We start from the raw sequence: 57,671 nt of genomic DNA on the forward strand, positions 1-57,671 counted from the left end.
GCCGCATCCACGACCGGGTCCGGAAGGTACGCAATAGTGAAGAAGTCGGGGTGAAATATATGCAGGCATGGGAAGAGAAATATTATGAGAAAGAAGAGGCAAGACACGAAGGGGTGAAAGAAGGGCGTAAAGAAGCGCTTACAGATTTACTAAAGAAGAAGCTTGAAAAAGGGAAGTCTGTCGAGGAAATCGCCGAGGCTTTGGAAGAGTCCGAAGAGACGATTCGTGGGCTTATGAAAGAACTGGGGGTTCAAGTAATATAGACGCCGCTGGAGACGTATGTTAATGCTCAACATCGACCAATTTGTTCTTTGCTGCACATATTAAACTTGTCATATTTTATCATTCATCTCGCGCAGTCAGCGGCCATCCGCTGGCCAGCAACGCCTCACGACCGCCCTCGCCCTTGTTAGTGAAGTAGATAGCGGGCGGGGAGCCGGGTGGAAGATGCGCAGGTGCAAGCGTAAGAGGCGGAGAATCCGTCCCGGAATCCTTGGTTTGCGGAAGAGGAGCTGCTATCAGCGACTCTGCCGCAAAGTTAGGATTCCGTGGACTAGTCGAAGCCTCGGTCGCATCGGAGCAGATGCCACCCGGCTCCCTGACCGCAGCCACTTTACTACCCCCCCCAATTACTGGATATCCCGGATCTTCTTCCTGAGTCCAAGTACCTGAGGTGGTGTCACGGATAATTCGTCTATGCCTATCTGGATAAAGAACTCTGTCAGCGTCAGGTCTGCCGCCAGATCTCCGCAGATACTGATTCTTTTCCCCTCCAGGTGTACATTGTTCGTCACGATACGGATCATCTTGAGCAGTGCGGGATGATGCGGGTCATAATATCTGCTGATTCTGCCGTTCTGCCGGTCCGCCGCCATCGTATACTGTGACAGGTCGTTCGTCCCTATGCTGAAGAAGTCCACCTCTCTGGCGAGTTCCCCGCTAATCATTACAGCGGCCGGAGTCTCTATCATTACGCCAACCTGTATATCTTCATCAAAAGCTGTCTTTTCATCTTTGAGCTCGCGCTTGGCCGCTTCCAGCATCACCTTCGCGCTCTGCACCTCATCGAGCGATGTGATCATCGGGAACATGATCGAAACATTGCCAAATACCGAGGCGCGCAGTATAGCCCGCAGCTGGGTCTTGAACATCTCGTCCTTATCGAGGGAGATGCGGATTCCGCGGTATCCCATCGCCGGGTTGCTCTCCTCTCCGAAATCAAGACATTCTGCCTGCTTGTCGCCGCCCAGGTCAGCCGTCCTTATGACCACACGCTTCGCTCCCATGGCCTCGGCTGCCAGCTTATATGTCTGGAACTGCTGCTCTTCGGTGGGCAGCTTATGCCTGTTCTCCATATAGAGGAACTCGCTCCGGAACAGGCCGATACCGCCGGCGTCGCTGCGCAGTACATTTTCTATGTCTTCCCGTTTGCCGATATTGGCACAGATGTCAATCCTCTGCCCGCTCTGGGTGACGTTATCCTTTCCCTTGAGACGCTCCAGATTCTTCACCTGTGACACATTGCTTTCTTTCTTCTGCTTCATCCTCGTTAGCGTCGTGTAATCCGGCTCTATGTATATCTTTCCCTCAAAACCGTCGATGATGATGGTCTTGCCGTCATAATCCTTCTTCAGCGCCTCTCCAAGTCCGATGACAGAAGGAATCCCCATCGTTCTTGCCAGCACTGCGGTGTGTGAGTTGATTGCGCCGTATCTCGTGACAAACCCGAGAATCTTCGTCTTATCAAGCTGCACCGCTTCGCTCGGATATATTTCATTAGACGCCAGCACGATTGGTTCATCCGTAAGCAGCTTGTCTTTCCAGCTTCTGGACAGAATACGCACGAGCCTGCTTGACACGTCTCGGATATCCGTGTCATGCCCCTGGACATAATTCTTCCCCTCCTGCACGCACGTCTCAATAAACCGCTCCGAAGCAGACTGTACCGCATACTCCGCGTTCAGCTTCTGTTCCAGTATCACACCGGTAATCGCGTCAATATAATCCTGATCCTCCAGGATCATCTGCTGCATCTCAAAAATGGCGGCATTCGCCTCCCCGACATCTTTAATGGAATCGGTATACAAGTCTTTCAGTTCCAGAAGGGCCTTCTCCCGCCCTTTCTGGAACCTCATGATCTCCTTTTCCACATCTTTGACATCAAACTTCTTGATCTCTTTTGTATCTCTCCTGTAAAACGACAGCCGTCCGATTGCGACGCCTTCCGAAACTTTCTTCCCTGTCAATGTAATCATAGTACCTCTATCCTCTACTGCCTCTTCATGTTCAATAACATAACTTTACACGTTATAGCAGCTTCCGTCAAGAACTAATATTTTACTCAAACAGCGGAGTTGACAGATATCTCTCTCCCGTGTCCGGAAGCAGTGCTACGATTGTTTTTCCTTTATTTTCCACTCTCATAGCCAGCGTTATTGCCGCATGAAGCGCAGCTCCTGAGGAGATGCCGGTGAGAACACCCTGCTTTGCAGCCAGAAGCCTGGACGCATTGTAAGCCTCTTCATTTTCTACTGTCATTATCTCATCATAGATGTCCGTGTCCAGTATGTCCGGAACAAATCCCGCACCGATACCCTGCAGGCCATGCGGTCCCGGCTTTCCTCCCGAGAGGACAGGGGAGGCGGCCGGCTCGACGGCAACCACTTTTATATCCGGGTTCTTTTCCTTCAGGTACGCGCCCGTACCTGTGACCGTTCCACCGGTACCTACGCCTGCCACGAATATGTCGACCGTTCCGTCTGTGTCTTGCCATATCTCAGGCCCTGTCGTTTCCCTATGCGCTCTCGGGTTCGCCTCATTCACAAACTGGCCGAGCACGATAGCATCTTCCGACTTGGCCGCCAGCTCTTCTGCTTTCGCGATAGCTCCCGGCATTCCTTTGGCACCTTCCGTGAGGACAATCTCGGCCCCATATCCTTTCAACAGCTTCCTGCGCTCTATGCTCATCGTCTCCGGCATGGTAAATACGGTCCGGTATCCCCTCGACGCGGCAACGGAAGCCAGCCCGATCCCTGTATTGCCGCTTGTCGGTTCGATAATCGTCGAACCAGGGGCGATAAGCCCTCTCTCTTCCGCGTCGAGCAGCATGGATAAGGCTGCTCTGTCTTTTACGCTGCCCGCAGGGTTGAAAAGCTCCAGCTTTACAAGCACTTTTGCCTGCAGCCCCTTTTCCTCCTCAATTCTGGCCACTTCCAGAAGCGGCGTCCTTCCTATCATTTCTTCTACGTTCTTGTATATCTGTCCCATTATGAAACTCCTCCTTTTCCGCTGCCGGATTGCCCGGCTTTACTGATATATGGCTATATTGCCGCCAATGCCTGATCCAGATCTTGGATAATATCGTCGATGTGTTCTGTCCCGACAGACAGGCGTACGCTGTTCGGGCGTATGCCCGAATTGCCTAGCTCTTCCTCCGTCATCTGGGAATGTGTCGTGCTGGCCGGATGGATGACAAGTGATTTAACGTCTGCCACATTAGCCAGCAGAGAAAATATTTCCAGCTTATCAATGAAGCGCCTCGCTTCCTCTTCGCCGCCTTTCACTTCAAAGGTAAAGATAGAACAGCCCCCTTCTGGAAAGTATCTGCCGTACAGATTATGGTATGGGCTGTCTGCCAGCATCGGATGGTTCACCCGTTCTACTTTCGGGTGCCTGCTCAGGTAATCGACTACCTGCAGCGTATTCTGTACATGGCGTTCCACCCGCAGAGACAGCGTCTCAAGCCCCTGCAGAAACAGAAATGCGTGCAGCGGCGCCATCGTGGCTCCTGTGTCCCTCAATATGACTGCCCGGATTCTCGTCACAAATGCCGCCGCCCCGGCCGCCTCGGTAAATTTGACGCCGTGATAGCTGGCATCCGGTTCGGTAAGCTGCGGGTATCTGCCTGATGCCTTCCAGTCAAATCTGCCACCGTCTATAATTACGCCGCCAATCGCCGTTCCATGCCCCCCGATAAATTTTGTGGCCGAATGTACGACGATATCTGCACCATGTTCAAATGGCCGCAGCAGATACGGTGTCGCGAACGTACTGTCCATCACGAGCACGATCCCATGCCTGTGGGCCGTCTCCGCCACTTTTTCTATATCTGCAAGATTGGCGTTTGGATTGCCGATGGATTCGAGGAACAGTGCCTTTGTGTTGTCCTGTATTGCCTCTTCCCACGCCCCTTCTTCATCGGGATCGATAAACGTCGTCGTTATCCCCTGTGCGGGCAGCGTATGTTCCAGAAGGTTATAGCTTCCGCCATATATGTATTTGCTTGCCACGATATGGCCACCGGCGTGGGCAAGATTCTGGAACGTATACGTTATCGCCGCTGCCCCCGAAGCTACGCCGAGCGCTGCCACGCCGCCTTCCAGCGCTGCCATGCGCTTCTCAAATATGTCCTGCGTGGAATTGGTGAGCCGGCCGTATATGTTCCCTGCATCCGCAAGGGAGAACCGGTCTGCCGCATGCTGGCAGTCACGGAATACATAAGAAGTCGTCTGGTATATAGGTACCGCCCTGGCGTCGCTTGCCGGGTCTGGCTGCTCCTGTCCTACATGTAGCTGCAATGTCTCAAATTTCCAATCTCTGCTCATAACTGTTGTCCTCGCTTTCCTTATACCGCCTTTTTATTGTTCCGTCTGTGATGTCCTGTGCATGCTGCCGTTACAGGTAATACATAGGAACGAATTGTTCCTGCTTTTCCCGATATTCATCCACGAGCCTGGCAAGGGTACGCTCCTGAAACAATTCATTCACCATCCTGTCGATTTCATCCCAGACGAGTTCCCGGATAGCCGCTTCCACTTCATCTTCACCTTCATCCGGTGTCCTGTTGACAATCGAGAATTCTCCTTCCAGAGCCTCCAGAATCTCTTTCACCGTTATCTCTGATGCATCTTTTGCAAGCCTGTATCCTCCTCCGGCGCCCTTGACGCTTGCCACGATACCTGCTTTGCGCAAAGTGCCGAACACCTGCTCAAGATAGTTCAGCGACAGGTTCTGCCGACTGGCCGTCTGCATGAGGGACACTGTTTCCCCATTTGTATTTGCCGCCATATCCACAAGTGCTCTCAGCCCATATCTGCCCTTGGTTGATATCTTCATCTCTGGCGCCTCCATTCTAATTCCTACTAAATCGATATGATTTATATGTTTTATGTTATACACCTTTTTTCCTACCATGTCAATATACTTTCTGAAAAAATATTCCAAATCTCCGCACATGAAGAACGCCCGGCACAAGAATGTACGTTGATACATCCCTGCGCCGGGCGCCTGCCCTTAGTCCTATCTTTTCTCTGCGGCCACTTTGGCTATCTCACCCACAGTCACCGCGTCTGCAACGCTTACAATCACATCCCGGAGCCTCCCCCACGTATCCTGTGTCGGACAGAGGCTGCAGTCGATACCGCAGCTGCTTTCTTTTGTAAGGCATTCTACAGGCACAAGTTCCCCTTCCACTGCTTCCAGCACCTCTCGCACGGTAAGCTGCCCTGGGTCTTTTGCCAGGCAATATCCGCCCTGCGCGCCGCGTACACTGGACACGATTCCTGCGGTTTTCAAAGATTTGACGATGCGTTCCAGATATTTTTCTGAGAGTTTCCTCCGCTCTGCTATATTCTTAAGACTTTCCAGACGCTTGAGGTCCGAATGCATCGCAAGGTCAGCAGCTATCTCTAACGCATAGATTCCTTTTGTCGATATCTTCATATGCAGTTCCTCCCAACAGGTTATTTCTCATCAGCCCTGCCTTACGCTATGATTCCCTCCACTATCTCACGTTTCAGGTCCATTATATCATCCTTAAGCACTTCTTTTGCCTCTTCCAGATTCCGCCTTTCCAGAGCTTCTATCAGCAGGATGTGCCGTTGGGCCGTCGTCTCGTTCCTGTGGACGCTGGAAGAGAAGTAATATTGTACCGCACTTCTGGAAGAGAATTTCAGCGCCCGCTCTACCGCTTCGCAGATCTTATCATTGCCGCAGAAGCTGCACAGAAGCAGGTGGAAGCTGATATTGCTTTTCCAGTATCTTGCTATCTTCTTTTCACTGTGAATCTTCGTCGCTTCCAGAACATCCTTCTTCAACAGTTCTATCTGACTGTCCTTCAGTTGGACAAAGGTCTTCTCAAGCGCTGCTGTCTCCAGGACGACACGCATCTCCACAATATCGGAAATCTCCTTAATCGAAATCGGACATATCTGGTATCCCATCCTCGGACGGCTTTCAAGAATCTTCTCATTGCACAGTTCCACGAGCGCCTCCCGCACCGGAGACTTGCTGACTCCATGCTTCTCAATCAGCTCACGCTCCGTTATGATGTCATTCTGCCTGTAATTTCCATCAATAATCTCGTTCAAGATATTCTCATAGATCTGATCCTTTAGCTTTATATTACCTGACATTTCTGTCCTCCTGATTTCGCATGATTTCCACCTTACATTGTATTTTGCCTATGTATTATTCTACCAGAATTTTCTTCTGTTGGATACCCCTTCATGTGATGCACGCCCTGCGTATACTACTTGTGGAAATGCAGCCTGCATGTGGCGCATCCTTCTGCAATCGCACCATTCAGATCGAACTTAAGCCCCATCGCTTTTGCGATATTACGGTCACCGTCCATGGCGATATCGCACAGCCTGGCACATTGGTCGTCGTCCATGCCAAGGTCTTTCCATGCAGCAAGCAGCGGACAGTAATGGAACTGGATTTTCAAATCTTCCGTCGAGCATTCATCTACTTCCATATCAAAGGTACTCATGCCGAGGTCATCGAGGAATACCTTACGGAAGCTGCTCAAGTCTGAAGCGTCCTCACATCTGGACCGGAATTTTTCTCCGTCTTTCTCTCCTCTCCTTGCAATAGCTTTTCTCATAACATCCTCGATGTCCACGCCTGCCTTGACTGCCTCGTCGTAGATAAGGCCCATCCATGCCGCCCTGTGGCCGATTGCATTGCGGTTGATCTGTGTCTCTCTTTCATTTCCCATTCTTTCTTCTGCCATGATTCATATCCTCCTTGATTGTTTTATTTCTTATCAGCCCACGCAATTCATCATGATGCTGATAATCTCCTTATCCGTCTCTCTCATTCCGTCCCTGCCGAGTTTCCCTACATTACGGATCGTACCGTCCACGTCATTTGTGACGATACCATCCCCGCCTCTGAACTGTCTGCCGTCCTCGTACATCTGATAACCGAGTATCCCTGCGTCTACAGAGGCTGCAATCTTTCCCGCACATGACGGCTTTGCACCGTCGCATATGATGCCCGAAACGATAGCCAGCGAATTAACGATCGTATGCGCGATTTCCTCATAACGTCCGCCCATAAGATAAGCGATGCCTGTCCCGCTGGCACATCCGGCGTTTACCGCCCCGCAGAATGCAGACAGTTTGCCTATCTGCAATCTCTGGTATATCGTCATAAGGTTGGACACGGCCAATGCTTTTACGAGTGTCTCCTGGTCGCTATCCAGATATTTCGCATAAGTGATGACGGGAACGGAAGCAGCGATTCCCTGGTTTCCACTTCCCGATACGATTATGACCGGGGATTCGCACCCGCCCATCCGGGCATCGGCTCCTGCTGCAGCCATCGCCTTCGCCCTGTTCCTTATGCCGTCCCCGTCATGTGCCAGTATGACGCTGCCTACGCCGGCTCCATATCCGCCTTCTATCCCTTCTTCGGCAATCGCATAGTTATACCTGATCTGCGGTTCTATCACGGGATAGATATCCTCTATACGAAGGGCATCCGCAAATGCGACTATGTCTTTGACGTTCAGCAGGTTTTCTTCTTCCACGCCATCGGCTTCTGCTTTTTCCAGCTGCTCAAATATGATATTCCCGTCTTTTTCAATCCGTACTATATTCGTGTGGTATCGGGCAATCCTCAGCAGGACATAACTTTCCTTGTGGATCAGCCTGATACCGATCTCGAACAGGGAGTCTCCTTCCGCCGGCATCACCTTGACCCCATGTGTACGCAGATACTCCCGGATGCTCTCACGCTTATATGCGGAGACCTCCGCTATGACTTCCAGACGCTTGCCTGCATCCCCTGCTATCACCCCCGCCACAGCAGCAGCCTCGATGCCCTTCAGTCCTCCGGTGTTCGGGATGACCACGCTCTTGACATTCTTGATGATATTGCCGCTGACAGAGACTTCTATGCGCTCGGGTATGGCCCCCAGTATCTCTCTTGCCTTTGCGGCCCCGTACGCTATAGCTATCGGCTCGGTGCACCCCATGGCGGGCACCAGCTCTTCTTCCAGTATCTGAAGATATCTCTGGTATTTGTAATCTTCTCTTTTCATTTCATACACCCTTTTGCAGTCTCATTAACAGGTCTGCCACATAATCAATTTCTTCTTCCGTATTCCAATAGTGCAGAGAAAGCCTTGCGACTCCTTCTATCTGGAACAGCTTCTGGATTCCGGGACAGAAGAAGTGATGTCCCATCATCCCTACGTTGTGGCTGTTCAGATACAGCGCGATTTCCCGGATACTCTTGCCTTCCATACATACGCCTACCACGCCTGCTCTTTTCTCTGCTTCTTCCGGCCCTATGATCTGCAGTCCGGGAATTGTCTGAAGCTGGCGGATCAGCCGCCCGGCCAGCAGGTTAATCCTGTCTTTTACACATACCGCACCGCCGATATCTTCGAGATACTTTACCGCTTCTGACAGGCCGAAGATGGCCGGATAGTCTTTTTCACCGTAATTCCACTTCTGCATATCCCTGTGATAGGAGAAGGTTCCCTGACGGTAGTCCCAGACGCCGCTGTTCCAGGCCGGTATACTTCCCCTCAGCTCTGGCTGGCTGCTCTCCCTGACATATAAGATTCCCGATCCGGAAGGTCCCCGCAGATATTTGCGCCCGGCTGCTGCCAGATAATCACAACTTAACTTTGTCACGTCTATCTCTACGGCCCCTATCGTACCGGAGGCATCTACAAGATAACGGACACCTTTTTCCTTCGCTATCTGGCCGGCTGCCTCCACGTCCTGCAGCACCCCCAGGCTGTTTGCCGAATGGGTCACTGCTATAAGCGCGGTATTGAGGTCAATCAGGCTTTCCAGCGCCTGGCAGTCTATTCGTCCCGGAAGCTTTGCCGGCGCGTATCGGATTTCTACTCCGTACAGGTCGCGGATCTGGAACCACGGAGCCGCATTGCTGATGAAGCTCATCTCATCCAATATGATATTTTGTCCCCGTTCCCACGGAATCCCAAGAGCAATCAGGCCGATTCCCATACTGCCGTTCGGCATAAGCGCAATCTCTGACGGCTTAGCATGAATGAGGCCTGCCGTTCGTTTTAGAGCCAAATCATATGCTTTCTGCGTCAGTTCTTCTGCCCTTGCGCTTGTGGCGCCGTAACGCATGATGATATCATAATACCGGCCCGCGGCCTGGATGACCGGCAGCGGAGGAACGGACGTGGATGCGTGGTTCATATAGATATTGCCGCAGGGCGTGTCCGCCCTTATCCGTTCTATATCCATCCGGCAGCCGTTTTTCTTAATCGTATCCATCTACTCTTTCCCCCGCTTTGCTGCCTGATGGCACGCCACACTGTGCCCATTCGCGATTTCCCGCAACAAAGGCGTCTCTTTCCTGCATCGATCGTCTGCATATCTGCATCTGGTATGGAATGCACAGCCTGCCGGCACATTGACGGGGCTTGGCACATCGCCTTCCAGTATGATCCTGTTCTGTTCCTTCTCCGGATCCGGCAGCAAGATGGCGGAGAACAATGCCTGCGTGTAGGGGTGCAGCGGATGATGGTACAGCTCCTCACATTCCGCGATTTCCACCATTCTCCCGAGATACATGACCATCACGCGGCTGCACATATGCCTTACGACGGACAGTCCATGGGAGATGAACAGATAGGTAAGGTTGAACTCCTCCTGAATGTCGTCCAGCAGATTGATGATTTGGGACTGAGTAGATACGTCCAGTGCCGATACCGCTTCATCGCAGACGATAAGCTTCGGGTTCAGTATAAGCGCGCGGGCAATGCCGACCCGCTGCCGCTGGCCGCCTGAGCACTCAAACGGATACCTGCCGTAGTAATCGGATGACAGCCCTACCACTTCCAGCATATGCAATACCTTTTCCTGCACCTCTTTCTTGTCCGCAATCTTCTGGACGAGCAGAGGCTCACCGATCATCTTACCAATCGTGTTTCTCGGATTCAGGGAAGTGTACGGATCCTGGTACACTATCTGGGCATGTCTTCTGAAATCACGTAACTGCTGTCCTTTCAATTTCAGCACATCCTGTCCCCCGAACAGCACTTCCCCTTTTGTCGGCTCGAACAGGTGGAGCACCAGTTTTCCAAGTGTTGTCTTGCCGCAGCCGGATTCTCCTACGATTCCCACCGTCTCTTTCGTATACACTTCAAAACTGATATCTTCGACCGCCCTGACCACCCTTTTATCCCTCGAAAAAGCCCCTGACTTAGCGGAATAATGCTTGGATACATGGTTTACTTTCAGCAAAGGCCGGACATCCTGTACATTCTTTTGATTTGTCATATGCATCACCTGTCTTCCATGGCATACTGCCAGCACAATACTTTCTGTCCCTCTCCGGTCTCCACGAGCGGGGGCTTTTGTTCCCTGCAGATATCCGCGGCACAGTCGCACCGGCTTGCGAACTTGCAGCCTCTGATCTTCTCCGACGGTTTTGGAACCGTGCCCTCTATCATGAACAGACGCTCCTTCTTCTGGTCCGGCCTTGGAATCGCCTTTAAAAGCCCTCTCGTATACGGATGCAGCGGGCAGGCAAAAAACTTCTTTACAGGTGCTTCCTCCACTATGCTGCCTGCATACATGACCATAACCCTGTCCGACACCTCCGCTATCACGCCCATATCGTGGGTGATGAACATGACGGCCATCCCGAGCTCTCTGCGGAGCCTCTTGATGATATCCAGTATCTGTGCCTGGATGGTCACATCCAGCGCTGTCGTCGGTTCATCGGCAATAAGCAGCTTCGGGCAGCAGGCGATGGCCATCGCTATCATGACCCTCTGGCGCATTCCCCCGGACATCTGATGCGGATATTCCCTAGCCCTTTTTTCAGGCATCGGAATCCCGACCATGTCAAGCAGTTCCACTGCCTTCTTCCACGCCTCTTTCTTGCTGACCGTCTCATGATGCCGTATCGTCTCCACTATCTGATACCCGCAGGTAAGCAGAGGGTTCAGCGAAGATAGCGGCTCCTGGAATATCATGGAGATCTCTTTCCCCGTAACAGCAGAAAACTCTTTCCTGCTCATTTCCAGCGTATTTCTGCCTTCAAAGGTAATCGTACCTTCCGCGACTCTCCCAAGATTATCCGGAATGAGCCGCATGACAGACATGGACGTCACGCTCTTTCCGCATCCGGATTCTCCGATGACACCGAGAATCTCACCTCTGTCCACATGGAAGGACACATGGTCGATTGCCTTGACCGTTCCGGCTTCACCATAGAATTCCGTGACGAGATTATCCACGTGTAACAATGTTTTGCTCACAATATGTCCCTCCCTTCTAATCTACGATGAGAATCTCATGCCCAAGCCCTGTCAGGCATCTTGCTCCCTTAGGGCCGATATACAAGTCGTCTTCCAGCCGGACTCCAAAGCGCCCCGGCAGATAGATGCCTGGCTCATCGGAACATACATTCCCCTCCTGTATCACGCTCCGGTTTCCCGCAACGATATACGGGGGCTCGTGGATATCAAGTCCAATGCCATGTCCGAGCCGATGGGTAAAGAACTTGCCGTAGCCGGCTTCCCGAATTACCTCCCTTGCCGCTTCATCGAGGCACCCGCATGTAATACCCGGCTTTGCCTTCTTAAACGCAGCCTCATTGGCTGTCCGGACGATACCAAATACTTCCTCAAACTCTTCCGGCGCTTTCCCTACAGCTACCGTTCTTGTAATATCGGAGTAGTAGCCTTCATAACTTCCTCCAAAGTCGATGATGACCGCATCCTGGCGTCTGATCTTGATATCCTCTGCCTGGTGGTGGGGCATGGCGCCATACTGCCCGGATGCCACAAGAGGCAGCCCCTGGCATATAAGCCCTTCTTCCTCCAGATGGCCTTTCAGCCGCAGCGCCACTTCCCGTTCGGTATACCCTGACAGCCCCTGCCTGAGCGTCCTTGACAGCGCGGTTTCTGATCTTATCTGTGCTGCCATCAACGCTTCTAATTCCTCTGCATCTTTTCTCGCTCTGAGCACCTCCATCACTTCTTTGCCGAGGCACCACGATGCATGCTCCATCTTACGTGCCAGACGGTAAGCCATCACATGCGGCATCGTATCTCCCGCCGCGATGCAAAGCTTCTTATCGCCGATGCACGCAGCAGCCTTCTCATATGGATCATCCGTTTCCCGCCACAAGATACATGGAATCTGCTCCTTTATATCCTTCTGGAGATTATCTGCCTCAAACCGGGGCAGGATAAAATATGCTTCCTCCCGCAACACGATAAGGAATATGGGGCGCTCCATTGCAATCCCGCGAAATCCGGTCATATAATACAAGTCTGTGGAAGGGGCCAGAATCAGGCAGTCAATCTGCTTTTCCCCCATAGCCCTCTGTACGTCATCTATCCTCTTCTTAATGTCCATCCTGCATCCTCCTTAACCATCCTGCCTATAAGTTCCTTAATTCCGGATTCGTCGCTTCCTGCAGCGAATCTCCCAACAGGCTGAATCCGAGAACCGACAGGAAGATGAACACGCCGGGTATCATGGAGTACCAGGGCGCGTTGAATATAAACAGGCTTCCGGCCGATATCATCGCCCCCCACTCCGGCGTAGGCATCTGTGCGCCCAGCCCGATAAAAGAGAATCCCGACGCGGCAATCAGCGCATTGCCGATTCCCATCGTAATCTGAGGAATCACCATGGACATCGTCTGGGGGATGATTATGGTAAAGACGATCTTGGCCGGATGCATGCCGATTGCCTTCGCAGACTCTACGTATAGCTTTTCTTTAATCACAATTACCATTCCACGTACCATCCTGGCGTAATTCGGCCACCATGACACCGCCAGCGCGAAGATGGTGGGTCCGATTCCCGCTCCGATAGCCGCCGCGATGATCATTGCCAGAAATATCTGTGGAAATGACATGAATACATCACATATGCGCATCACCAGATTGTCGAACCAGCCGCCGATATAGCCGGCAATCCCTCCTATCACGATACCGGCGGCAGCCGCACACAGAACGACCGCCAGAGCGGTACCCATGGAATACCATGAGCCGTACGCCATCCTGCTGAACAGGTCTCTTCCCATCTCATCTGTTCCGAACCAGTGGGCACTGCCCGGCGCCACCAGTTTTGCATTCATATCTACGACAAGCGGCTTATATCTCGCTATAAATGGTCCCGTAACCATGAACAGCACAATCATAACTGATATGAGAGTACCCGCCGTGGACGGCACGTCTCTGAAAAAATATTTTTTCATCTTCTTCATCAGCTTAACCTCACTCTTGGATCAATCAGCACATAAGATATGTCAACTAACAGGTTAATCAATATGAATATGACTGCCATTGTAAGCGTAATCCCGGCTACGACCATCAAGTCCAGCGATGCGATTGCATCGAGGGCATAAGATCCAAGCCCCGGCCAGCTGAATATCTTCTCTATGAGCACCGTGCCGCCGATCATGCCCCCCGCCTGCATCCCCAGCAGTGTCAGGATAGGCGAGATTGCATTCTTCATGGCATGGCGCCTGATTACCGTATGTTCCGGAAGCCCTTTGGATCTGGCCGTCCTTATGTAGTCCTGGCGAAGTTCCTGCAGAAGCTGTGTCCGCATCATCCTCGTCGTAATGCCGCAATAGCCGAGCACAAGGCTCAATACCGGAAGGAGCAGATGCCTGGCAGCCTGTAAGAACAATGTAAAGTCTCCGGCAAAAGCGCTGTCCAGCAGATAAAAGCCCGTAACAGTGTCAGGAGGTATCGTCCCTACCGGCAGCCGGTAGCCGGCCGGCAGCCACTGAAGCCTGTAGTAGAATACGTACTGGAATATGAGCGCCAGCCAGTAAGGCGGAACTGCCATGCCTGCCACTGAAAAGAACCGGATGATGCCGTCCAGCACACCGCTGCGCTTCAGTGCCGCTACGCTCCCCAGAATGAGGGCAAGGACAAAGAAAACCACAAGTGAAACAGCTGTCAGCTCAAGCGTGGCGGAAAGCCTGGAAGATATCTCCTGCGCTACCGGCTGTTTCGTCTTGAAAGAAGTTCCCATATCAAGCTTCAGCAGCCCCTTCATATAGTTGAGATACTGGACATAAATCGGCTTATCAAGTCCCAGTTCCACCCGTTTTGCCTCCACCTGCTCATTCGTCGCGGACGGCCCTGCTGCCGCCCTGGCCGGGTCGGACGGCAGATAATAGGTTGCCAGGAATACGAGCATCGTAACGCCGATGATGACAAGCACAAGCGATGCACATCTTCTCAATAAAAATTTTCCCATAACGGTTTCCTCCGTTTTTATCTACTAATCCCCTACAGTCAGCTGGTAGAACCGGATGGAATAGAAGTAATCGAGCGGATGCAGCACATACCCTTTGTACGTATGGCTGATTGCCTCCACCGTGTTCGGAGATGCCGCATATACGGCCGCACAGTCGTCTACAAGCATCTGCTGCGCCTGCTTCAGTAGTTCCGTCTTCTCTTTTGCATCCACAGTAGCAGCAGCGTCATCCAGCAGTTTGTCGAACTCCGGCTTTTCATAAAAGCTCCAGTTATAAGAACCCCCGCTGTTGATGCTGTGGAAGTTCTGCTTCAGGAAGAATGCTGCATCTCCGGTAAATGCGCCCATATTAAGCGCAGACATTTCCGGCGCCGTATCCGGTGATGTATTTTCCTCTACGAGGGAAGTCCACGGCATAATCTCGATTTTGACCGTAATGCCGATCTCTGCGAGATTCGCCTGAAGAATCTGTGCCATCTGCACTTGGTCGTCACTGCCTTCGCAGAGGTGTACCCTGATCTCACACGGTCCGGCTCCCGACTCTTCCATGAGCTGTTTCGCCTTCTCCATATCCTGCTTCTGCTCCGGTATATCCGTGTTATGCTCTGCAAAATCAGCCGGCATGAAGCCGCTCGGTACGGTGGCCTGTCCATTGTATACAGTATTCTTGACACCTTCATAGTCAAAGGCCAGTGATACCGCCTGCCTTACCTTTGGATTGTCAAACGGCGCCTTCTTCATGTTGAACGTAAAGATATTCGTCTGAAGGGAGCCTCCCTTTAAGATATCGATATCCGGATTCTTCTCCAGCATATCGAGATTCTCTGTCAGAGGAATCTGGAGCTTATCCACTTCCCCGGAATTGAGCATCTGGATCTGTGTCGCGTTGTCCTTGACAATCAGCGTCTGGACCACGTCTATCTGATTGTCCTTCCATCCCTGCCAGTAGTCATCGAATCTGGATAGTGTAACATACTGGTCGTCCACATAATCCGTCACCTGATATGCCCCGGTTCCGCAGGAGTTCTTCTTCAGATACTTCTGTGCCCAGTCTCCGTCCTCCTCATGCTCTTTGCAAAACGTAGGAGAGATGATACCTATCTTGGCAACGTTATATAAGAATCCTGAATTTTCTGCCTTCAGCGTCATCTTCACCGTCATGTCATCCGTCGCCTCTATCGTATCGATCTCCTCAACGCAGGAAGATACAGAATTGACAAATGCCCTGGCCCGCTCAAACGAATATACGACAGCATCGGCATCCAGATCTGTGCCGTCATAGAATGTTACACCGTCGCGGATATGGAAGATATATGTCCTGGCATCTGGTATCTCCCACTCCTCGGCCAGCCATGGCTCCAGGTCTGTAGTTCCCCGGACTTCTTCCACAAGAGGTTCATAGCAGTTCCTCGTCGCATGCATATCTGCCGCATTCATAAGGTTGGTCGGGTCTATACTGTCCGGCATGAAGGCAAGGGCTGCAACAAACGTCTTGTCATCTTTCGTATCTGCCTTGCCCGCTTTGCCGGATGCCTTCTTGTCGCCGCCACAGGCACACAGTGAACAGGCCAGCGCCGCTGCCATACCCAATACCAGAACTCTTCTCATAACATTTCTCTTCATCCTTTTTCCTCCTTTGTCCGTAGTAACGGCTATTCCCCATAGCCATAATACTCTTTTGCATGTTCCGCGCTTATGTAACCGTTCTCTATGTCTTCCTTCACCGCTTCTTTATCTCTTTCAAGAGGGCTGCCATATCCACCTCCTCCTCCGGTCCGTATCTGTACGATATCGCCTTTCTTGAGGGAAAGCGTGTTCGTCTTCAGATACCTCCTCTCATCCGGTGTTCCCGGATTCACTACCGCAACGGGCGCTGTCCCGTTCCCGCCGCCAAACAGCCCCCAGGCTGTCGTCTTCGTCCGTTCGATCCACAGCATCAGATGACAGTCTCCCTCCGTCTCCACACGGTATGTGCGGATGACGCCTGCACCTCCGCGCCATTTCCCAGGCCCCTGCGAATCACTGCGTATCTCGTAGGAGAGCAGACGAAGCGGATACTTATCTTCTATAAACTCGACGCTCCAGTTTTTTAAGTCCCCGTTGACCACGTTGATCATACAGTTCTGGCCGTCTCCACCTGCAAATGCTCCCCATCCTCCGGAGGTAGCTTCGCAGATGCCGAACGGTTTGCCCCGGACTGAGTCGTACCCGCGGAAGATTATGAGACTGGAATCTCCATAATGGGCTGCCGCCGCCTCTTTCTCCATAACAGGCGACAGGGCTTTTCCTATCAGATCAATCAAAAGACCCAGTCCTGTGAAATACCATCCGCACGGTGCCGGTTCTTCCGCCGCCAGAAATGTCCCCTTTTCCACAATAACCTCCAGATTCTGGAACGTGCCTCCCGATACCTGGCTTTTCGGATTGATCATCTGCTTATATCCTACTCTGCAAGCAGCAATGGTCTGTGCCATCCCGCAGTTGATCGGGCCGTTTCCCATCCTGGAGCTTCCGCTTAAGTCAATCTTCATCTCGTCCCCTTGTATGGATATCTTCACCTTGAGCCTGCGCGGCTCGTCTGTCATTCCGTCATTATCAAGACAACCTTCCGCTTCATACACGCCATCGGGTATAGCTGCTACTGCCATCCTGTCCAGTTCTTCCGACTGCCGGAAGATTTCCTCTGCCGCCTCCTGCATCACGTCGGTGCCGTAACGGTCAAAAAGCTCGTTCATCCGGGTTCCGCCAGTATAGCACGCTGCAATGCAGGCATTCAGGTCTCCCTTCATCATCGTATGATACCGGCTGTTGATTGCGATAATTTCCATCACGTCTGTACATAGTTCCCCTTCCGAGCAGAGCCGGACTGGTGGAATCCGCAGGCCCTCCTGGTATACGTCCGTAGAATCCGCATTGCCGATCGGATCCTTGCCTCCCATATCCTGCATGGCTGCCCGTACTGCCGTGAAGCCGTGAAGCTCTCCCCCGTAGAAGATTGGCGCAAGTACCGTGACATCTGCCACATGGGTTCCCTGCAGGTAAGGTTCATTCATAACGAATACGTCTCCTTCACGATAGCCGCATATTCCAATCCGCTCTGTTACAATATTGATACATATCTCCAGATTACCCAGGAATATCGGAAGCCCGGACGACTGGCCGAGAAGCCTGGCATCCCGGTTGAATATTCCTACGCTGCAGTCCTTCATCTCATAGATGCCCGGACCGAAGGAACTTTTTATCAGACAGCTATTCATCTCCCGCGCGGCAGAATTCACTGCATTCCGGATGATTTCAACGACAATCGGACTTACTTTTGCTCCCATCTCATCTCCTCCTTACATTTTTGTTATAATCATGCTTCCGGCTTCATCTGCCACCAGCTTCCACTTAGGCGGAACGACGGTCGTGGACGTCAGCTCTACTATAATCGCCGGCCCTTCGATCATGCTTCCGGTTACAAGATCTTCCCTTGCATATACATTCATGTCATACGGTACACCGTCAAAATAACCAGGAATCCGATCAATGACATGTGTCCTGTCCACGCCTTCCCTTCCAGCCGTCTGTGACTTCCTGACCGGTACGACGACCGTAACCCGGTAATTCACCACTTCGATGATATCGTCCGGGGAATGATGTCCGTACAGCCGTTCATATATGCCGTTGAACTGCTCCTCTATGTAGTCTCTGCAATACCCCATGCCTTCAGGGATGTCCACAGATATGGTGTATTCCTGTCCGAAGTATCTCATATCCAGAGAGCAGATATATTGTTTGGGCTGCCGTGCGATTCCCTCTTTTTCCAGAACTTCCTGCAGATCTTCTTTCAGGAGTTCAAAGTTGCCGTCGTACTCTTCCTCCTCCAGAGAATCCAGCAGGCACAGGCTTGTGACTGCGGCATCGTGCCGGATATCTGCCTGCAGCATCCCCCAGGCAGAGAATACGCCAGGATTGGCGGGAACGATGACTTCCTCTATGTCCAGTTCCTCTGCAATAAGCGCTGCATGCATCGGTCCTGCCCCTCCGAAAGCCAGGATGGAGAAATTCCTTGGATCGATGCCCCGGCGGACCGTCAGTTCCCTTATGGCATCTGCCATCTTATGGTTCGCAATCGAGCACACCCCTTCTCCGGCCATAATCATATCGAGTCCAAATCTCTTTCCATAGCTGTCAAAGGCCTCTTTCGTCTTATCCTCATTAATCTTCATCCTCCCTCCGAGAAAGTGCCTGGGGGAGAGATGTCCCAGTATGAGATTGGCATCCGTTATCGTGGGAGCCGTTCCTCCTTTATCGTAACAGACTGGACCTGGCATTGCGCCTGCGCTCTGAGGGCCGACCCGCATACCACCCGCTTCTTCCCATGCGATGCTGCCGCCGCCTGCCCCGATGCTGAATACATTCACTGTAGGAGCAAGGATTGGAAATCCTTCCATCTCTGCCTCCACTGCCGTCTCAATCTTGCCATTTACCACAAGGCTGACATCAAAGCTCGTTCCTCCTATGTCAAAACCGATGATGTTCTCCCTCTCGATGGCACTGGCACCGATGGCTCCGCCTACCGGACCGGACATCAGCGTCTGCACTGCTTTGACAGCAGCCATCTCTGCGCGTATGACTCCTCCGCTTGACTGCATCATATACAGCGTGCCATTAAACCCTCTCTTCTTCAGCTCTCCAGACAAAGCATACACGTGATGCCTCGTGCTCGGAGCAACATAAGCGTTCATCACCGCCGTACTTACCCTTTCATACTCCCTGGATTCCCGGGCGATTTCATGAGATGCGGTGACAATAACTTCTCCATCCATATGTTCTTTCAAGATCCGGCATAATTTCTGCTCATTCTCTGTATTGATATAGCTGTTTATGAGACATACTGCAATCGATTCATACTGTCCCTTCAGCATGGGAATCAGCTCCTGAACTGCTTCATATGTGACTTCCTTCTCCACCTCTCCCTCATATGTAGTACGCTCATCAATCTCATAGATATCTTTGCGCGGTATGAGCGGCTCCGGTTTCCTGTAATGGCTGTTGTAGATTTCCGGACGGTTGGCCCTTGCAATCTCATATACATCCCGGAACCCTTTCGTAGTAACCAGTGCACAGTGCGCGCCTCTGCGCTCTATCACAGAATTCAATCCGGATGTCGTGCCATGTACGATACTGGCAACCTTTTCGTAATTCCCTGACGTAAGCTCATCGAACCCCTTAAGCATCCCTTCCTCCAGCGCCTGCGGGGTCGTCAGCACCTTCGTGGTCGTCAGGCTGCCTGTCTCATCGTCAATCAGTACGACATCCGTGAATGTCCCTCCGACATCGGCTGCTAATCTGTATGACATATCCCTTCCTCCTTATATTTCTGCAATAACTGTTATCGTGTAAACTTGCTACTATCATTGATAATCGCTGTAATAATATCTCTGATAATATCAGAAAGGCTAAAAAAAATTGACCGGTCAATAGCCATTTCTTTTTTGATTTGATTAAATATTATCACTCGCCATTTATTTTGTCAATACAATTCTGCATATCCGATATTTTAGTAATATTGTAAAAAATATTGTCGAATGCATTGACTTTTTTATAAAAATATGCTAATCTGACGAGGTATTATCTATAGATGTAACTTATAGTTAATACGGTATCTAATTATTTATTTTTATTTTTTATGGAGGTAACACAATGAACAGAGGTACAGTAAAATGGTTCAACAACCAAAAGGGTTATGGTTTCATCTCAGATGAGACTGGCAACGATGTATTCGTACACTACTCAGGACTGAACATGGACGGATTCAAGTCTCTGGAAGAAGGACAGGAAGTAGAGTTCGAAGTAACTGAAGGCTCTAAAGGTCCTCAGGCTGTCAACGTAACAAGAGTTTAGTCAATTGCATTAATCAGAATTTGGATGTACCTTTTTTATATATAAAACAAGACTTGAAAGATTGATTTAGATATTAAAAAGTAATACACGAAATGAGATTAAGAGAAGAGGGATGTCAATTTTGACATCCCTCTTTTTTGTCATTACATATTCGCCCTATACGCCTCATCCGCGCTATACACGTCAAATCCGCTGCCCTTCAGGATATCGATGACCCTCGCCGGATCGTCGCTTTTGAGCACCGCAGCCGCATCGCTTCCGTTGGCAAACGCGTACATATATTCTATATTGACTTCACCTTCTACGATCTGGTGCATCGCTTTGCTCAGGGAACCGGTAGCGTGGGGCACGCGCAGCGCCACTACATCTGTCAGCATAGCCGTAATATCCGCTTCCTTCAGAACCGCCCTTCCTTTGTGGGGATCGGACACGATCATCCGGAGCATTCCGTAGTCGGATGTGTCTGCCAGGCTGAGAGCTACTATATTCACTCCGCCTTCCGCAAGTATGGCAAGCACTTCGTCAAGTCGGCCCTCCCTGTTTTCCAAAAATACTGATAACTGCTGTACTGTATTACTCATACCCATCTCTTTTCCCTTCCTTCTTACAAGTCTCTCTTGTCGATGACACGCTTTGCCTTGCCTTCGCTTCGTTCTATCGTCTTAGGCTCAACGAGCTTCACCCTCGCGGATACGCCGAGCGCCTGTTTCAGAGCCGCCCCGACCTTATTCTTCAGTTCATCCAGCTTACGGATCTCGTCCGAGAAGTATCGTTCATCTACTTCCACCATAACAGTCAGGACATCGAGATTGTTCTCCCGCTCCACGATCATCAGATAATGTGGTGCCACGCCGCCACCCATGGAGAGCAGCGCTGTCTCTACCTGTGTCGGGAATACATTGACGCCGCGTATAACTTTCATATCATCCGTACGTCCGGTGAACTTCTGGATTCTCGGCAGTGTCCTTCCACATTCGCACGTGTTGTATTCAATGCTGGTCAGATCCTTCGTCCTGTAACGAATCAGCGGCATACCCTCTTTGGCAAGCGTGGTGAATACGAGCTCTCCCGTCTCGTTGTCCGCGCATGGGGTATCATCTCCCGGATTCAGAATCTCAGGATAGAAATAGTCTTCATACACGTGGAGCCCTTTGTGGTGGATACAGTCCATGGCAACCCCTGGTCCTGTAATCTCGCACAGCCCGTAGATATCGAAGCTGTTGATATGCAGGATGCCTTCGATCTTCTTGCGCATCTCATCTGTCCACGGCTCTGCGCCATTGATGCTCGCCTTAATCTGCAGACGGTCCACAATTCCGGCTTCCTGCGCCGCCTCTGCCAGATAGAGCGCATAGGACGGCGTGCAGGCGAATGCCGTCGCGCCGAAGTCCTCCATGCACATGAGCTGGCGCTTCGTGTTGCCGGATGACATAGGTATCGCCATCGCCCCGAGTGCCTTCGCCCCGAGATCCAGGCCCATGCCTCCGGTGAACAGGCCATATCCGTAACATACGTGGATGCGGTCAGCCTCTGTAAGTCCTGCCATCGTAAGCCCTCTGGCGACACATTCGCCCCATACGTCCACATCGTTCTGCGTATAAGAAGCCAGGGTAAGCTTCCCTGTCGTCCCGGATGTCCCCTGCACTCTCGCAATCTTCTCCTGAGGGACTGCCAGAAGCCCGAACGGATAGTTGTCCCTCAGGTCCTCCTTTGTCGTGAACGGGAGCTTGCCGATATCTTCGATACCTTTGATATCACCAGGCTCCACCCCGATCTCATCCATCTTCTTCCGGTAGAACTCCACATTCTCATATACGTTCTTTACCTGTTGTACGAGACGTACGCTTTGAAGCGCGCTCATCTCATCCCTGCTCATACACTCTATCTTCGGGTCTCTGATCTTTTCCTTCCAGTCTTTTAATGCTACTCCTGCCATGTCAATCTACTCCTATTCTTAATTTTATAAATCTGATTCCTCTACCATCTTCACACCTGCATCCTTAAGAATCTGAGCTGCTCCCTCATAGTCATCCGTACTGAATACCAGAACTGGCGCTTTTCCTTCGCGGATTACAAATGAATAGATGTAGTTTACATTTATTCTGCCTTCTGCAAGTATTGCCAACATCTGATTGAGATTGCCTTTCTTATCTTCCAGTTCCACGCCTATGACGTCATGAAGCCTGACGACAAATCCCTTTTCAGTCAAACTCCCCTTCGCCTCTGCTGGCTTATCGACTACGAGACGAAGGATACCAAACTCCGGCGTGTCGAAAGACGCGACAGCCCGGATATTGATGTGCGCCTCTGTGAGACGGGACGTAACATCCATAAGGCTTCCCGGCTTGTTCTCCACGAATACTGATAATTGCCTGATCATACCACACCTCCTTAATTTTAATCAGGTACGCCGGGGACTTCTATCTGGCTTCCAGATGATATCCCACATCAAAGGCCTGCTTGTTTATATCAACCGTTTTCGGCGGCACTGTCTTTTCTATCACGTCGTACCACTGCTCTTTGGTAAAGTCCATGTGCCTCGCCGCGACGCCGAGCACAATCATGTTAAATACTCTGGAGTTGCCGAGCTTCCTGGATTCTTCTGTAGCATTGACGCTGTATAGCCTGTACTCTTTTCCAAGTTCTTCCAATATATTGTCCGGATATTCTGCAGCGCCGATGACGACCGGCATAGGATCGATTCTCCAGTCATTTACAATCAGGGCCCCATCCTTTTTGAGATAGTGCGCGTACCGGTAAGCCTCAAGCCGCTCAAAGGCGATGACGATATCTGCCAGGCCTTCTTCTACAATCGGCTCTGCAACCTTATCACCATAGCGGACGAAGGTGACGACACTTCCGCCCCGCTGTGCCATTCCGTGCACTTCTGAAAGTTTGACATCATAGCCCATGCCTATCGCAAGTCCACCGAGTATCCTGCTTGTGAGCAGCGTTCCCTGGCCGCCCACACCAACTATCATAATATTTTTTGCCGTCATTATCTGTCACCTGCCTTTACTAATTCTATCGCATCGAACTTACATAAGTCCTCGCACAAGCCGCAGCCGGTACACATCGTATCGTCGATATGTATCGTTCCGTCCCCGTTTCTCGTCATGGCCGGACATCCCGGCTTCATGCACATCCCGCATTTCCTGCACTTGTCCTCATGGGCAACGTAGACCGGCTTTCTGGCCTTGCTCAGCAGCACGCACGGTGATTTCGTGATAATGACCGACACTTCATCCCTGGCAGTCTCTTCTTTGATGACTTTTTCGAGCGTCTCTATATCAAATGCATTGACTTCCACCACATTTTTGACACCCATGGCCCGGCACAGTCCCGGTATGTCCATCGCATATGTCGGGTCTCCCTGCAGCGTCTTTCCCGTTGCCGCGTGGTCCTGATGCCCGGTCATCCCTGTCGTGGAATTATCAAGTATCATGACCGTTCCTGTCGCATTGTTGTACATCATGTTCATGAGGGAATTGATACCTGTATGTAAGAAGGTCGAATCACCAATCACCGCAACCCAGTTCTTGATATACTCTTTTCCCTTCGCTTTTTCCATCCCGTGGAGGCTGGAGATGCTCGCCCCCATACATATCGTAGTGTCCACTACGCTTAGCGGGGCAACCGCTCCGAGCGTATAGCATCCGATATCACCGGCAGCATGCATCTTAAGCTTCTGAAGCACATAGAACACGCTCCGGTGTGGACATCCGGGACATAATATCGGCGGACGCATCGGCGCCGGCTTCGGAGCCGCAATCTCAAGCTTCTGCCCGAGAACCGCCGTGCGTATCATGTTGGCGCTGTACTCGCCCTGTACGGTAAATATCTCCTTGCCGATGGCCTCTATCCCCCATGACTTCACCTGCTCTTCAATCACCGGGTCAAGCTCTTCCACGATATAAAGCTTATCTACCTTGGACGCGAAGTCCTCTATCATCTTTCTCGGCAGAGGATTGACCATGCCGAGCTTCAGCACGGACGCCTCCGGCATCGCCTCTTTCACATACTGGTAAGGAATACCGCTCGTGATGACTCCGATACCGGTATCCCTGATTTCCACCGTGTTGATGGGCAGAGTCTCCGCAGCTTCTGCCAGCTCTGAGTTCCTCTTCTCGATCTCCACGTGCCGGAGCTTTGCATTCCCCGGCATCATGACTGTCTTTCTGACATCCTTGACATAAGGCCGGTCTTCGACAGCCTCGCGTTCTTTCAGTTCTACAAGCCCCTGGGAATGCGCCAATCTTGTCGTGATGCGGAATACGAAAGGACGGTCGTACTTCTCGCTCAGTTCAAACGCTGCCTTCATATACTCCTTCGCCTCAGCGCTGTCGGCAGGCTCCAGCACAGGAAGCTGGGCCGCGCGGGCAACCATACGGGTATCCTGCTCATTCTGGGAACTGTACAGCCCCGGGTCGTCAGCCACGACGATGACCATACCTCCGTTCACACCCATATACGATACCGTATAAGCCGGGTCGGCCGCCACATTGAATCCGACGTGCTTCATACAGGCCATGGAACGCACCCCTGAGACAGAGGCTCCAATCGCCACCTCTGTCGCTACTTTTTCATTCGGCGACCACTCACAGTACAAGGCATCTTTATACTGGACGAGATACTCGCTGATCTCCGTACTCGGCGTGCCCGGATAAGCCGCAGACACCTTCACCCCTGCTTCATATGCCCCTCTGGCAATGGCTTCATTGCCGAGCATTACTACTTTTTTTCCCTCTGACATATCTTATAGTCCATCCTTTCTCATATCGGTTACTCTCTTGGCCTTCCCCTCGAATCTCTGCAGAGAATACGGGGCGACAAGCTTAATCTGGGTCGCAAGGCCAAGCTGCGCCTTCAGTCCCTTCTTAATCCGCTGTTCCAGCTCGCTCAGCTTGCTGTAGCTGTCTAACAGCCGGTCATCTATCAGTTCTACCGTTATCGTCATCACATCCAGACGGTTCTTCCGCTCTAGGACAATCTCGTAATGGGGCCCTATCTCAGGAACCTGAAGCAGGACTTCCTCAATCTGTGTCGGGAATACGTTGACGCCCCGGATGACAAGCATATCGTCCGCACGCCCGGACAGGTTTTCCATCCGCACGGTCGTCCGGCCGCACGCACACGGTTCGTACATCAGCCTGGTCAGATCGCCGGTACGATATCTCACTAGCGGAAGCGCTTCTTTGCCGAGACAGGTCACGACCAATTCTCCGTGTTCCCCCGGTGGGAGCACCTCGCCCGTCTCAGGATCGATCACCTCCGGTATGAACCAGTCCTCGTTCACATGCATCCCGCACAGGCTCTCGCATTCACCCGCCACGCCGGGGCCGCACAGCTCGCTCATACCGTAGTTCTGGGTACACAGGAACTGCTCCCCCCACACTTTGTGCATCTCATCTCTCATCGGCTCTGTCATGCCCTCGCCGCCGAACAGTCCGATATGCACCATCAGGTCTCTGGAAGGGTCTATCCCCCTCGCCCTGATCTCTTCACCGAGGTGAAGCGCATAGGACGGAGTCGCTACGAGGAGCGTCGTGCCCATATCCTGCATGAACATGATCTGCTTCTTCGTATTGCCCGAAGACATCGGAATGACGGAGGCTCCTAGCATCTCCAGGCCGCCGTGGAGTCCGAGCGCACCTGTAAACGTCCCGTATCCGAATGCGATCTGCGCCACATCGTCCGGTGTGGCACCGCCCATACAGGCAATCCTTGCCACGTTGTTGAGCCATACGTCCAGATCCTTCTTCGTATAGCCTACTACCGTGGGCTTTCCGGTCGTACCGGAGCTGGCGTGGAAACGCACCAGTTCCTTTTTATCTACCGCAAATAGTCCCATGGGATAATTGTCTCTGAAATCTGCCTTATATGTAAATGGAAGCTTCTGCAAATCTGTCAGGCTGTTGATATCATCAGGTTTTACGCCTGCCTCATCCATCTTCTTACGGTACGGCACTGATCTTTCATAGATGTAGTACACCGTCTCCTTAAGCTTATCAAGCTGGATATCCTCTATCTCGGCTCTCGGCAGGGTCTCTTCTTTCGCCCAAATCATGTTATTTCCTCCTTCATACCATACATGCTTTTTTTAGTATAGCACATTGCTTTCACGGATTAAAGCATTAATTTGCGAAAAATCTTTCCCTTTCAGAAATTTCCTGATACAGCTCCCTTGTCTTTGAAGTTGTCTTTCCGTTGATTACGACCGTACCATATACCGTCTCCATGACGACATATTCATGGCAGTCTGTATACGAGTATAGATGGTATGCGCCAAACTCGCTGTTCTTAAAGCCGCCCGCCTGAATCCGGAAGCTGCCGATGCCCCCGGTGCGCCTTCCCACGTCCATGTCATCTTCATATGCCACGGATCTGATATCTTCGTATTCCACCCTTTTATTCCCTATAACAGAAGTGTGGATATTCATACCGTCCATTTCAAACCGTACGTTCACATCACCTGTATAAAGCGCAGCTGCCACGAGAAGACCGATTGCCACAAGCACCGCCACCGTGACCTTCGTCATGAACGTATCTTTCTTTCTTGCCGCAGACGTCGTTCCCGGCACCTTCTTCCTGCAAATTGTATTCGTCGCTATGACAAGGAAGATGACGACACCGAAGATTCCGACCGGCATAATCCATCTCAATCCGCGGGGCAGATCATATTCATACACATTGCATAGCAGAAGTATGACTGTTATGACGGACATGCCTGCCCCCATGACACGGCAGAGCTTCTTCTCATCGTACTTTGCCTTCTCCTCTATATCTGCCGTATTATAGCCCGCTATGAGAAAGCTGCCCCTTCCGGACAGCAGTACTATGGATAACAGCGCAAATATAGCCGTTAAAATCCACATATTCTCACCTCTCTATCATCAGTTGGTGCCATCGTGGTGCTTGCAGGCATATTCCTCAAGCTCAACTTTTATGACCGCCACGGCATTGATCCATTTCTCATCGAAGTTATCAAAGTCTTTTCCGGTCTGATGCTTCATGATTACCTTCAGCACCTTCAGCTTTTCCTTGGCGTCCTCCTCTATCACAGCCCTGCCTGTACCGATAAGGCTTGCGAAGCAGAAGCTGTGGCTGCATGGCTTCTCTGCCGACATAAGCCCGTGCCTGCAGTCAAGTTCTATGCCTACGTCCGGATTCTCTCTGAGCACTTCCATCTTTCTTCCGACCTTTGAGCTGTGCAGGTAAAAGGTAAGCTTTCTGTCCTCACATAGATAGCCGAAATTCATCGGCACTATGTACACGCTTCCCTTGTCACAGAGCCCAATCCGGCACACGCTGCACTCGTCAATTACCTTGCATATCTCCGTCATATCCTTGATTTCCCGTTTTGGTCTTCTCATCGTCATCATCCATCCTTCTTGATTTTTTTAGCTGAAGCGGCTGCCCGCACGTTATAATTTCAATTATAATAAGAAAGCTCCCATATTTCAATGTGAAATCATGGGAGTTACGTTATTCCGTATTATCATCAGCCCTCTTCCTGCCTGTCACCTCTTGTCCCGGTCTATGAATTCCAGGCTGATGGCCGCAATCAGGGCATATGCTGCCGCAAAGACCAGCAGATAGCCCCATCTGCGGTATACAAGCTCCGCTTTATATTCATATATCCTGCGGTATGTATAGTCATGCAGGAAACTTTCCACCGCAGTGTGGATATCATCTGTTAGCTTGTCCGGAAGTAAATCCATCAGCTCTTCCACTCCTTCTATACTCTCGAACATTTCTATCTCCGAGTCTAGCAGTTCCGACGGTATCTCGTTCATATCAGACTCTATGCACAGGACTCTCTGTCCCCACTTGCTCACAGTCAGGTCTGAGATTATCCTTGCGTTACCGGTAATCGGGAAGATAGAACCAGAAAAGATAAGCTGTATGATAAGCAGGAACGGCATGACCGTCATAGCAGCCGTCGTGCTCTTTACGAGAGACGACACGGCAAGCCCGAGCATGTCAGATGAAAAGAGAATCAATAGCATCGTGATATAAAAGTCTGCATAAAAGCTCCCCGTCACGAGACCTTTGTCTGGAAAATCCATAAAAAGCCCATAGATGGACGTCATGAGCAGCGCCTGCACGGCACAGATGACTCCCTGGCAGATTACATGGGCACCAATATAAGCAGACATATGAAGGCCCGTACGGTGTTCTCTCTTGATAATCTGCCTCTCCCGGCACACCGTCTGGATCGAATTAAAGATGCCAATCCAGATGCCGGCTGATACGATGGCGAAAAATCCGGAACGGGTCCCTTCCTTTTTTAAAAACATCGTATCCCCAAGTACAAGTGACAGAAGAAGGGTGACTATCACTGCGAATACAATCCCTTTCCAGTCCTTCTCATTCTTAAATATCCGGAAAAACTTACCTACATACACTTTCGTCTGCCCAAGGCGGCCTTCTCTTCTCTCTCTGTCCATTCCTTATCTTTCCTCAATCTGCCTGTATTTTCCAATATAGATGTCCGACAGCCCTTCTCCGCCTTCGTCCTCGCGGTTCATCTTTCTGACGATTCCCTCCATGGAATCCGTCTCAAAAAACTCTTCTGCCTCCCGGGGCGATCCGTAGAAGGCCAGATGACCGACATTGTCCTCTTTTCCTTTCGCCAGCACGATAACTTTATCGAAGAGGTCTATGATTCGGTCCGGCGAATGTGTAATCACAAGGATTATCTTATTATTATCCGCTATCTCCCTGAGACACACCATCAGATGCCTCGCCATAATCCCATCCAGTCCGGAGTCCGGCTCATCGAGAAAGAACAGGCTAGGATCCACGATATATTCCACTGCTATGCTCAGACGCTTACGCTGACCGCCCGACAGCTTCCCGACAAGCGAATCTCTCTCCCGCTCCAGCCCCATCAGCGCCAACACTTCTTCCACACGTCCTTTGCGCTCCGCGGATGTGACACGCTCTGGGAGCTTGATTTCAGCAGCATTCTCCAGCGTCTCTATTACAGAATCTTCCAGCCGGAGCCAGTCCTGCTGAGGTACAAATCCGATATCATACTTCATCCTGTTATAATTCTTGTATACATCCACACCGTCTTTTATGATAGTGCCCCGGGCTTTCTCATACCCCATGACCGCATTGACGAAAGTCGTCTTGCCTGCGCCTGACCCTCCAAGCACAAGCACCATCTCACCCGGTTCTACAGTGAGGTCGATATCCTTAAGCAGAAGCTGCCTGCGGAACATCTTCCACACGCTTCTCTCTTCAATATGTATCGTAAGCCTGTTGCCTGATGCTTCATGATGGTTATATTCCAGCCTGCCGCTTCTGTACAGGAACAGCGTCTTTCCAATCCGCACCACGTCCAGCTGATTGAGGCCCTGCCTTTCCTTTATGAGCTGTCCGTTGACATATATGCCATACTTCGTATTGTGTTCCGTTACCGTCCATCGGTGGCCGTCGTGTTTCAGAAGGGCGAACCTTTTTGGGAGTTCTCCGCCCTCTGCAGACTGTTCTTCCTGAATCTCCTCTCCTCCGGTCTCTTCCCTGCAGCTCAGAAAGAAGCTGGCATCTTTGTCTTCCAGTTCCAGTGCCTTCCATTCGCACTTATCCTCTACCCTGCCTCTGAAAATGATTACCACCGCCCGGTCGTCCCCCGTGCCAAACTGGGGATTGTCAATCTTCAGGACATCCCCGTCTGAAAGCTTCACATGATGATTGCCTTCCGTATATCTGGAGCCAATCTTCCCGCCATTGTAATATGTGCCATATTCGGACCCTAAGTCCCGGTACGTATATCCGCACTCCTCTTTGATAAGCTTTCCGTGCATTTTTGCGGCAAACGGGCAGTCGACCTGTACCTCAACGGGACTTCCTTTCTTCCTGCGCCCGATGAATACGGTCTCCGAGACAGGTATCTGCTCGACCTCCTCCTGTCCGCAGCAGATAATCAGCTTTGCAGCATATGCCATACCTCATTCCTCTCTTTCGTATGTTGCTACTTCCGATGACATGATGGTAGGGTCAAAAGATGAAATGCATGGCCTTCTGACCCTGGTATCAAGATATTATACTACAAAATCCCGAACTACCGGTAATTTCTACCATTTCGGGCAATTTATTACTGTTTGCCGTTATATTTCCATAAGATCCCCCTGGCAATATCGTGGAGGCGGTCGCGCAGCTCCACTGGTTCCAGCAGCTCCGCCTTATTACCAAAGCTTAGAATCCAGCTGAATATATTCTCCTCATCGGCAAAGTCAAACTGGAACAGCAGACTTTTGTCCTCCTGTTCCTCAAAGCTGTCCGCTCCATATTCTTCGATAAGCCTCCATCTCATTTCAGGAGCAAATACAGCTTTCACCGGTATGTGCCTGTCATATGCCGAATCTGCAGGCAGTTCATAGGGCTCTGCCTCCCGCCGGGCAAACTGCTCCGGGAGCACTTCCAGCTCCAGCATGCGGTTCAGCTTGAACAGACGGTAATCGTTCCGGTCCGGACAATATCCACGGACATACCAGGATGCCCATTGGAACACGAGCAGGCAAGGCTCGATCTTCCTGACACTCTCCCCCTTGGGCGCATAGTAGCGGAACGCGATATATCTCTGGTTTTCTATCGCGTCCTGTATCTGCTCAATCTTCGGTGCCAGTGTCGATTTGTAGTAAGAGGACAGGTCTATGAGTATATGGCTGTTGGACGCAAGTGTAGTGCTCCTTACATCCAGCTTATCCATCAGCTGTCTGTATCTGCTTGTCCCGGCCACGCTGTCCAGGCTCTTCAGCCCTGTCAGTATGGCCTGCATCTCTGAGGAGGTCAGAAGCGTCTTCTCCAGCTTGTAACCTTCCATGATGGATATGCCGCCTCCGCTTCCCTGCGTGGTGACAAGCGGTATTCCAGCCTTGCACAGATCCTCGATGTCCCTGTTGATCGTTCTTCTGGACACTTCGAACTTTTCCGCCAGATATGGGGCCGTCACCTTTTCCTGCTGCAGCAGCACGGATAAGATTCCTATCAGCCTGTCTATTTTCATAATATGCAGCCGCCTTTCTTTTATTATCTTCCACCCGGGCGGTTTCCTGCCTTACAGATGGAATACCATTGTCGCAATCTTGAAGAAGATGATGATGGAGCATGTATCCACTATCGTCGTGATGAGCGGTGCTGCCATAATCGCCGGATCCAGCCTGAGCTGTTTTGCGAAGATCGGCAGCATGCAGCCCACCATCTTCGCCACCATTATCGTGCCGATAAGAGAGATGCCTATCACTGCCGCCAGCCCCAGATCTCGGTGCATGACATAGATTCGGATGCCGTTGGCGGCGGCCAGCACTGTCCCCACTACGAGAGATACCCTGAATTCCTTCCAGACGACGGTAAACAGGTCCTTAAAGTGCAGCTCGTCTACAGCCAGGCCCCTGATGACGAGCGTGGAGCTCTGTGAACCGCAGTTGCCGCCTGTATCGGTAAGCATCGGGATAAATGATACGAGGAGCGGAACGGCAGCGATTGCCGCTTCATACCGGGTGATGATGGTGCCTGTTATAGTAGCTGAGAACATCAGGAATAACAGCCAGCCGATGCGGTTCCTGGCATGCCGGAACACACCTGTCTTTAGATAAGAGTCGTCATTTGCCGTCATGGCTGCCATCTTGTGCATATCTTCTGTCGTCTCGTCCGTAAGGACTCCGATGGCGTCATCAAACGTCACGATCCCGACAAGCCGTTCCTCAAGGTCCAGAACCGGTATCGCTATGAGACCATACTTGCGGAACAGCTTCGCGGCATCCTCCTGATCGTCGGTTGTCCGTACGGAGATAAAGTTATCCTGCATCAGATCCGCGATTTGGACTGTCTCTGCATTCGTCATGAGTGCTTTGGCCGTCACGATTCCGACAAGCTTCTTGCGCTCTACCACATAGCATGTGTATACTGTCTCGCTCTCGATTCCGACCCGGCGGATCTTGGCAAGCGCCTGGCCGACTGTCATCTCAGGAGACAGCTCCACATACTCTACCGTCATGATGCTTCCTGCACTGTCCTCCGGATACTTCAGCAGCCGGTTGATATCGGCCCGTGTCTCCCCGCTTACATGTTCCAGAAGCTTCGTCACTACGTTGGCCGGCATATCTTCCAGGAAATCTACCGCATCGTCCGTGTACATGGTATCCAGAATATAGGATATCTCCTGGCTCGTGAAGCCTTCCAGCAGTGTCTGCCTCTGATCATCCTCCATATAGGAGAATACTTCAGCGGCCTTCTCCTTGTCTATCATGCGGAATATGGCCGCCAGCTCGGAATCATCCAGCTCCATCAGAAGTTCTGCCAGATCGACCGGGTTATACGCTTCCAGCATGTTGTGAATCTCTTTATACTTCTTTGCATACAGCAGTTCTTTCAACGTGTTTCTTATCATCTTGCGCCTCCTTGTCCCGGACAGAAAAATGCTGCCCGCCCTGGTACCGGACAGACAGCACAATATAAAGCCTTGCTCTATTATAAATCTATACGAACAAAAGACGTACTTTCTTCAAAAGAACGATTCAAAAAGGGCAGACTCCACGTGCATGCCATATCCGATTGTCATCATCAAGTTGCAACTTCGTCCCGAATGACCATCCATGTAGGTTCGCCTCCCTTTCTTTTATAATTCTTTCGTGACTTTAATCAGCATAGCTTACTTGCCTTTAAAAGTCAAGTCAGCTTCCGCTGTTTCTTATCCGGATCAGTGGCGTGACCGATACGGCGCCCGATATATCTATGTTCCTTGTCGTTGCCGGATACGTCAGATGAAAGGACAGCCGTGCCTCCGAGACAGCCGCTTCATTTGTCGTAAAGCTGCCGGACGCGGAAGCATTCCGCTCTGTCCCTGTCGGAGCAAAGAAGGAATACAGCCCTCTTAAGCTCCCGTTGATCCTTGGAACTATCTGCATATATCCCTGCGGTTCCGGTGTTGCCAGAAATATATAGTCCACAAGATAGAGCCAGCCCGGTTCGAGCATGATATCCGAGTCCCCCTCAAGGCGAATCCCCTGTCCCACATTAAAAAGCTGGATAAGCGGCAGGCTGCTCCCAGATGCAGGACTGCCGGTCACACCGAACTGCGCAAAAAAATCCGGCCTCTCTTCCGGTGCCGGATCCGGTCCCGGTGGACAGGCCGGCGGTTTATTACCATGGCAGCATCTTAACTTCATTTTCTACACTTCCTTATAATCCTTTAATATAAGGTATAAGAAGCGGCCTGCTTTTGTTACTTTTCTCTCTTTAAATTATAGAAGAACATGAGAACCGCCATGGCACAGATAATCAGATAGCCAAGCCAGCTTAAGATGTCCGGTATCTGTCCGAAGATGAAAAACCCGAGCAGAGCGGAGAATATAATCTGTGAATAGTCGTACACCGATATCTCCCGCGCCGGTGCATGGCTGTACGCCGCGGTAATACCGAACTGACCGCCCGCGGCCGCAAGGCCTGCGAGCAGAAGCATCAGTACCTGCAGCCATCCCATCGGATGGAAGTCGAATATGAGGAACGGCAGCGTCACCAGGCAGGAAAACGCCGAGAAGAAGCATACGATGAGCGGCCCCTTCTCTCCCCTTAGGCTCAGCTTCCGCACGAACGTATATGCCGCTCCTGCCCCAAGGCCTCCTGCCAGGCCAATCAGGGACGGCAGAAGGTCCATATTGGAAAACGTCGGCCTGATGACGAACAGGCTGCCCGCAAATGCTCCAGCCACAAGAAGCGCCTGTAGTACCGTTACCCTCTCCTTCAGGATGAAGAAGCTGAAGATGACGACAAAAAACGGGGACATCTTATTGAGCATCGACGCATCGGCCAGGACAAGATGGTCTACCGCGTAAAAGTTGCAGAGTATGCCAAGCGTACCGAACAGCGCGCGAAGCAGCAGCAGCTTTAAGTTCCCCTCTTTGCATTTCAGCGGAATAGCCTCCCGCCTTATTAGTATAAAGGCGAAGAAAAATGCCACCAGGTTGCGGAAGAAGCTCTTCTGAACAGAAGGCAGGTCTCCGGAGAGCCGCACGAACATGTTCATGAGCGCAAAGCAGAACGCCGATAGTACAATATACAAGATCCCTTTATATCTGTTATTTACACTCATCTGTTACATTACCACCTTTACATGCTCAAGTCGAACAGGGACAGCTGGTTGGATTCCGGAATATCTCCGAACAGCCCCATGTCCGCCATATAATCGATGACTGTCTTGCTGGCCTTCGTGCGCTGCCTGAAATCATCCCTGGAGAGGTACGGGCCGTCCTTCGCGGCCTCTTCCACTGCCTCCGCCGCCTTGTCTCCCATGCCGTCTATGCTGGAAAGAGGCGGCATAAGCTTTCCGTCGATGATCTGGAACTTGGATGCCTTCGCCCTGTAGATGTCAAGCGGCATGAACTCATAGCCTCTCGCGTACATCTCCTGGACAATCCTCATATCCTTCATCGTATCCTGTTCCTTCTTGCTGAGGGAATCAGAACGGCGTTTATAATCATTGATATAATAGTTCAGCTTTTCCTTTCCCTGGCACATCAGTTCATAGGAGAACGCATCTGCCCGGATTCCAAAATATGCGCCGTAATATGCAAGCGGATAATTGATCTTGCAGTAGGCGATGCGGTATGCCATCATGACATACGCCGCAGCATGGGCTTTCGGAAACATGTACTTGATCTGTTTGCACGACCAGATATACCAGTCCGGTACGTCCGCCTCTTTCATCGCTTTTTCAAATTCCGGCGTAAGCCCTTTTCCTTTCCTGACCTTTTCCATGATGGTAAAAGAAAGTTCACTGTCCATCCCTTTGTTGATCAGATACGTCATGATGTCGTCACGGGTACAGATGGCGGTAGAGATGGTCGCCTTGCCGCTCTTGATCAGTTCCTGGGCGTTGTTGAGCCACACGTCCGTCCCGTGGGACAGGCCGGATATGCGGATCAGGTCCGACAGCGTCTGCGGCTTCGTGTCCACGACCATCTGTACGACAAATTCCGTACCGAATTCCGGGATGCCGAGGCACCCCACCGGACATCCTCCGATGTCGTCAGGCTTGATTCCAAGCGCCGACGTATCGTGGAACAGTGACATGACGCCTTTGTCGTCCAGCGGAATCTTCGTCGCATCAAAACGGTTGTCCGTCTCGTCGTATTCATTCTCCATCGCCGGGGAGCTTATGAACTCCTCCAGCGTCTTGATCATGGTCGGATCATCATGGCCCAGGATATCGAGCTTCAGCAGGTTGTGATCGATGGAATGGTAATCAAAGTGTGTGGTGACAATATCTGTCGTCATATCATTCGCAGGGTGCTGTACCGGTGTAAAAGAATTGATATCCTCGCCGAGCGGAAGTACGATGATGCCTCCTGGATGCTGCCCGGTACTCCTTCGGATACCGGTGCAGCCCTGTACGATTCTGTCAATCTCGCAGTTACGCTTTCTCTGTTCCCGCTCTTCAAAATAATTCTTAACGTAGCCAAAGGCCGTCTTATCTGCAAGCGTACCAATAGTGCCCGCGCGGAACGTCTGCCCGTCTCCGAATATGACTTCTGTATATTTGTGCGCGTTGCTCTGATAATCCCCGGAAAAGTTCAAGTCGATATCTGGTTCCTTATTGCCCTTGAAACCGAGGAACGTCTCAAATGGGATATCAAAGCCGTCCTTTATGAGCTTCTCCCCGCATACAGGACACATCTTATCCGGCATATCCCAGCCGCACCCTCCTGCATATGCCCTTACTTCTTCAGAATCAAAATCGCTGTAATGGCAGCTCTTGCAGTAGTAGTGAGGGCTGAGCGGATTGACTTCCGTTATGCCCGCCATCGTCGCGACAAAGGAAGATCCTACCGAACCACGTGACCCTACCAGATAGCCATCCTCATTGGACTTCCATACAAGCTTCTGGGCTATGATATACATCACGGCAAAGCCATTGGATATGATTGAGTTCAGCTCCCGCTCCAGCCGTTCCGTAACGACCTCGGGAAGCTCATCCCCATACATGGAACGTGCCTTGTTGTAACAGATATCCCGCAGCATCTGGTCGGAATCCGGAATGACAGGGGGGCACTTGTCGGGGCGGACAGGAGATATCTTCTCCACAGAATCTGCAATCTTATTCGGATTGTCAATCACGACCTCCCTGGCTTTTGCCGAGCCGAGGTATTCGAATTCCGCCAGCATCTCGTCCGTCGTGCGCAGATACAGCGGAGCCTGCTCGTCGGCATCCGTAAAGCCTTTGCCCGCCATGATGATCCTCCGGTACACCTCATCCTCCGGATCCATGAAATGAACGTCACACGTCGCCACCACGGGCTTGCCGAACTTCTCTCCCAGCTTGACGATCGTCCGGTTCATATTCTTTATATCTTCCTCCGACCGAATCTTCGAGATTCTCTCGCTGGCAATCATAAATTTATTATTGCCGAGCGGCTGTATCTCCAGATAGTCATAGAAGTTCACGATACGGGCAATCCGCTCCTGGCTCTTATCGTCCAGAAGCGCCTGGTAGAGCTCTCCTGCCTCGCAGGCGCTGCCTACGATAAGCCCCTCCCTGTATCTGGACAGTTCGCTCTTGGGTATCCTTGGCTGCCGTCCGAAATAATCAAGGTGGGACTTGGATATGAGGGTATACAGATTCACTCTGCCAATCTCATTCTTAGCCAGTATGATGACATGGAACGACGGAAGCTTTTTTATCGCGTTGGCATTCGAAGAGCCGAACTGGTTCAGCTTCCCAAGCGTATGGATATCCCTCTCTTTCAGCATATCAACGAACCGGACGAATATCTCCGCCGTGGCTCCTGCATCGTCCACGGCCCGGTGATGGTTCTCAAGCGAGATATTCAGCGCCTTGGCAACGACGTTCAGCTTGAATTTGGACAGCGTGGGCAGCAATATCCTGGCCATAGCTACCGTGTCTACCGATGTAAAGTCCGGTATCCTATCCATATACCGGCAGTTCTGATCTATAAATCCCACATCAAATCCTGCGTTGTGCGCTACGAGGGCCGCATCCCCGACAAATTCCAGGAACTCCGGCAGCGCCGTCTCAATCGTAGGAGCATCCATGACCATCTGGTCCGTGATACTCGTAAGCTGTGTGATACGGAACGGAATCGGCACCTTCGGATTGACAAAAGTGCTGAACTTATCGGTAATCCTGCCTCCCTCTACCTTCACTGCACCAATTTCGATAATCTTATCTTTGATGGAACTGAATCCGGTCGTCTCAAGGTCAAATACCACGAACGTGTCATCAAGCGTCTGCCCCTTTTCATTCACCGCGACATCGGTCAGGTCGTCCACGAGATATCCTTCCACTCCGTATATGACCTTAAACGGGTCCTCTTTGTCCAGCGTCTCAATATAATGGTTTGCGTCCGGGAATGCCTGCACCACCCCGTGGTCGGTGATGGCAATCGCTTTATGGCCCCAGTCATGCGCCCTTTTTACGAGATCCTTCACTTCCGTCACTCCATCCATATCGCTCATCTTGGAATGACAGTGAAGCTCCACCCTCTTCTCCGGCGCGGTGTCCTTTCTTGACTCTGTAAAGTCCGCAATCTTCTTGATACCTGTGACAGAGCCTATCGTCAGCTCCCCGTCAAACTTGTCAATCGTAGTGACTCCCTTTATCTTCAGAAACGCACCCTTCTTGATATCTGCCAGTATATCCGGCAGCTGTTCGTTTCTCACAAACATCTTCACGGTAATCGTATCCGAGAAGTCTGTGACGGCGTACATGACAATCGTCTTTTCATTTCGAATCTCTCTCGTATCAAAGCTGATGACCTTGCCGCGGATGGTAATCTCCCCCATCTCTCCTACGACCTGTTCAAGCTCGATCGTCTCATCATCGAAATTCCTTCCCCAGATAAGGCTCGGGTCGTCGGACGGCTTCTTATAGCTTCCAAAGGAGTACTTGTCCCTCTTCTCCTGTCTGCCGGCCTTGGAAGCAGCCTCCTTCTTTTCATTGGCCTCCTTTTTCTGTTCTGCTTTCTCCTGGTGCACGGCAGCCGTATGTTCAAGGATTGCTTCCACTTCCTGGCGAATCTTCGCCTCATTGTATTTCAGCTTGCTGTCTTTCGCCTCTTCGTAGACGACACGCACCTCCACTTTAAGTCCGAACCGCTCTCCGAACACGTACTCCAGGTATGAGATCAGCGATTCCTTCTTTCCTTTGGCGACAATCGTATCCGTTAGTTCCAGACAGAGTATATTACCGTCTTCAAAAGAATATCTGGCGCTCTGCAGCATGCTGCGCTCTACGACGCTTCTCTCATTCAGTTCCAGAATCATGCTGTCCACATATTCGTTCATCAGGTTCTCTGGCGTGTACTGCCCGGACAGTTCATAGCGCTCGATTAGCTCCGTCCTGATTCTGCTGCGTCCGAACAGCTGGTTCTTCAACATCTTCTCCATCTCATAGATCCGTCTTTTCTGGAGCAGATGGCGGCTCAGTATATGCACTTTGATAAACTCCCGGTCCGAGTTGGTCGTCACTTTGAGGACATCCACCCCGGAAAACAGCATCTTCATGTCTTCATCCGTCTTCAATGTAGGAAATACTTCAAAAAATGACTTACTCATCCCAATGCAACAACTCCTGTCTCAACGTCTCCAATAATTCTTCTTCCTTCACTTTTCGCACGACCTCGCCCTTTTTGATAAGCAGTCCTTCACCGATTCCTCCGGCGATTCCGATATCCGCTTCCCTCGCTTCTCCGGGCCCGTTTACGACGCATCCCATGACGGCCACCTTGATATCTAGCGGGATATCCGCCACCATATGTTCCACCTTGTTGGCCAGCCCGATCAGATCAATCTTTGTCCTGCCGCACGTGGGACAGGATACGACCTCTATGCCGCCTTTCCTCAGGCCGAGCGTCTTCAAGATCAACCTGGCTGATTTAATCTCTTCTATCGGAGAACCTGTCAGGGATACCCGTATCGTATCCCCGATACCCTGATTCAGGATGATTCCAAGACCGACGGAAGACTTTATGTTGCCGGACAGCAGCGTTCCTGATTCTGTGATACCGACATGCAGCGGATATGGGCATTGATCTGCTATGAGTTCATGCGCTTTAACGCACATCATGACGTCTGATGATTTGATGCTCACCACAATATCGTCATACCCCATCCGCTCAATCATATGCACTTTGTCCATGGCACTTTCCACAAGTCCTTCCGGGGTAACCCCGCCATACTTATCAAGCAGATGCTTCTCAAGGGATCCGCTGTTGACACCGACACGGATGGGGACATGGTACTCTTTCGCCTTGTCCGTCACTGCCCTTACCCGGTCCTGCCCTCCTATATTGCCCGGATTGATACGTATTTTGTCCGCTCCGTTTTCAATCGCCCCTATCGCAAGACGGTAATCAAAATGAATATCAGCTACGAGCGGTATATGTATGTGCCTTTTGATATCCCCAAGCGCACAAGCCGCCTCCATCGTAGGCACGGCACAGCGTACAATCTCACAGCCCGCGCTCTCAAGCTGCAGAATCTGCTCCACCGTGGCACCGACATCTTCTGTTCTCGTATTGGTCATAGACTGTATGGCTACCGGACTGCCGCCTCCTATGAGCACATGTCCAATCTGTATTTTTTTCGTCTCTTCTCTCCTCATAGCACACCTCCCGCAAAATAAAACCCCTCTATCCTTCACCTTTCTTTCCCGGCGTCAATAGAGGGATATCTGATTCTATTATTTTTTCGTAAATAACATCTGTTCGCCATATTCCCGTTCCGTCAGTGTCAGGGTATCTCCGTCCACGCTGTAGCCAAACGTAGTAGTCACCGAACTGAGCGCATTGTCAAGCGTCTCCTCTGTGAGCATCCCGTCAGAACGTTCTACTGCCTTCTCCACCTCGGACTCATTCATCTTAATCGTGACGGTCTTTTCATCCTTATCAATAACATAATCCATCTTGATGTCTGCGTCATAATCTTCGGCAAGGGCCGGGACATTCACGGTCAGGGAATTATTTCCTTTGATGGACAGGACATAGTTCCCGTCCTCGTCCTCCCATGTGCCTTCCAGCGGATTTGTCGTGAACAGCTTTGTCAGAAGGAATATTGCTATCAATACGATCAGCACCGAACTGACCAGTGTCACTACCGTCCAAATCTTACTTCTTTTCGCCTCATCATTTTTTGCAATTATCATCTATCATAATCCTCTCGGTTCATTAATTTATGCTTTATCTAAATTATAGGTTGTTTCACTTCTCATGTCAACGTAATCCATTTATGTTCCGCATCGGAACTTAACCGCAACATTTTGTTGATATTCAGCACATATCCTCTACTTTCCGGGAACACTTGCTAAAATAAAGCTCATAATGCAGAGGAGGTAGCGGTATGTCATTTGATAAAAGGTTGAAAGCCCTGCGTGTGAAAAATGAGATGACACAGGAGTACGTTGCCCGCCGGCTCAACGTGGCGCGCTCTACCATCGCCGGATACGAGACAAAGAACAGGCAGCCTTCACACGAAAAGCTGACTGCGCTTGCCAGCCTCTTTCACGTGTCCATCGATTATCTGCTGGAAGGTGAAGAATCCATCACCCTGACACCGTCGCAGTCCGTACCGGAACCTGTCACAGAACGGAACTTCCTGGAACGATACCGCGGCCTTTCCCCGGAGTCCAAAAGAGACGTATTAAAATGTATCCATCTGCTGGAACTGCGTGACTCAGAACAGGCGGATTCCTGAGATATCCCTGCCTTTATTGTTTTACAAATCTGCGGTAAATATACCCGTTCGCTTCCTTCTCCCTGCTGTCATCCAGAGGTGCCAGCTCTGTGGCGCCGTACCGGCGCTCGAGCGCTTTTAGTATGAGCCAGTCGCAGACTTGCGGATTCTTCGGCAGCAGGGGGCCGTGGAGATACGTACCAATCACATTCTTATATACGACTCCTTCGTACCCGCTCTCTCCATCATTTCCCGCACCGTACAGTACCTTGCCAAATGGCGTGTTGTCATTGATAAATGTCCTGCCGCCATGATTTTCAAAGCCGACGACAGGCATCTCACATACGCTGCTCTCCAGCACGATATTGTCAATCAGCCTTCCTTCTCCTTGTTCCGTATATATGTCCACAAGGCCGAGCCCTTCGATTGGCCCTTCGTCTGTCTTATAATACTTGCCGAGCAGCTGGTAGCCGCCGCATACAGCTATCACTACCCCATTATCTTCTACATATTCTTTGAACCGTTCCCGGATGGCCAGCAGATTTTTGCACACGATCCTCTGTTCCCGGTCGGAGCCGCCGCCGAGCAGGACGATATCAAGATCCTGAAAGTCAATCTCATCCCCCGTATTAAATTCAACCGTCTGTGCTTCGATTCCCCTCCATGCACACCGCTTCATCATACAGGCGATATTGCCGCGGTCGCCGTACAGATTCAGAAGGTCCGGATAGAGATGCCCGATAGTCAGTTTCATGTCTTTCTTATCCATCACTTCTCCTCCTTAAGCCTCTTCAGCACATTTCTTGTACTGAAAAGCGCAGTATAATTAACAAGTACGTACAGATTGCCGCATCCATTGTCCAGTCTCTCACGTATGGCCTTTTCTACATCGGCCTGTATCGTATTAGGAATATCCGTATATTTCAGGCGCAGCCCCATGTCATGGCAGCGGATGCCGCTGACGGTTACGGAATTGACGTCATCTTCCTTAAACCGGTCAAAGTCTACGTCCCAGAGCCAGGACACGTCTGTACCGTCCTGGGCATTGTCATTGATTACGATAATAATATCTTTTCGGGATGCATCCTGCATAACTGCGGAGATGTTCTGGTTGAATCCCGCCGGATTCTTGGCAAGGTTCAGGATGGCGTTGGTACCGCCTATCTGGAACTTCTCCATCCTGCCGTTCTCCGGATTGAACTTCTCAAGCATCTCATTGAAATGTTCCAGTTCAAGCCCGGCCGTCCTGCCCGCCGCATAAGCCGCCAGCATATTATATACATTATAGAATCCTTTATAGTCTGCCGCAATCCTCCTGCCCTCAACCGTAAAGGCGAGCCGGTCCCCCACTTCAATTTCGGACGCGTCAAACCGTATGCCGGGCCGTTTGAAATCGCATCCGGTACATGCGTAGTCGCCGAGCTGGCTGTAATGGTAGAATCTGTACGCGAGGGGCGCGCCGCACTTCTTGCAGAAGCGGCCTTCCCGTATCTCCTGTGAACCGCTGTCCTCCACCACCTGTTCGCTGATTCCGTATGTGATGTACGGGCTGCCGCTCTCCATGGCAAGGTATGCGGACAGGGCGTCATCCCCGTTCACAATCACCTTCATCTCAGGAGCAGAGCCCATCACTTCCTTTAATATGTTCATTGTGATATCAATCTCCCCGTAACGGTCCAGCTGGTCACGGAACAGATTGGTCAGCACCATATAATCAGGCTTGAAATGTGGAAATACTTTTCTTGTAGATGCCTCGTCCACCTCGATGCAGGCATAATCTGCATCCAGGCGGCCGCCGTTTCCTGCCCCAAGCGCAAATGCGGCTACAACGCCGTTAAGCATATTAGAGCCTGTATGGTTGCATATCACTTTATTCCCTTCTGCCTCCAGTGCCGCGCAGAGCATATTGTTCGTCGTCGTCTTTCCGTTCGTGCCACACACGATAAAGACACCTTTCCTCACCTGTCCTGACAGCTCTTTCAGGACAGACGGGCATATTCTGAGCGCAATCTTCCCGGCCCACGTCACACCTTGCCTGTGGAAGATATGAACACTTGCTTTTTCTGTAATTTTTGCCGCCCAGACGGCCATCATTCGTCGTAATCCCATAATATTTCCTTCGCAATTTTACTTGTGTATCAATGCCTCGATATCTGCGGGCTCCGGCATGGAACGGATAGCGCCCTTCTTCATCGTGATAAGGGCGGCTCCTGCATTGGCATATGTAAGAATATTGCCGAGCTGGCTCTCCGTCAGCATATCCAGGCCATAATCCAGTATTCCCCCGATACTTAGGCCGCAGAACGTATCTCCGGCCCCCGTCGTCTCTATCGCCTTGACGCTGAATCCCTTGCGTTCCACGCGGGTGCCTTTATAGTATGCCCTGCTTCCGTCTTTTCCCATCGTGAGGAAGATAATAGGAATCTTATATTTTTCCTTCAGATATAATATCCCTTCGTCATAATCTTCTTTTCCTGATACGAACTGAATCTCATTGTCTGATATCTTCAATATGTCACAATACTGGAACCCAAATTCCATAGCTTCCTTCGCATCATCAAGAGAATCCCAGAGCGGCGGGCGCAGATTCGGATCAAACGATATGAGGCATCCTGCTTCTTTGGCTACATCAAGCGCTTTCTTCGTCGCGCTCCTCACCGGTTCGTCTGTCATGGAAAGCGTCCCAAAATGAAATACCTTTGATTGGCGGATCAGGTCATAATCCACTTCCTCTTCCGTCAGCATCATATCCGCCCCTGGCTTCCTGTAAAAGGAGAACTCCCGGTCCCCGTCAGGAAATGTATGTACGAAGGCCAGCGTCGTGTGAATCTGTTCATCCAGGATAAGCCCTTTGGTCTCTATCCCAAGTCCTTCAATCGTATCCTTCAAGAGACGTCCAAACTGGTCCTGTCCCACTTTTCCGATAAAGGCAGTCTTTTTACCCGTCTTGTTCAGCATAGCCAGTACATTGCACGGCGCTCCGCCCGGACATGCCTCAAACATATTATTCCCCTGGCTGCTCTGTCCATTCAGCGTAAAATCAATCAGCATCTCGCCAAGTGCCGTCACATCATATATCTTATCCATAAACACTGCTCCTTATTTCCGATATTTTGTTTCAGCCCTGCGGGCTATCGTGTACCAGATAATTCTATCATAACCGGAACCGATTTTCCACAGGTAACTTGGATCTATTTGCGCCCACACATTGCAGGAATTATTTCCATATGTTAAAATGCGCCTTGGAGGAGACGTTTATGCCCTATGTATCATTTTATCTTATATGTGTAAATATTGTATCATTCGTGCTCTTCGGATTGGACAAGTCAAGAGCAGTCCGGCGGCAGTGGCGCATTCCGGAGAAAACGCTGCTGCTTACCGCTCTTATCGGAGGCAGCCTCGGCGCAGAAGCGGGCATGCTCTGTTTTCGTCACAAAACAAAGCACGCCCGCTTCCGTGTCGGCATTCCTGCCGTCATTATCATACAGCTTCTTATTGGTATAGGCCTTTCACTGTCGGATATATCTTTCTGAACCGGCTGTACTTCTCTTCGTACTTCGCAACCAGATCCGGCTCAGGTTCCACCGTGTCTACCACTTTTACAATCTTATGCGCGATCGTCTCTACATCCGGGTACTCCCCGCATCCGACCGCCGCCAGCATGGCACCGCCGAGGGCCGGCCCTTCCTCGCTCTCTATCACATCCACCTTCATATTCATGACATTGGCTATGATCTTCTTCCAGAGAGGGCTCTTTGCACCCCCGCCGCATATCTTCGTACGCTCTATGTTGACGCCGAGGCTTCTCGCCACTTCAAGCGAATCGCGAAGCCCGAATGCCACTCCTTCGAGCACCGCCTGGGTCATATCTTCTCTCGTCGTGTCCATAGACATGCCGATGAACATCGCTCTTGCTTTCGGATCATTGTGAGGGGAACGCTCTCCCATCAGATAAGGCAGATAGAAGACGTTGTTCTCGCCGAGCGCACGAATTCCTTCCTGCTCCGCGGCGTAATCTTTTGTCTTCAGTATATCTTCTGCCCACCACTTATTACAGGAGGCCGCACTCAGCATACATCCCATGAGATGGTAGTTCCCATCCGCGTGAGCGAAGGAATGCAGCGCGTTATGTTCATCCACGCCGAACTTCCTGCTTGATATGAATATCGTCCCGGAAGTGCCAAGAGAGATGTTGCACATGCCGTCCCCAACGGTTCCAGTCCCGACTGCCGCAGCCGCGTTGTCTCCCGCCCCGGCTGTCACCTTGACTTCAGCGGGCAGTCCAAGCTCTTCCGCCACTTCCTTCCGCAAGGTGCCGACAACCTCATAGCTCTCATAGAGCTTTGGAAGCTGCTCTTCACTTATCCCGCACACGGCAAGCATCTCATCCGACCAGCGGCGGTTCTTCACGTCCATGAGCAGCATGCCCGACGCGTCCGACACATCGGTACAGAAAGAGCCGGAAAGCTTGTATGCCAGATAATCTTTCGGCAGCATGATCTTGGCAATCTTCTCAAAGTTCTCCGGCTCATGCTTCTTCATCCAGAGAATCTTAGGAGCGGTAAAGCCGGCAAACGCGATGTTAGCCGTATACTCCGACAGCTTGTCTTTACCGATGACCTCGTTCAGGTAGTCTGTCTCTTCCCCTGTTCTGCCATCATTCCAGAGGATGGCGGGACGGATGACAGCATCGCTGTCATCCAGTGCCACCAGGCCGTGCATCTGCCCGCCGAAGCTGATGCCCGCCACCTCTCCTCTGTCAAACCCTTCCGTCAGCTCTTTTATCCCTTCTACCGATTTTTCAAACCAGTCTTCCGGATGCTGCTCGGACCAGCCCGGATGAGGAAAAAACAGTGGGTACTCTTTGGATACGATATTCTTGATATTTCCTTCTTCATCCATCAGCAGAAGCTTTACTGCCGATGTTCCCAAATCAATTCCTATGTATAACATGACGCTACCTCCATGGATTTTCTGTAGGATATCTCACTCCGGCCGGCTGGTTATAGCCAATCTCCTCAACCGGCACGCCGATATATTTGAACACTTCAAAGAGTGCCTTCCCGTAATGGCCGAATGCCACGGCCCCGTGATGCGGATAGCCTCCCTCGATCAGTACGTGGCGGTAGAATCGGCCCATTTCCGGGATGGCAAAGACGCCAACTCCGCCAAATGACCTTGTGGCCACCGGCAGCACCTCGCCGTGCGCGATATAGGCCCGAAGTATATTGTCGGCCGTGCTCTGCAGGCGGTAGAACGTAATCTCTCCGGGTATGATGTCCCCTTCCAGCGTCCCCTGCGTCACTTCTTCCGGAAGAGTCCTTGCCATAATCATCTGGTACTTCATCTCACAGAAGGACAGCTTGCCGGCAGCCGTATTGCCGCAGTGGAAGCCCATGAACGTATCCTGGAGGCTGTAGTCATACTTCCCTTTTATCTCCTGCTCGTACATATCCTTCGGCACCGTATTATTGATATCCAGAAGCGTCACTGTATCGCCACTCACCACCGTACCTATGAACTCGCTCAGGGCGCCGTAGATGTCCACTTCGCAAGATACCGGGATGCCCTGGGCCGTCAGGCGGCTGTTGACATAACATGGGACGAAACCGAACTGTGTCTGGAATGCGGGCCAGCACTTTCCTGCGATGGCGACGTATTTCCGGTATCCCCGGTGCTCTTCCACCCAGTCTTTCAGCGTGAGCTCATATTGCGCCAGCTTGTTCAGAATCTCCGGCTTCTTATTGCCTGAGCCAAGTTCCTCTTCCATCTCCTTTGCGACGGCAGGTATCCTCTCATCCCCGGCATGTCTGTGAAATGCCTCGAACAGGTCAAGCTCTGAATTCTCCTCAATCTCCACACCCATATTGTAGAGCTGTTTGATCGGCGCATTGCAGGCCAGAAAATTCAGTGGACGGGGTCCGAAGCTGATGATCTTCAGACTGCTCAATCCGACAAGCGCCTTTGCTATCGGAACGAACTCGTGAATCATATCCGCACAGTCGGATGCATCTCCCACCGGATATTCCGGGATATATGCCTGTACATTTCTAAGCTTCAGGTTATAGCTGGCATTCAGCATGCCGCAGTAGGCATCCCCTCTTCCCTGCACGAGATTATCTCCTGTCTCTTCTGCAGCAGCGATAAACATCTTCGGTCCCTCAAAGTGCCGGGCGAGCAGCGTCTCCGATATCTCAGGTCCAAAATTGCCGAGATATACGACCAGGGCATTGCAGCCTGCATGTTTTACATCTTCCAGCGCCTGTACCATATGAATCTCACTCTCCACGATACAGACCGGACATTCGTATATGCCTTCCTCTCCGTACTTATCCGTATAGGCTTTCATCAGATTCTGCCTTCTCGTCACCGACAGGCTTTCCGGAAAACAGTCGCGGCTTACGGCCACGACCCCGATTTTTACTTCTGGCATGTTGTTCATCTTTCTTAATCCTCCTTGTTGGTAAATTGTTGTCTATACAGTAATATTGATTCCTTTCAGACCGCAGAAAGCACCTTCTATCTCTGCTTCCCTGTGGGCGATGAGCCATTTGTTCCGCGCGGCCAGAAGCTTGCCTTCCCCCTCCTTGGATACGAGGAAGTCCAGCTCCGTATTCGTACCTTTCGGCAGTATCACGACACACCGGAACCCGCTGCCGGTCGCCGTGCACGGTGCATAATGCAGCGTAGTCGCATATACTTCTATCACGGTACCCGCGGGTACAAAAAATGCTTCTGCCTTTGAAGTGTCATACGTGTAGTCAACCTCCAGGTCCTGCTGCCTGCCGAGCAGAAGTATCATATCCGTAACCGCAATGTTAATCTCTGACGACCGATGGTATTCCAGCGCATTGAGCGCGTGGTTGCTGCCGTTGCAGTATCCTACCTGTATGGGAAGCCCTCCGTATGCCATATCCCGGAAGCATTCTGCTGCCGGTAGCGCCTCCAGCTCTTCCACAGACGGGACATAGATTACACCGTCCGCTGGAAGCGGCGTATGTTCCATCTCCTTTCGCAGCCTGCATACGTCATATTCCGTCATCACACGCCCATAAGATTTAAAAGATTCATCGTTCACATTTTGTATTTCCATATCGCGCCCCTCCGAAAACGGTATTGTTATATAATGAATTATAACAACTTTTGCATGTTGCTACGACCAAATATTTGGCTAGTTTATGGTCTTTTTTTGCCTTTTTCCGCATGCACGCCTATATCCACTTTTTCGTGCGGGAGCAGCACACATTCCCTATGTAAAAACAAAACGAGCTGGCATGTTACTGCCAGCATCGGTGGTCCACTTAGTGCGGTAAATCAAACCTTATATTCTTTTCGGAATTCGCTCGGGAGCATCCCGTACTTCTTCTGGAAGACTTTTGAGAACGCCTTGCTGTTCGGAAAGCCGTTCTGTATGGCAATCTCCCCGATTGCCTGCTCCGTATTGACAAGGTCTTTGTAGGCATGTTCCAGCCTCAGATTGTCCAGATATGTCTTGTAGTTCATACGGGCATATTTCTGGAACATTCTGGAGAGGTATGTCGGAGAATAGCCAAACGTCTGAGACAGGCTGTCAAGAGACAGGTCCCTGGCGTAATTATCTTTCATATATGCGGTTATTGTGGAGAGCTTGTTCAGCTTCCTGTTGTGCTTGACCATCTCGCCGTCCACATCTGTCTCTCTGTACTTCGTTACCATGAGGTAGATGAGCATGTAGAACTGGCTCTGCACTTTCAATTCATAGCCGCATTTCTTTTTCGCATATGTCCCGTACATATCACCGATGAGCTTCATGACTTCCTCGTCCTGCAGCCTTGAACTGTGGGAAAAATAGATGAACCGTTCCTCTGTATAATACTTCTCAAAGGTGGCAAGTGGAATCTGGAGCACAATCGTCATATTCTTCTTCGGCGAGTGTATGGAGTGTATCTCATTAGAATTTACGAGCATAAATTCTCCCGGCTTCAGGGAATACCTCAGCTCATTGACATAGAATTCCAGCTCCCCCTCAAAAAGCGCGAAAATCTCTATGGAACGGTGCCAGTGCTTCTCACGCATGTAGTTGCCGTTCCTTCCTTCAAATACAAACATCTTAAACGGGATATCATCATTTGGCATGATGATTTCATGAGAATACTCCATAATCTCCTCCTATCCTAGCAGACTTACACCTCCGAGCAGCACATAGCTGATAAACCACATAATGACGGTAGCTACGCATATTCCCAATATGATTGCCGGAAATGCCTTTTTGAACTTCACGCCTAGCAGCGAAGCGATGAGGGCACCCGTCCACGCCCCGGTTCCCGGAAGCGGAATCCCGACGAACAGCACGAGCCCCCAGAATTCATATTTCTCAATCTTATCGCTTTTGCTCATCGCTTTTGCCTCCAGCTTATCCACCATCGGCTTGAACTTCTTCGTCCCCTTCATCCAGTTGAATATCGGGGTGATCAGCCAGAGGATGAACGGCACCGGTATGATATTTCCGATAATACAGAGCGGTATTGCAGTGGCAACCGGAACCCCGAGCAGAGGACCTGCCACAAGAAGGGCCCCTCTCAGCTCCAGGATCGGTATCATGGAGATGATAAATACAATTGCTTCTTTTCCCATGCTGCCGCCTAACGCATCGATAATATTCTGTACTAATGTTTCTGTCATATCGTTCTCCCTTATCTATTCATATATTGTCTGAAAAATGCAAACAGCGCTTCCATCTCTTCCCTTGTGCCTACGCTGATTCTCATATACTGCTCTATCCGCGCGCTCCCCCAGTAACGAACATAGATGCCATTGGCTTTCAGCTCCTCGAACAGCTTCCTGGCATCATATTCCGGATGCCTGGCAAAGATGAAGTTGGCACTGGAATCCAGGAAACAAAAGCCAAGCTTAGCAAGCTCCTGCTTCGCCCATTCTCTCGTCTCCACGATCCTGCGGATTCCTTCTTCAAAATATGCCCTGTCCTTCACAGCCTCCACGCCGCAGACGAGGGATGTCTCGTTCATGGTGTAGGAGTTGAAGGAGTATTTGGCATCGTTGAGATACTTGATGAGCAGCGGGCTGCCGATGGCATATCCGATACGCATGCCGGCCATGGACCGCGCCTTAGAGAAGGTCTGCACCACGAGGAGATTGTCATACTTGTCAATCAGTTCCAGCGCAGACCTGCCTGCAAAATCAATATACGCCTCATCCACGATGACAACTGCATCTTTATTGTGCGTGATGATATCCTCCACAGCATCCAGTTCCTCATAAAGGGCCGTAGGTGCATTTGGGTTCGGGAAGATGACGCCCCCGTTCTCTTTATAATAGTCTTCCTTTACGATGCGGAAATCACCATCCAGCTTCTGGCACTCATATGGAATCCTGTACAGTTCTGCCCACACCTTATAAAAGGAATACGTGATGTCCGGAAACAGGACGGGCTTATCAGAATTGAAAAACGTCAGGAAGCACATGGCCAGGACATCATCGGATCCGACCCCGACGAAGACCTGGTCCTTCCCTACTTCATAATAATCTGCCAGTGCCCCAACCAGCATGTCTGCCGCCGGATCCGGATAAAGGCGCAGCCGGTCCGTGTCCATCTCCCGCAGCGCTTTCGTGACGCTGGGTGACGGAGGGTATGGATTCTCATTCGTATTCAGCTTGATTACCTTGTGCCGCGGCTGCTCTCCAGGAACATAGGGTTCTACTTTACGGATATTCTGTTCGAATGCTTTCATATGTATTCATCCTCTTTATCATCAGGCAAAATATTCTGCCGCCAGCTCCCTGAACTTAGGCAGCGAGTTTACTATCGTCTCGTGAGACACGCAGTATGCCAGCCTCACATATCCCGGGCAGGCAAACGAACTGCCCGGCACGATGAGTATATTATACTTCTTCGCCGCTGCACAGAACGCCTTCTCATCCTCCACCGGCGACTTTACGAACAGATAGAATGCCCCTTCCGGCTTGATGCATTCAAATCCACATTCCTTCAACCCGTTGTACAGCGTCTCCCTGTTCCTGTCGTAGAAAGAGATATCCGTCTTCTCCCCGAGGCATTTTGCCACTACCTTCTGCTGCAGTGTGGGGGCGTTGACAAATCCGAGTATGCGGGTGGCCACATTGGCCGCCGCCTGCACTTCTTCACTGTCCCTCACCTCATCCGGTATGACGAGGTATCCGATTCTCTCCCCGGGCAGGGATAATGACTTGCTGTATGAGTAGCCGACAATCGTATTGTTATAATATTTCGTAAGATATGGCACTTCCGCTCCGTCATATACAAGCTCACGGTATGGCTCATCTGATATGAGATAGATATCTGTGCCATATTCCATCTGCTTTGCCTCCATGATGGCCGCCAGCTTTTTAATCGTGTCCTCGGAGTATACGACACCGGTAGGATTATTCGGCGTATTTACGATTACCGCTTTCGTCTTACGTGTAATCTTCTGTTCAAATTCATCCAGCTTCGGCTGGAAGTCTTCCGTATTGGGCGATACTTCAACCATAATCCCGTCATAGTTATTCGTATAGGAACGGTATTCCCCAAAATACGGTGCAAATGCAATCACTTCGTCTCCCGGGTTGAGCAGAGTCTTCAGGATGACATTCAATCCTCCCGCAGCACCTACCGTCATCACGATATTCTTCTCTGTAACATGAGTCTTGAACCTTTCATTCAGCGATGCGGCAACTGCGGCACGTACATCCGCATATCCGCTGTTGCTGTTCGTATATCCGTGCAGGGCGACCGGGTCATCTTCGTCGAGCAGCTCCTTGATTGCCGTCTTCACCGCCTCCGGTGCCGGCACGTTCGGATTGCCCAGGCTGAAATCATAGACATTTTCCGCTCCGTAGATACCTGCCAAACGGTTGCCTTCTTCAAACATCGCGCGGATTGCCGAACTGTTTGCCACCATATTTTTCATCTTCTCTGCTATCATAATGCTCCTTCTCCTTTACCTGTCTTTTTCAGTCACGAATCCTTTTTCCACCATAAATACCGGACGGTAAGATAATTTCGCCTTCCTGAGTCCCTCGGAACCGGTATCTTCTTCTCTGTTCACATACTTATAATCCTTACATGCATGCTCGACGAACTGCTGGTTTATCATCGGATAGGCTCCCTGGATATCTGCAAAAGCCTTCTCGATATGCACGACAAAGGTGTCGGAACAGACCGGTTCGCCGATGGTGAACGCGATGATGTTCCCGTCTACCCTGAGCAGCCCTCCGGTGAGCTCCAGCTCCTCGAACAGACGGAGGGAGTTCAATGTGACACACATCTCAGAGTTCTTGTCCGGGTCATCTTCACATCCATTCTGGTTCCTCCACTTCAGCGCCATCTGGAAACATTCTTCCACGTTATCCCGGGTTATCGGCTCATAGCTCCACCGGTCCCCGTACATGTTTTTAAACTTGTTGATATGGTTGCGCTTTCCGTGCAGCTTCTTGCCCGAGAGCGTCGCAAGCTTCTCAGATTCATAGACGTAGTCCGCATCTGCCTCGCTGTACTCTATCTGGAAGCGGTCCGGATACCATTCTGCTAGCTGTGCAAAATTATCCGGCGTCACGTTATAGAGCGAGAACATAGCTCCACGTTCCCGGCTGTACTCCATGAGCACTTCCAGCGCTTTCTTCACATCCTCAGGCTCTCCGGCCGGATAGGCGAACGACAGGCCGCCTTCCCGTTCGCTCTTAAACACAAGCGCATTCTCCACGACCGCAAATTCCACTCCGTAGTGCTTCGCCCACAGATATACATTTACAAAAGTCCGTTCGCAGCTGCGGCTCGTGTGATGGTTGAAGTAATGGGATATCAGTTCCTTATCCTCAAGCTGCGGACGTTTAAAGTTGATTTCTATCATAATTTCCCTTCTTTTCTTCTGTCTGCCATTTCATATTTTTTTAGTATATCATATTTTTCTTCTTTTTTCTTCTTTTAATTATGAATCGCACAACCAATACTATGATTAGGATGAGGCATATAGCTGCTCCATATACGATAAAAGCGAATTTGTTCGGCTGCTTTACAAGGTCGATAATATTCTTGCTGTCAACCTCTTTCTTGCGTCCTTCTGGCTGGCCGTAGCTCTGCGGCACCTGGGAGATGCCCTCCCCGCTCTTATCAAAGGATTCCAGATATCTGGCAAGCGCGTACCATTCTTTCAGCTCCGCACCGTTTTTATCATGGATGATGTGCTTTTCGAAGTCTTTAATCTCTACACCGTCTTTGTCTTTCGGCGTAATCTTCAGAAGGCCTTTGGACGTATCCTCCACGGCTCCCAGCATCTGGGCGGAATACAGGCCCGCCACCACCCGGTACAGCCTGTCGTCCTCAAGCTCCTGTGCTTTCTTTTCATTGGACGGGGCCAGATCGTCGTACAGGGCCGCCTCCGTCACCCGGTTCAGCATCATGCGGTTCGGGTTATATGTCCAGTGGAGGCCGCTCGGATAGAGCTGTGCCGTCGTCATGATCGGAGACACCGACACGTCAATCTCCGCCGCCGTCTTAAGTTCCGCTCCGGTCAGATACACGCTTACGAGGGGATAGCCCGGTATGCGGTCGGCACCGATTCCAAGGGAGCAGACGTTAAAGGCGTCTGAGACAGTCAGGGCGCCTATCTGCAGCGTATCCCTGATAGTCCCGGAAGGAACGACCGCCACGTCCACTTCGTCGTAATCTGCGCCCTCCGCCTGCTCTACGGCATATACGTATGCATCTGCGATAATGCTTCCAAGCGGGTCTTCCTCTACCTCCAATGCGAACCGGTCCATCTGCGTAAATGCGACGCTGTTGTCCGCGAGCACTTTGTCGAATGTATAGTCGAACCTGCTCAGGTATTCTTCATTTACAAGTTTCTTATATGTGTCCAGTTCCTCGTTGACCTTTTCATCAGGCGCGACAGATTCGTCCAGATGATGCAACGTATACTCGTCAAGGTTCCACCGGCCGTCCTCAGCAGGCGTCATCTTCAAATCCCCGAGGTATTCCCCGTAGGAGCCTGCCGATACGATGTATGTGTCGCCGCTCTTGATATGCCTGTCAAGCTTCGTGTGTGTATGAGCGCTCACGATGACATCGATTTCAGGCACTTCCTTTGCGAGTATCTCGTCTTCTGACTTGTCTTCCTCTTCATTCGTGCCGCTGTGGGACAGGCAGACGATCATGTCCACCTCTTCTTTTTCCAGTTCTTTCACGACCTCCTTGGAGGTCTCCACGATAGGTTCGAATTCCAGCCCGCTCTCCGGCGCACAGGCCTCTGCGTCTTCGCCGAGCACCCCGAACACTCCGATACGCACGCCCTCTCTTTCCACGATTGTGTAAGAAGTGCTGCCATAATCCTGAAGTGCCTTCCGGATAAGCCTGTTGTCTTCCGTATCATTTTTCTCCCAGTCAATATTGGCAGTCACAAACTTAGGAAGCACAATAGACGGGTCATCACCCGCATTCTCGAGCGCGCTGTGGAACATATTAGAGAGTCCTTGGCTCCGGTAGTCAAATTCGTGGTTTCCAAATGTAGTGGCATCAAAGCCGAGACGCCCAAGCATAGTCAGCTCTGCGGCTTCCGTCTCGTAGACGGTCTGGTAGAGCGTTCCCATAGAAAAGTCGCCGCCGTCAAATACAAAGGTGGCCGGATGGCTTCCCCGCTCTTCATCAATCAGCGTCTTAAGTCGTGCAAATCCTCCCACTTTGCCGTCTGCATTCCTGAATTCATCCAGGTGGGAGTGTAGATCGTGTGTAAACAATATTGTCACTTCATCTGCGCTGCTTTTGTCCTCTTTTGCCAGCACCGAGCTGACGCACAATATACAGAGCATCATGACCGTCAGCATGGTCTGGCGCATTCTCCTTCTTATCATCATAACTTTCCTCCCTGTCTTTCTCTTAGCCGTCGGCACGCCGCTGCCTGTGCCGTCCGCTGTAATACAAAGCTTCATATATTCCCTGTTTCGCAAGAAGTTCTTCGTGGGTCCCCTGTTCTGCAATTCCTTCTTCTGTCAGCACGAGAATCCTCTGTGCGTTCTGAATCGTGGTCAGGCGGTGGGCGATGACAAAAGTAGTCCTGTCCTTCGCAAGGCCTTCCAGAGACTGCTGTACTACTTTCTCACTCTCATTGTCCAGCGCCGAGGTAGCCTCATCAAAGATAAGTATCGGCGGATTCTTAAGAAATACCCTCGCAATGGACAGCCTTTGCTTCTGGCCGCCTGAGAGTTTCACCCCCCGTTGTCCGATATCCGTGTCATAACCTTCCGGAAAGCTCATGATGAATGCATGGGCGTTGGCATTCTTCGCCGCCCGCACCACGTCCTCGTCGGTCGCCTCCGGTCTACCGTAACGGATATTATCCATAATCGTTCCGGCAAACAGGTATACGTCCTGCTGTACGATACCTATATTGTTCCTCAGGTCGCTCAGGCAGATGTCACGGATATCTGTCCCGTCTGCAAGTATACGGCCTGATGAGACGTCATAAAATCGGGGGATAAGGCTGCACAGTGTCGTCTTTCCGACACCTGACGGTCCGACCAGCGCGATGTAATCGCCGGCCTCCGCCTTAAGGTTAATATGGTTCAGCACTTTTTCCTCATTGTCTTCATAATGGAAAGAGACATCCTGGAACGTAATCTCTCCTTTCAGCTTATCGACATGCACGGCGTCTGCCTTGTCTGCAATGTCGGGGGCAATGGACAGTATTTCAAGAAAACGTTCAAAGCCTGTATATCCGTTCTGGAACTGTTCCGCGGAATTGACCAGCTTCTTCACCGGCTCTGTAAAGTTATTGATATATAGAAGAAATGTAATCAAATCCGACACGTTGACGCTTCCGGCAGTCAGATAGCTGCCCCCGGCCACGAGTACACCAACGGTTACCAGCGTCGTCAGAGCGTTCAGTCCGGAATGATACATGCCCATGTAGAGGTAACTCGTCTTCTTTGCTTCTACAAAGTTATTATTGCCCTGATTGAACTTTTTCATCTCTTCTTTTTCATTCGCAAAAGATTTTACGACTCTGATGCCAGCCAGACTGTCTTCAATCTGGCTGTTGATATCTGCAATCTTAGCCCGGTTCCTCGAAAACGCCCGCTTCATCTTCTTGTTGTAATAGACAGCGAACAGCAGCATAGCAGGCACAAATGCAAAGGCAACTATCGTGAGCCTGGCATTCACATTCACAAGTATGATGAAGGAGCCTGCTATTTTAATGACGGAGATCAATACGTCCTCCGGACCATGGTGCAGAAGCTCGCTGATATCGAACAGGTCGCTCGTAATTCTGGACAGGAGATGCCCTACCTTCTGGTTATCGTAAAAGGCAAAGGTGAGCTTCTGATAATGGCCGAATATATCGCTGCGCATATCGGCCTCCATCCTGGCTCCCATCATATGCCCAAAATAGGCAATATAATAATTGCACCCGAACTCAAGGAGTACAAGTGCAATCATGACCGCTCCCAGCATAAGGATTGCCTGTCTCGCCTCAGGGGGCTCATAATATACGACCTGATTGGTTATATATCTCACAATCAAGGGTATTACGAGCGTCACACCGGCGCCGAGAACGGCAAAAAACAAATCACTGTAGAACAGCAGCTTATATGGTTTGTAATATGCGATTAATTTCTTTAATTTCTCTTTCATCTTTCTCTATTCATCCTGAAGATTGCTCAGCTTTGCCGCCTGGTCTGCAGCAATCAGGCTGTCAATCACTTCATCCAGGTCTCCGTTCAGCACAGAGTCCAGTTTGTGCAGCGTCAGCTTAATCCTGTGATCCGTCACGCGCCCCTGCGGGAAATTGTAGGTGCGTATCTTCTCAGACCGGTCTCCTGTACCAATCTGGCTTCTCCTCGCCTCAGCCTCGGACGCCTGCTTCTTCTCCATCTCCAGATCATACAGCTTGGAGCGCAGCAGGCGGAATGCCTTTTCCTTATTCTGAAGCTGAGACTTCTCTGTCTGGCTGTAGATGACGATTCCTGTCGGATAGTGCGTAAGCCGTACCGCTGAGTCTGTCGTATTGACGCACTGGCCGCCGTTACCGGAAGCGCGCATTACGTCGATACGAATATCCTTCTCATCGATGACGACATCGACCTCTTCCGCTTCCGGCATGATGGCCACCGTTACCGTAGACGTATGGATCCGCCCTCCGCTCTCTGTCTCCGGCACACGCTGGACACGATGGACGCCGCTTTCGTATTTGAGCCTGGAATATGCCCCCTGTCCTGTTATCATGAACACGACTTCCTTGAAGCCTCCGATGCCATTCTCGCTGATGGAGATGATCTCCGTCTTCCATCTGCGGCCTTCCGCATAATGTACATACATCCGGTATATCTCCGCCGCAAAAAGGGCTGCCTCGTCTCCGCCGGCCCCTGCCCTGATTTCCACCATGACATTCTTATCATCGTTCGGGTCTTTCGGAAGCAGGAGAATCTTCAGCTCATGCTCCAGCTCCTCCACCCTTGCCTTGGATTCATTCAGCTCTTCCTTGGCAAGATCGCGCATCTCTTCATCAGATTCTTCCTCCAGCATAAGCAGACTGTCTTCAATGGCCTGCCTGCAGGCCTTATATT

Annotated in this window: 51 protein-coding genes and 1 pseudogene (1 of these 52 running past the window's edge); 4 read left to right on the forward strand and 48 right to left on the reverse strand. The window is 51.0% G+C overall.

The genetic code is table 11. The annotated features are described in order from the left end of the window. Nucleotides 1-263: pseudogene (locus HJV72_RS10525) on the forward strand (Rpn family recombination-promoting nuclease/putative transposase); the annotation flags it as partial. A gap of 366 nt (nt 264-629) precedes the next feature. Here the strand turns inward: HJV72_RS10525 and ptsP are convergent. The 17 genes from ptsP to HJV72_RS10610 all read right to left on the reverse strand — a co-directional run bounded on the left by ptsP (nt 630) and on the right by HJV72_RS10610 (nt 19,858). After that, nucleotides 630-2,255: a phosphoenolpyruvate--protein phosphotransferase gene (gene ptsP / locus HJV72_RS10530; RefSeq protein ID WP_208070834.1), complete on the reverse strand. Its 1,626-nt coding sequence runs from the start codon at nt 2,253-2,255 to the stop codon at nt 630-632. An 82-nt stretch (nt 2,256-2,337) separates the two neighbouring features. Further along, the gene (gene cysK / locus HJV72_RS10535) at nt 2,338-3,267 is read right to left on the reverse strand and encodes a cysteine synthase A (RefSeq protein ID WP_208070836.1); all 930 of its coding nucleotides are present in this window, start codon (nt 3,265-3,267) and stop codon (nt 2,338-2,340) included. A gap of 53 nt (nt 3,268-3,320) precedes the next feature. Next, the gene (locus tag HJV72_RS10540; protein ID WP_208070838.1) at nt 3,321-4,604 is read right to left on the reverse strand and encodes an O-acetylhomoserine aminocarboxypropyltransferase/cysteine synthase family protein; all 1,284 of its coding nucleotides are present in this window, start codon (nt 4,602-4,604) and stop codon (nt 3,321-3,323) included. A gap of 70 nt (nt 4,605-4,674) precedes the next feature. After that, nucleotides 4,675-5,115: an RrF2 family transcriptional regulator gene (locus HJV72_RS10545; RefSeq protein WP_208070840.1), complete on the reverse strand. Its 441-nt coding sequence runs from the start codon at nt 5,113-5,115 to the stop codon at nt 4,675-4,677. A gap of 183 nt (nt 5,116-5,298) precedes the next feature. Next, nucleotides 5,299-5,721 (reverse strand): RrF2 family transcriptional regulator, encoded by a 423-nt coding sequence (locus tag HJV72_RS10550; protein ID WP_208070842.1) that lies wholly within the window; start codon nt 5,719-5,721, stop codon nt 5,299-5,301. 41 nt (nt 5,722-5,762) lie between these two features. Continuing rightward, nucleotides 5,763-6,413, reverse strand: coding sequence for a GntR family transcriptional regulator (locus HJV72_RS10555; RefSeq protein WP_208070844.1), 651 nt, complete (start codon nt 6,411-6,413; stop codon nt 5,763-5,765). A gap of 116 nt (nt 6,414-6,529) precedes the next feature. Next, the gene (locus HJV72_RS10560; RefSeq protein WP_243765609.1) at nt 6,530-7,015 is read right to left on the reverse strand and encodes an L-2-amino-thiazoline-4-carboxylic acid hydrolase; all 486 of its coding nucleotides are present in this window, start codon (nt 7,013-7,015) and stop codon (nt 6,530-6,532) included. A 33-nt stretch (nt 7,016-7,048) separates the two neighbouring features. Further along, entirely contained in the window at nt 7,049-8,329 is a 1,281-nt protein-coding gene (locus HJV72_RS10565) for an L-cysteine desulfidase family protein (protein WP_208070846.1), read from the reverse strand. Between the two features lies 1 nt (nt 8,330). Then, complete coding sequence (locus HJV72_RS10570) at nt 8,331-9,548, reverse strand: aminotransferase class V-fold PLP-dependent enzyme (protein WP_208070848.1); 1,218 nt, start codon at nt 9,546-9,548, stop codon at nt 8,331-8,333. After that, nucleotides 9,549-10,556, reverse strand: a complete 1,008-nt coding sequence (locus tag HJV72_RS10575) for an ABC transporter ATP-binding protein (RefSeq protein WP_330618951.1) — start codon at nt 10,554-10,556, stop codon at nt 9,549-9,551. A 5-nt stretch (nt 10,557-10,561) separates the two neighbouring features. Next, nucleotides 10,562-11,542, reverse strand: a complete 981-nt coding sequence (locus tag HJV72_RS10580) for an ABC transporter ATP-binding protein (protein ID WP_208070852.1) — start codon at nt 11,540-11,542, stop codon at nt 10,562-10,564. 16 nt (nt 11,543-11,558) lie between these two features. Further along, nucleotides 11,559-12,647: a M24 family metallopeptidase gene (locus HJV72_RS10585; RefSeq protein WP_208070854.1), complete on the reverse strand. Its 1,089-nt coding sequence runs from the start codon at nt 12,645-12,647 to the stop codon at nt 11,559-11,561. Between the two features lie 25 nt (nt 12,648-12,672). Further along, the gene (locus tag HJV72_RS10590; RefSeq protein WP_208070856.1) at nt 12,673-13,506 is read right to left on the reverse strand and encodes an ABC transporter permease; all 834 of its coding nucleotides are present in this window, start codon (nt 13,504-13,506) and stop codon (nt 12,673-12,675) included. Beyond that, nucleotides 13,506-14,513, reverse strand: a complete 1,008-nt coding sequence (locus HJV72_RS10595; protein ID WP_208070858.1) for an ABC transporter permease — start codon at nt 14,511-14,513, stop codon at nt 13,506-13,508. Before HJV72_RS10595 ends, HJV72_RS10590 begins: the two co-directional genes overlap by 1 nt. 24 nt (nt 14,514-14,537) lie before the next feature. Continuing rightward, nucleotides 14,538-16,136, reverse strand: coding sequence for an ABC transporter substrate-binding protein (locus HJV72_RS10600; protein WP_208070860.1), 1,599 nt, complete (start codon nt 16,134-16,136; stop codon nt 14,538-14,540). A 29-nt stretch (nt 16,137-16,165) separates the two neighbouring features. Continuing rightward, nucleotides 16,166-17,839, reverse strand: a complete 1,674-nt coding sequence (locus HJV72_RS10605) for a hydantoinase B/oxoprolinase family protein (protein WP_208070861.1) — start codon at nt 17,837-17,839, stop codon at nt 16,166-16,168. A gap of 12 nt (nt 17,840-17,851) precedes the next feature. After that, complete coding sequence (locus HJV72_RS10610) at nt 17,852-19,858, reverse strand: hydantoinase/oxoprolinase family protein (RefSeq protein WP_208070862.1); 2,007 nt, start codon at nt 19,856-19,858, stop codon at nt 17,852-17,854. Between the two features lie 343 nt (nt 19,859-20,201). Here HJV72_RS10610 and HJV72_RS10615 point away from each other — a divergent pair, with 343 nt between their 5' ends. Continuing rightward, on the forward strand, nt 20,202-20,402 hold the full coding sequence (locus tag HJV72_RS10615) for a cold-shock protein (RefSeq protein ID WP_006441829.1): 201 nt from the start codon (nt 20,202-20,204) through the stop codon (nt 20,400-20,402). A gap of 143 nt (nt 20,403-20,545) precedes the next feature. Here the strand turns inward: HJV72_RS10615 and HJV72_RS10620 are convergent, their stop codons facing one another. The 17 genes from HJV72_RS10620 to HJV72_RS10700 form a co-directional block, all read right to left on the reverse strand. Then, on the reverse strand, nt 20,546-20,989 hold the full coding sequence (locus HJV72_RS10620) for an amino acid-binding protein (protein ID WP_049729291.1): 444 nt from the start codon (nt 20,987-20,989) through the stop codon (nt 20,546-20,548). Nucleotides 20,990-21,006: 17 nt separating this feature from the next. Further along, nucleotides 21,007-22,338: a phenylacetate--CoA ligase family protein gene (locus HJV72_RS10625; RefSeq protein WP_208070863.1), complete on the reverse strand. Its 1,332-nt coding sequence runs from the start codon at nt 22,336-22,338 to the stop codon at nt 21,007-21,009. A 24-nt stretch (nt 22,339-22,362) separates the two neighbouring features. Beyond that, nucleotides 22,363-22,782 carry an ACT domain-containing protein gene (locus HJV72_RS10630; protein ID WP_208070864.1) on the reverse strand — a complete coding sequence of 140 codons (420 nt, stop codon included), beginning with the start codon at nt 22,780-22,782 and terminating at the stop codon, nt 22,363-22,365. Between the two features lie 40 nt (nt 22,783-22,822). Continuing rightward, entirely contained in the window at nt 22,823-23,401 is a 579-nt protein-coding gene (locus HJV72_RS10635) for an indolepyruvate oxidoreductase subunit beta (protein WP_208070865.1), read from the reverse strand. After that, the gene (iorA, locus tag HJV72_RS10640; RefSeq protein WP_208070866.1) at nt 23,401-25,155 is read right to left on the reverse strand and encodes an indolepyruvate ferredoxin oxidoreductase subunit alpha; all 1,755 of its coding nucleotides are present in this window, start codon (nt 25,153-25,155) and stop codon (nt 23,401-23,403) included. The genes HJV72_RS10635 and iorA overlap by 1 nt, the downstream gene beginning before the upstream one ends. Nucleotides 25,156-25,158: 3 nt before the next feature. Continuing rightward, nucleotides 25,159-26,469 (reverse strand): phenylacetate--CoA ligase family protein, encoded by a 1,311-nt coding sequence (locus HJV72_RS10645; RefSeq protein ID WP_208070868.1) that lies wholly within the window; start codon nt 26,467-26,469, stop codon nt 25,159-25,161. 67 nt (nt 26,470-26,536) lie between these two features. Then, entirely contained in the window at nt 26,537-27,277 is a 741-nt protein-coding gene (locus HJV72_RS10650) for a DUF3784 domain-containing protein (RefSeq protein ID WP_208070870.1), read from the reverse strand. An 18-nt stretch (nt 27,278-27,295) separates the two neighbouring features. Continuing rightward, nucleotides 27,296-27,775, reverse strand: coding sequence for a pyridoxamine 5'-phosphate oxidase family protein (locus tag HJV72_RS10655; protein ID WP_243765610.1), 480 nt, complete (start codon nt 27,773-27,775; stop codon nt 27,296-27,298). A 147-nt stretch (nt 27,776-27,922) separates the two neighbouring features. Continuing rightward, entirely contained in the window at nt 27,923-28,852 is a 930-nt protein-coding gene (locus HJV72_RS10660) for an ABC transporter permease (protein ID WP_208070874.1), read from the reverse strand. A 3-nt stretch (nt 28,853-28,855) separates the two neighbouring features. Beyond that, nucleotides 28,856-30,358 (reverse strand): ATP-binding cassette domain-containing protein, encoded by a 1,503-nt coding sequence (locus tag HJV72_RS10665; RefSeq protein WP_208070876.1) that lies wholly within the window; start codon nt 30,356-30,358, stop codon nt 28,856-28,858. Between the two features lie 149 nt (nt 30,359-30,507). Further along, on the reverse strand, nt 30,508-31,419 hold the full coding sequence (locus HJV72_RS10670; protein WP_208070878.1) for a helix-turn-helix transcriptional regulator: 912 nt from the start codon (nt 31,417-31,419) through the stop codon (nt 30,508-30,510). A gap of 51 nt (nt 31,420-31,470) precedes the next feature. Then, entirely contained in the window at nt 31,471-32,802 is a 1,332-nt protein-coding gene (gene mgtE / locus HJV72_RS10675; RefSeq protein ID WP_208070880.1) for a magnesium transporter, read from the reverse strand. 283 nt (nt 32,803-33,085) lie between these two features. After that, entirely contained in the window at nt 33,086-33,580 is a 495-nt protein-coding gene (locus tag HJV72_RS10680) for a hypothetical protein (protein WP_243765611.1), read from the reverse strand. Nucleotides 33,581-33,636: 56 nt separating this feature from the next. Further along, complete coding sequence (locus HJV72_RS10685; protein ID WP_208070882.1) at nt 33,637-34,503, reverse strand: DMT family transporter; 867 nt, start codon at nt 34,501-34,503, stop codon at nt 33,637-33,639. 17 nt (nt 34,504-34,520) lie between these two features. After that, entirely contained in the window at nt 34,521-38,984 is a 4,464-nt protein-coding gene (locus HJV72_RS10690; RefSeq protein ID WP_208070884.1) for a PolC-type DNA polymerase III, read from the reverse strand. Further along, nucleotides 38,977-40,032 carry a flavodoxin-dependent (E)-4-hydroxy-3-methylbut-2-enyl-diphosphate synthase gene (ispG, locus tag HJV72_RS10695; protein WP_208070886.1) on the reverse strand — a complete coding sequence of 352 codons (1,056 nt, stop codon included), beginning with the start codon at nt 40,030-40,032 and terminating at the stop codon, nt 38,977-38,979. The genes HJV72_RS10690 and ispG overlap by 8 nt, the downstream gene beginning before the upstream one ends. A gap of 78 nt (nt 40,033-40,110) precedes the next feature. Beyond that, a complete protein-coding gene (locus HJV72_RS10700; RefSeq protein ID WP_208070888.1) occupies nt 40,111-40,572 on the reverse strand; it encodes a hypothetical protein in 462 nt (153 codons plus the stop codon). 194 nt (nt 40,573-40,766) lie between these two features. On the opposite strand from HJV72_RS10700, the gene HJV72_RS10705 reads away from it, so the two are divergent. Continuing rightward, the gene (locus HJV72_RS10705) at nt 40,767-41,120 is read left to right on the forward strand and encodes a helix-turn-helix transcriptional regulator (RefSeq protein WP_208070890.1); all 354 of its coding nucleotides are present in this window, start codon (nt 40,767-40,769) and stop codon (nt 41,118-41,120) included. A 13-nt stretch (nt 41,121-41,133) separates the two neighbouring features. Here the strand turns inward: HJV72_RS10705 and HJV72_RS10710 are convergent, their stop codons facing one another. Genes HJV72_RS10710 through HJV72_RS10720 form a run of 3 tightly spaced genes read right to left on the reverse strand, consistent with a single transcriptional unit; the run spans nt 41,134 to nt 44,186 of the window. Beyond that, nucleotides 41,134-41,853: a type 1 glutamine amidotransferase gene (locus HJV72_RS10710; protein ID WP_208070979.1), complete on the reverse strand. Its 720-nt coding sequence runs from the start codon at nt 41,851-41,853 to the stop codon at nt 41,134-41,136. A 14-nt stretch (nt 41,854-41,867) separates the two neighbouring features. After that, on the reverse strand, nt 41,868-43,208 hold the full coding sequence (locus HJV72_RS10715; protein ID WP_208070892.1) for a Mur ligase family protein: 1,341 nt from the start codon (nt 43,206-43,208) through the stop codon (nt 41,868-41,870). A gap of 18 nt (nt 43,209-43,226) precedes the next feature. Beyond that, nucleotides 43,227-44,186, reverse strand: a complete 960-nt coding sequence (locus tag HJV72_RS10720) for a carbohydrate kinase family protein (RefSeq protein ID WP_208070894.1) — start codon at nt 44,184-44,186, stop codon at nt 43,227-43,229. Nucleotides 44,187-44,356: 170 nt separating this feature from the next. Between HJV72_RS10720 and HJV72_RS10725 the strand changes: the two genes are divergently transcribed. Then, nucleotides 44,357-44,632: a DUF1294 domain-containing protein gene (locus tag HJV72_RS10725; RefSeq protein WP_208070896.1), complete on the forward strand. Its 276-nt coding sequence runs from the start codon at nt 44,357-44,359 to the stop codon at nt 44,630-44,632. Here the strand turns inward: HJV72_RS10725 and xylB are convergent. The 11 genes from xylB to prfA form a co-directional block, all read right to left on the reverse strand. Then, nucleotides 44,592-46,052: a xylulokinase gene (xylB, locus tag HJV72_RS10730; RefSeq protein ID WP_208070898.1), complete on the reverse strand. Its 1,461-nt coding sequence runs from the start codon at nt 46,050-46,052 to the stop codon at nt 44,592-44,594. The genes HJV72_RS10725 and xylB overlap by 41 nt on opposite strands. Nucleotides 46,053-46,056: 4 nt before the next feature. After that, entirely contained in the window at nt 46,057-47,541 is a 1,485-nt protein-coding gene (locus HJV72_RS10735) for an L-fucose/L-arabinose isomerase family protein (protein ID WP_208070900.1), read from the reverse strand. 33 nt (nt 47,542-47,574) lie between these two features. Further along, a complete protein-coding gene (locus HJV72_RS10740; protein ID WP_208070902.1) occupies nt 47,575-48,192 on the reverse strand; it encodes a DUF4867 family protein in 618 nt (205 codons plus the stop codon). Between the two features lie 221 nt (nt 48,193-48,413). After that, entirely contained in the window at nt 48,414-49,238 is an 825-nt protein-coding gene (locus HJV72_RS10745) for an AraC family transcriptional regulator (protein WP_208070904.1), read from the reverse strand. Between the two features lie 9 nt (nt 49,239-49,247). Next, nucleotides 49,248-49,760, reverse strand: a complete 513-nt coding sequence (locus tag HJV72_RS10750; RefSeq protein ID WP_066574150.1) for a COG2426 family protein — start codon at nt 49,758-49,760, stop codon at nt 49,248-49,250. 11 nt (nt 49,761-49,771) lie between these two features. Beyond that, the gene (hisC, locus tag HJV72_RS10755) at nt 49,772-50,827 is read right to left on the reverse strand and encodes a histidinol-phosphate transaminase (protein ID WP_208070906.1); all 1,056 of its coding nucleotides are present in this window, start codon (nt 50,825-50,827) and stop codon (nt 49,772-49,774) included. 21 nt (nt 50,828-50,848) lie between these two features. Further along, nucleotides 50,849-52,039, reverse strand: coding sequence for a pyridoxal phosphate-dependent aminotransferase (locus HJV72_RS10760; RefSeq protein ID WP_208070908.1), 1,191 nt, complete (start codon nt 52,037-52,039; stop codon nt 50,849-50,851). Between the two features lie 15 nt (nt 52,040-52,054). Then, nucleotides 52,055-52,963, reverse strand: a complete 909-nt coding sequence (locus HJV72_RS10765; protein ID WP_208070910.1) for a DUF2156 domain-containing protein — start codon at nt 52,961-52,963, stop codon at nt 52,055-52,057. Between the two features lie 40 nt (nt 52,964-53,003). Then, a complete protein-coding gene (locus HJV72_RS10770; protein ID WP_243765612.1) occupies nt 53,004-55,037 on the reverse strand; it encodes a bifunctional metallophosphatase/5'-nucleotidase in 2,034 nt (677 codons plus the stop codon). Continuing rightward, nucleotides 54,985-56,739 (reverse strand): ABC transporter ATP-binding protein, encoded by a 1,755-nt coding sequence (locus tag HJV72_RS10775; protein ID WP_208070912.1) that lies wholly within the window; start codon nt 56,737-56,739, stop codon nt 54,985-54,987. Before HJV72_RS10775 ends, HJV72_RS10770 begins: the two co-directional genes overlap by 53 nt. A 6-nt stretch (nt 56,740-56,745) precedes the next feature. After that, on the reverse strand, nt 56,746-57,671 hold the 3' portion of the coding sequence (gene prfA / locus HJV72_RS10780; protein ID WP_208070915.1) for a peptide chain release factor 1. Its footprint extends 148 nt past the window's final position; 926 of the gene's 1,074 nt are visible here — the last part of the coding sequence; the start codon falls outside the window, past its right edge; it ends in the stop codon at nt 56,746-56,748.

The organism is Extibacter sp. GGCC_0201, from assembly GCF_017566055.1.
In the GTDB taxonomy this organism is placed as follows: Bacteria; Bacillota; Clostridia; order Lachnospirales; family Lachnospiraceae; genus Extibacter.

Coding starts and splice junctions, on each gene's coding strand:
- HJV72_RS10655 (WP_243765610.1), bottom strand. CDS start 27,775: ATGAGAAGACCAAAACGGGAAATCAAGGATATGACGGAGATATGCAAG.
- iorA (WP_208070866.1), bottom strand. CDS start 25,155: ATGTCAGAGGGAAAAAAAGTAGTAATGCTCGGCAATGAAGCCATTGCC.
- xylB (WP_208070898.1), bottom strand. CDS start 46,052: ATGTTATACATAGGAATTGATTTGGGAACATCGGCAGTAAAGCTTCTG.
- HJV72_RS10690 (WP_208070884.1), bottom strand. CDS start 38,984: ATGAGTAAGTCATTTTTTGAAGTATTTCCTACATTGAAGACGGATGAA.
- HJV72_RS10605 (WP_208070861.1), bottom strand. CDS start 17,839: ATGGGAGCAAAAGTAAGTCCGATTGTCGTTGAAATCATCCGGAATGCA.
- HJV72_RS10685 (WP_208070882.1), bottom strand. CDS start 34,503: ATGAGTGTAAATAACAGATATAAAGGGATCTTGTATATTGTACTATCG.
- HJV72_RS10555 (WP_208070844.1), bottom strand. CDS start 6,413: ATGTCAGGTAATATAAAGCTAAAGGATCAGATCTATGAGAATATCTTG.
- HJV72_RS10770 (WP_243765612.1), bottom strand. CDS start 55,037: ATGAAGCTTTGTATTACAGCGGACGGCACAGGCAGCGGCGTGCCGACG.
- HJV72_RS10710 (WP_208070979.1), bottom strand. CDS start 41,853: ATGAAACTGACTATCGGGCATCTCTATCCGGACCTTCTGAATCTGTAC.
- mgtE (WP_208070880.1), bottom strand. CDS start 32,802: ATGATAAGAAACACGTTGAAAGAACTGCTGTATGCAAAGAAGTATAAA.
- HJV72_RS10545 (WP_208070840.1), bottom strand. CDS start 5,115: ATGAAGATATCAACCAAGGGCAGATATGGGCTGAGAGCACTTGTGGAT.
- HJV72_RS10665 (WP_208070876.1), bottom strand. CDS start 30,358: ATGGCATATGCTGCAAAGCTGATTATCTGCTGCGGACAGGAGGAGGTC.
- HJV72_RS10600 (WP_208070860.1), bottom strand. CDS start 16,136: ATGAAGAGAAATGTTATGAGAAGAGTTCTGGTATTGGGTATGGCAGCG.
- HJV72_RS10575 (WP_330618951.1), bottom strand. CDS start 10,556: ATGACAAATCAAAAGAATGTACAGGATGTCCGGCCTTTGCTGAAAGTA.
- HJV72_RS10565 (WP_208070846.1), bottom strand. CDS start 8,329: ATGAAAAGAGAAGATTACAAATACCAGAGATATCTTCAGATACTGGAA.
- HJV72_RS10650 (WP_208070870.1), bottom strand. CDS start 27,277: ATGTGGATTTTAACGGCTATATTTGCGCTGTTATCCATAGTACTGCTG.
- HJV72_RS10615 (WP_006441829.1), top strand. CDS start 20,202: ATGAACAGAGGTACAGTAAAATGGTTCAACAACCAAAAGGGTTATGGT.
- HJV72_RS10570 (WP_208070848.1), bottom strand. CDS start 9,548: ATGGATACGATTAAGAAAAACGGCTGCCGGATGGATATAGAACGGATA.
- HJV72_RS10715 (WP_208070892.1), bottom strand. CDS start 43,208: ATGGGATTACGACGAATGATGGCCGTCTGGGCGGCAAAAATTACAGAA.
- ptsP (WP_208070834.1), bottom strand. CDS start 2,255: ATGATTACATTGACAGGGAAGAAAGTTTCGGAAGGCGTCGCAATCGGA.
- HJV72_RS10645 (WP_208070868.1), bottom strand. CDS start 26,469: ATGATTTGGGCGAAAGAAGAGACCCTGCCGAGAGCCGAGATAGAGGAT.
- HJV72_RS10595 (WP_208070858.1), bottom strand. CDS start 14,513: ATGGGAAAATTTTTATTGAGAAGATGTGCATCGCTTGTGCTTGTCATC.
- HJV72_RS10745 (WP_208070904.1), bottom strand. CDS start 49,238: ATGGAGTATTCTCATGAAATCATCATGCCAAATGATGATATCCCGTTT.
- HJV72_RS10590 (WP_208070856.1), bottom strand. CDS start 13,506: ATGAAGAAGATGAAAAAATATTTTTTCAGAGACGTGCCGTCCACGGCG.
- HJV72_RS10610 (WP_208070862.1), bottom strand. CDS start 19,858: ATGTCATACAGATTAGCAGCCGATGTCGGAGGGACATTCACGGATGTC.
- cysK (WP_208070836.1), bottom strand. CDS start 3,267: ATGGGACAGATATACAAGAACGTAGAAGAAATGATAGGAAGGACGCCG.
- HJV72_RS10585 (WP_208070854.1), bottom strand. CDS start 12,647: ATGGACATTAAGAAGAGGATAGATGACGTACAGAGGGCTATGGGGGAA.
- HJV72_RS10560 (WP_243765609.1), bottom strand. CDS start 7,015: ATGGCAGAAGAAAGAATGGGAAATGAAAGAGAGACACAGATCAACCGC.
- HJV72_RS10625 (WP_208070863.1), bottom strand. CDS start 22,338: ATGGCAGGAGTAGCATTAAAAGACTGGAAGGAAAAGATCAGAGACCCG.
- HJV72_RS10750 (WP_066574150.1), bottom strand. CDS start 49,760: ATGACAGAAACATTAGTACAGAATATTATCGATGCGTTAGGCGGCAGC.
- HJV72_RS10760 (WP_208070908.1), bottom strand. CDS start 52,039: ATGATAGCAGAGAAGATGAAAAATATGGTGGCAAACAGTTCGGCAATC.
- HJV72_RS10680 (WP_243765611.1), bottom strand. CDS start 33,580: ATGAAGTTAAGATGCTGCCATGGTAATAAACCGCCGGCCTGTCCACCG.
- hisC (WP_208070906.1), bottom strand. CDS start 50,827: ATGAAAGCATTCGAACAGAATATCCGTAAAGTAGAACCCTATGTTCCT.
- HJV72_RS10735 (WP_208070900.1), bottom strand. CDS start 47,541: ATGAACAACATGCCAGAAGTAAAAATCGGGGTCGTGGCCGTAAGCCGC.
- HJV72_RS10740 (WP_208070902.1), bottom strand. CDS start 48,192: ATGGAAATACAAAATGTGAACGATGAATCTTTTAAATCTTATGGGCGT.
- HJV72_RS10670 (WP_208070878.1), bottom strand. CDS start 31,419: ATGAAAATAGACAGGCTGATAGGAATCTTATCCGTGCTGCTGCAGCAG.
- HJV72_RS10635 (WP_208070865.1), bottom strand. CDS start 23,401: ATGACGGCAAAAAATATTATGATAGTTGGTGTGGGCGGCCAGGGAACG.
- HJV72_RS10705 (WP_208070890.1), top strand. CDS start 40,767: ATGTCATTTGATAAAAGGTTGAAAGCCCTGCGTGTGAAAAATGAGATG.
- ispG (WP_208070886.1), bottom strand. CDS start 40,032: ATGAGGAGAGAAGAGACGAAAAAAATACAGATTGGACATGTGCTCATA.
- HJV72_RS10765 (WP_208070910.1), bottom strand. CDS start 52,963: ATGATAGAAATCAACTTTAAACGTCCGCAGCTTGAGGATAAGGAACTG.
- HJV72_RS10620 (WP_049729291.1), bottom strand. CDS start 20,989: ATGGGTATGAGTAATACAGTACAGCAGTTATCAGTATTTTTGGAAAAC.
- HJV72_RS10700 (WP_208070888.1), bottom strand. CDS start 40,572: ATGATAATTGCAAAAAATGATGAGGCGAAAAGAAGTAAGATTTGGACG.
- HJV72_RS10550 (WP_208070842.1), bottom strand. CDS start 5,721: ATGAAGATATCGACAAAAGGAATCTATGCGTTAGAGATAGCTGCTGAC.
- HJV72_RS10660 (WP_208070874.1), bottom strand. CDS start 28,852: ATGGACAGAGAGAGAAGAGAAGGCCGCCTTGGGCAGACGAAAGTGTAT.
- HJV72_RS10720 (WP_208070894.1), bottom strand. CDS start 44,186: ATGGATAAGATATATGATGTGACGGCACTTGGCGAGATGCTGATTGAT.
- HJV72_RS10725 (WP_208070896.1), top strand. CDS start 44,357: ATGCCCTATGTATCATTTTATCTTATATGTGTAAATATTGTATCATTC.
- HJV72_RS10775 (WP_208070912.1), bottom strand. CDS start 56,739: ATGAAAGAGAAATTAAAGAAATTAATCGCATATTACAAACCATATAAG.
- HJV72_RS10540 (WP_208070838.1), bottom strand. CDS start 4,604: ATGAGCAGAGATTGGAAATTTGAGACATTGCAGCTACATGTAGGACAG.
- HJV72_RS10630 (WP_208070864.1), bottom strand. CDS start 22,782: ATGATCAGGCAATTATCAGTATTCGTGGAGAACAAGCCGGGAAGCCTT.